This window comes from Pseudomonas fluorescens, from assembly GCF_002022275.1.
In the GTDB taxonomy this organism is placed as follows: Bacteria; Pseudomonadota; Gammaproteobacteria; order Pseudomonadales; family Pseudomonadaceae; genus Aquipseudomonas; species Aquipseudomonas fluorescens_AJ.
In genome coordinates, this window is the sequence record NZ_MSDF01000016.1 from 568,126 (window position 1) to 625,150 (window position 57,025).

A 57,025-nucleotide genomic window follows, 5' to 3' on the forward strand; every position below is an offset into this window, starting at 1 on the left:
CTCGCTGATCATCGTGCCCGGCGAACGGTGGCAAGGGTGATGACTCCGGCGATTGTTATTTTGGGTCAGGGCAGCCTGGCCACTGCGCGCACGATTCAGCAGGTGTACCCGGGCGCGCTGATTCATGGCTTGGTCGGGCGCGTTGAAGGTGCCGACATCACTTACAGCGAATTCGGTGCGACTTTGCGCCAGCTTTATGCGCAAGGCACGCCGCTGATTGCCTTGTGCGCGGCCGGTATTGTGATCCGCACGCTGGCGCCGTTGCTGCTGGAGAAGGGCGAAGAGCCTGCCGTACTGGCCGTGGCCGAAGACGGCAGCGCCGTGGTGCCGTTGCTCGGGGGGCTGGGCGGTGTGAACGTCATGGCGCGTGAGATTGCTGCTGTATTCGCGGTAGAGGCTGCGATCACCACCAGTGGCGAGCTGCGTTTTGGCACCTGCCTGCTCAACCCGCCCAAGGGCTACGAGCTGGCGGACCTGGAACTGGGCAAGCGCTTTGTCTCGGAACTGCTGGCGGGTGAAAGCGTGCGTATCGAAGGCGCCGCGCCATGGCTGGACCACGCCAATTTGCCGCAGGATCTGCAGGCGCGTCTGGCCATTCATGTCGGCAGCGCCGAGCGCGAACCGGCGGCCAATGAGTTGCTGATTTATCCGAAGACCGTGTGTGTCACCTGCAAGCCGGGTGAGCATCTGGCCGAGCGTGTGCGAACGGCACTGCATGAGGCGGGCGTTGCTGTGCAATCGCTGGCGTGCCTGTTGGCCAGTGATACGCACATGGCTGAAGCTTCGTTGCATCAAGCCGCGCTGGCGTTGGCTGTGCCGCTGCGTTTCGCTCCTGTCGTGCAAGACGCCGACATCCTGATCAGCGTCGCCGAGCAACCGCTGGACGTGTCGCACGTCGGCCGTGCCCGTGGCCGCCTCGCCGTGATCGGCCTGGGACCCGGTGCTGCCGAGCTGATGGTGCCGGCAGTGAAAGCCGAACTGGCGCGCTGCACCGACGTACTCGGCTACGAGACCTACGTGCGCATGGCCGGGCCGTTTCGTGACGATCAGGTGCAGCACTGCACCGACAACCGCGAAGAAATGCAGCGCGCACGCCATGCGTTCGAGCTGGCCGCGCAAGGCCGTTCGGTGGTGGTGGTGTCGTCTGGCGACCCCGGCGTGTTTGCCATGGCGTCGGCGGTTATCGAGGCGTTGCACGAGTCCAGCGACCCGGCCTGGCATCAGGTCGACCTGGATATCCTGCCGGGCGTTTCAGCCTCCCTGGCGACTGCCGCACAGGCGGGCGCGCCGCTGGGGCATGACTTCTGCGTGATGTCGCTGTCGGATAACCTCAAGCCTTGGTCGATCATCGAAAAGCGTCTGGACCTCGCGTCCCAGGCCGACCTGGCGCTGGCGTTCTACAACCCCATCTCACGTTCGCGGCCGTGGCAATTGGGGCGTGCGCTGGAAATCGTCGCACTGCACCGCACGCCGCAAACGCCGGTGGTGCTGGGCCGTGACATTGGTCGCCCGGGCCAGACCCTGCGCGTCACCACGCTGGGGCAACTGACGCCGGAGCAGGTGGATATGCGCACCATGGTGCTGATCGGCTCGTCCACTACCTGCGTGTTTGCGCGCGCCGGTGGTGGTGAGTGGGTGTACACACCGCGCTGGTATGGCGAAAAGCCCGTCTCCTGAAAACGGTCTGCTGCACGCGCGAAAGCTCCGAATAATGCCGGGTAAAAACCTGCCGTTGTTCGGGGCTTTTTCTTTTTTTGCGCAGGAAAACCGGAAGGCTGTTGCGCGAGTCCCGCAGGTGCTGGGCAGCGTTTTTTCGAGGGGGTGGGCAAGCGATGTTTGTCGTCTGGAAAGCGCGCCCGTGCCTGGACTAGTGTGAACACACGCCCCATGTGGGGTGCTTGTGGAGAACTGAAAATGGAGCGATATCACAGGCGGATCAACAGCGTGAAAAGGCGCAAGTTGATTGCTGCCTACAAGCTGCCGGGAGCGCCGGGTTTGCCTGGCACATTGCCGGTGGACACTGAAGATGACAGCAATGCGGCGGTGGTGAACAACGGCGTGATCTCGTTTGTGGAGGGCATGTCGGCGTTGAACCGCGAATACATCCGCAAAAGCTATCTGCTGGCCAGCAGTTATGTGAGCGACGTGTTGAAGGTGCAACGAGGCACGGAGGGGTGGTACGACGAATTTATCAAGGTGATGGTCAGCCTCGGCTGGCTGCCGGTGCGCAGCAGTTTCGAGCGGGTTTCGAGTGCCGGCAAGGGGCTGACGGTGCAGTTGGCGGCGTTGAATATGATTGCGGCGATGTTGGCGACGACCTCGCTGGCCGGGCCGCTGCTAAGTGCGCTGCCGAAACTGGCCGCTGATGCGCTGGAGGCGTTGAAGCGGCAACCGGCGTCTTTCGAGCTGTTCAAGCGCAACAGTTCGGTGCATCAGGGCGGTGATTTCGGCCTGGCGTCCTGCGCCGAAACCGACGGCGAAGTCACGATGGTGCTGGTGACTTACAGCAGTCACGGCACGAGCAAACAGGTGGGGCTGCCGTTTCTGGAGTGGGACAGTTCTTCGTTCGAGGCTTTCAGCGGCCAGACGTGCCTGGTGCTGAATACCTCGGTGGTCAACGAAAAAACCATTCGCCTGATGCGCGAAAGCGCGGGTGACAAGGTGCAGCTGGCGATTGCGAAGTACCGGATCTAGGGCACAAGGTAACCACGAACTCCGGTAAAGATAATTTGTGCGGCCAGGGCACACACGAACAACCCCATCAACCGGCTGACAATCTGCAAACCCTGGTCGCCAAGAATGCGTTCGATACGGTTGGACAAGTACAGCACCACGCCCACCGTGAGGCTGGCCAGGGCGATGCTGAGAATCGCCATGATCTTGTCGTCCCAATGCGGCTGGCTGACGCCCATCACCAGCAGGGCGCCGATGGTGCCGGGGCCGACCGTGAGGGGGATGGTCAGCGGCACGATGGTCACATCTTGCTGCACATTGTCGGTCTGCACCGCCGACTTGCCCTGGGCCATGCCCAGCGCGGAGATGAACAGCACGCTGCCGGCGCCAATGCGGAAGGCGTCCACGGTGATACCGAACACACTGAAAATCACCCGGCCGAACAGGTAGAGCAATACGCTGGATACCAAGGTCGCCAGCGCGACTTTCCAGGCCAGACGTCGACGTTCCTTGCTGGAGTAACCGCGAGTCAGGCTGATAAAGCAGGACAGCACGAAGAACGGGCTGTAGAGCACCAGCATTTTCAGGTAGACGCTGAATAACACGTGGAGCATGGGGTGGGCTCGCGGCGAGAGAAGTGGGGAGAGTCTATCAGGCGACAAAGATCAAATGTGGGAGCTGGCTTGTGTGGGAGCTGGCTTGCCTGCGATGCAGACACCTCGGTATCTCAGACGGACCCGGTTGATGCCATCGCAGGCAAGCCAGCTCCCACACAAGCCAGCTCCTCCAGGGGAGCCTGTTTCAGGTCAGGAGGGGGCGTGCTCGGGGCGCTGCTGACGCTGCGCCACCCAGAACTCCACCAGCTCACGCAACTGCGACAACTCCACCGGCTTGGCCATGTGCCCGTCCATGCCTGCCTGGCGCGCGCGCTCTTTATGTTCTGAAAGAATGTGCGCCGTGAGTGCCACCACCGGTGTACGAATGCGCTGGTGGCTGACTTCCCACGCGCGCAGTTGCTGGGTGGCGGAGAACCCGTCGAGGATCGGCATTTCGCAGTCCATCAACACCAGGTCATAACGCTGGGCTTTCATCGCCTCCAGCGCTTCTTCGCCGTTGCTGGCGGTGTCCGGGTTGAGGTTGAGCTTGCCGAGCATGCCGCGAATGACTTTGGTGGAGATGCTGTTGTCTTCGGCCACCAGGATGCGGAAGTCGCTGGGCACGGTCACCGCCGCTGGCGCGCTGATGGCCGGGCGCGGTTGCACCACGCCCTTGTTGCGTTGGGTCAGCTCGTCGGCCAGGGTGGTCTTCAGCGTATAGCCGGCCACCGGTTTGGCGAGGATGCGCTTGATCCCGCAGTTGCGCGCGATGATCTTGCTCGGCGCGTTGCTGATGCCGGTGAGCATGATCAGCAGGATGTCGTGGTTCAGGCTCGGGTCTTCCTTGATCTTCGCCGCCAGTTGCATGCCGGTCATGCCGGGCATGTTCTGGTCGAGCAGCACCACATCGAAGTAGTCACGCAAGTGCGCCTTGGTGCGCAGCAGCGCGAGCGCTTCCTTGCCCGACGGTACGGCGCTGACGTTGAGGCCCCAGGCCGTGCATTGCTGCACCAGCACTTTGCGGCAGGTGTCGTTGTCGTCCACTACCAGTACGCGGGCGCCTTTGAGCGGGCCGTCGAGGTCGGAGGTCGGATGTTCGAGGCGTTCCGGGTCCAGCGGCAGCGTCAGCCACAGGGTGCTGCCCTGATGGCTGCCGCTCTTGATGCCGAATTCGCCGTTCATCAACAGGATCAGTTGGCGTGCAATCACCAGGCCCAAGTGGCCGCTCAGGCGAGTGGCCGAGAGGAAGTTCTTGCTGTGCAATTCGCTGTGCAGCAACGCGTCGCGTTCGGCAGCTTCCATCGGCAGGCCGCTATCTTGCACGGCAATGCGCAAGCGTGGCTTGGTGCTGCGCTCGTCGAGGGCGACGACGATCAGCACTTCGCCTTCATCGGTTTTCTGCAGGGCGTTTTCCAGCAGGCTCAACATCGCCTGGCGCAGGCGCGTCGGGTCACCGCTGATAACGCGGGGCACCTGAGGCTGGATAAAGCTGATCAACTCGACGTTTTGTTGCTCGGCCTTGGCGCGGAAGATACTCAAGCAATCTTCTATCAGTGCGTTGAGGTCAAATTGCACGTCGTCCAGTTCGATCTGCCCGGACTCCAGCTTGGAGATGTCGAGGATCTCGTTGATCAGCGTCAGCAGTTCATTGCCGGCGCTGTGGATGGTCTGCACGTAGTCGCGCTGTTTCACCGACAGCGGCGTGCCCAGCAACAACTCGGTCATGCCCAGCACGCCGTTCATGGGGGTGCGGATTTCGTGGCTGATCTTCGCCAGGAACTCGGCCTTGGCGGCGATCTCGGCGTTGCTGGCGGCCAGGTCGCGGCTGAGGCTGAAGCGTGCCTCGACAATCGCGCGTTGGCGCTCGCCCAGGGCCAGGCTCATCAGCAAACCACTGAGGCAGATAAAGCTGAGCAGGGTCACGATCAAACCTTGCGGCGCCACCAGCGTCAAGCCGAGGAGGGCCGGGAGGATGATCAACGTGCCGATGTTGAACACCACCATCGCCGCCACGAACAAACGCGCCGGCCGGTAGCCTTTTTGCCAGTGATAGGCCGAGACAAACAGCATGCTCAGGCCAGCCAGAGCGACCAGCGCGTAGGTGATGATGTTCAGCGGCAACGTGTTGACGAACAACAGCAGCAGGCCGGACAGCACGATCAGCAGAATATCGGCCATCAACAGCTTGTTCAGCGGGTGCGGGCCTAACGGCATGAAGAAACGGTAGGCAAACATCAGCCCGCACGGGGCGGTCAGCAACAGGGCGAGGTAAGCGCCCGGGGTCTGAATGGCATGCCAGTCCGGCAGCCACGGGCCTACCAGGTTGAGCAGCAACGCCAGGCTCAGCATCAACAGCACTTCGCAGGCCGCCAGCCACAGGCTGCTGCGCGAGCGGTGGTAGGCGAAGCGCGTGAGGTTATGCAGGATCAGCATCAACAGGACGCCGAACAGCAACCCGTAGATCAGCGTCTGATTCTGATCGGCGGCGGCCAATACGGCCGGTTCCAGGGTGATGTAGGGGCGCAGTTCGTGTTCCGACACCAGGCGCAGGTAAACTTCCAGCGGCTTCTGGCTTTGCGGCATCGGCAGCATGAAATCGCTGCTGGGCAGTGGGCGTTCCGCCTGGGGCTGGCGGGTGCCGGTGCTTTGTTGTTCGACCAACGTGTCGCCATCGAGCACATACAGGCTCAAGTGGGACAGGTCCGGGGCGAACACCCGCAGCACTTGTTCGTGCTTGCCGGGTTGCAGTTTGAAGCGTACCCACAACGCACCGTCCGGTTCCGCGGCGGTAATGCGGTCCAGTTCGATGGGGCTGAATTGATTGGTGTAGCGGGCGGAACGGATGTCGCTCAGTTGCAGGTCGGCCTGTTCATCAAGCAATACCGCCCAACCACTGCCTTGTGCGGCGGCCTGGGCCGGGAACAAGCAGAGCAGGGTCAGCAGGCTGACTGTGAAACCTATGGCGATCCTGAGCCAGCGCACGGCGAAATCCCTTCGTAGGTTGATGCACGGGTTAACTATGCGCGGGGCGACATATATACGGCAAGGGCCAGAGGCCCTTACCTAACCGAACGGATAGCTACTCAAGTGTAGTTGTTCAGCTGTTCTCGCCGCGTTCCCGGGCAATGGCGCGATAGCCGATGTCCGTGCGGTAGAAGCAGCCTTTCCAGTCGATTTTTGCGGCCAGTTTGTACGCTTGTTGTTGCGCGGCGTCGACACTGGCACCCATTGCGGTGGCGCACAACACGCGGCCACCTGCGGTTACAACTTTGCCATCCTTGAGCGCGGTGCCCGCATGGAACACCTTGCCTTCCAGCGTAGCAGCCGCGTCCAGACCTTCAATTACATCGCCCTTGGCGTAGTCGGCAGGGTAGCCACCGGCGGCCAGTACAATGCCGACGCTTGGGCGCGGATCCCACTGTGCTTCAACCTTGTCCAGCGCCTGGGCCAGGGCGGCTTCCACCAGCAGCACCAGGCTCGATTGCAGACGCAGCATCACCGGTTGGGTTTCCGGGTCGCCGAAACGGCAGTTGAACTCGATGACTTTCGGGTTGCCGGCCTTGTCGATCATCAGGCCTGCGTACAGGAAACCTGTGTAGACATTGCCTTCGTCGGCCATGCCACGCACGGTCGGCCAAATCACCAGGTCCATGACGCGCTGGTGCACTTCGGCGGTAACCACCGGGGCAGGGGAGTAAGCACCCATGCCGCCTGTGTTCGGGCCGCTGTCGCCGTCGCCTACACGTTTGTGGTCCTGACTGGTGGCCATCGGCAGCACGTTCTTGCCGTCGACCATGACGATGAAGCTGGCTTCTTCGCCGTCGAGGAATTCCTCGATGACCACACGCGAACCGGCGTCACCAAAGGCGTTGCCGGCGAGCATGTCGCGCACGGCGTCTTCGGCTTCCTGCAGGGTCATCGCAACAATCACGCCTTTGCCGGCGGCCAGGCCATCGGCCTTGATCACGATCGGCGCGCCTTTTTCACGCAAGTAAGCCAGGGCCGGCTCGATCTCGGTGAAGTTCTGGTAATCAGCGGTCGGGATCTTGTGGCGCGCCAGGAAATCCTTGGTGAAGGCTTTGGAGCCTTCCAGCTGGGCAGCACCGGCGGTAGGGCCGAAGCAATCCAGGCCACGGCTGCGGAACAAGTCCACGACGCCAGCGACCAACGGGACTTCCGGACCGACGATGGTCAGAGAGACATTCTTCTCGGCAAAATCTGCCAGCTGCTCAAGGGCCAGCACGTCGATGGCGACGTTTTCGCACTTGGCTTCAATGGCGGTACCCGCGTTGCCAGGTGCTACGAATACTGTCTGGACGCGTGGGTCCTGGGCAACTTTCCAGGCCAGGGCGTGTTCACGGCCACCGCTGCCAATGATCAAAACATTCATTTCAAAAACCTCAAATTCTGTAGGCGCTCAGGGCGCGCTTCAATGTGGAGCCGAACTCACGTGGCGAGCGGGCTTGCCCCGCGTTGGGCTGCGAAGCGGCCCCAAAACCAGACACCGCAGATTGCCCGATCCAGAGCGTTCTGCTTGATTGGGGCTGCTGCGCAGCCCAACGCGGGGCAAGCCCGCTCGCCACAAAGGGCCCGCTCCCACATTTCAATCGGGTTGTATCAGTGGCGGAAGTGGCGCATGCCGGTGAAGACCATGGCGATGCCGGCTTCGTCAGCAGCAGCAATCACTTCAGCATCACGCATCGAGCCGCCTGGCTGGATCACGGCGGTCACACCGGCTTTCGCGGCATTATCCAGGCCATCGCGGAACGGGAAGAACGCGTCAGACGCCATCACCGAGCCTTGTACCTTCAAACCGGCGTGTTCAGCCTTGATCGCAGCAATACGCGCCGAGTTCACGCGGCTCATCTGGCCCGCGCCGACGCCGATGGTCTGGCGGTTCTTGGCGTAAACGATAGCGTTGGATTTAACGTACTTGGCCACTTTCCAGGCGAAGATCAGGTCGTTGATCTCTTGCTCGGTCGGCGCGCGCTTGGTAACGACTTTCAGGTCTTCGCTGCCGATCATGCCGATGTCGCGGCTCTGTACCAGCAAGCCGCCATTGACGCGCTTGTAGTCCCAGGCAGCGGCACGGTCAGCCGACCACTCGCCGCAGGCCAGCAGGCGCACATTGGCCTTGGCCGCCACAATGGCGCGGGCCTCTTCGCTCACGGATGGGGCGATGATCACTTCGACGAACTGACGCTCAACGATCGCTTTAGCGGTCTCGGCGTCCAGTTCACGGTTGAAGGCGATGATGCCGCCGAACGCGGATTCAGTGTCGGTGGCGTAAGCCAGCTCGTACGCCTGGCGGATGCCGCCTTCAGCGTCCGGGCTGACGGCCACGCCGCACGGGTTGGCGTGCTTGACGATGACGCAAGCCGGCTTGATGAAGCTCTTCACGCATTCCAGCGCAGCGTCGGTGTCGGCCACGTTGTTGTAGGACAGCTCTTTGCCTTGCAGTTGGGTCGCGGTGGCAATACCGACTTCAGCCGGTTTGGCCTCAACGTAGAACGCCGCGCTCTGGTGCGGGTTCTCGCCGTAGCGCATTTCCTGGGCCTTGATGAACTGGCTGTTGAAGGTGCGCGGGAACTGGCTGCGGCCTTCTGTGCTGAGGGTGTCGGCGGCTTGATTTACGCTGCCCATGTAGTTGGCGATCATGCCGTCGTAAGCGGCGGTGTGTTCGAACGCCTTGAGCATCAGATCGAAACGCTGAGCGTAGGTCAGGCCACCGGCTTTCAGGCTTTCGAGCACTTGGCTGTAGTCGCTGGCGTTGACCACGATGGCCACGTCTTTGTGGTTCTTGGCCGCGGAGCGAACCATGGTCGGGCCGCCGATATCGATGTTTTCGATGGCGGTCGGCAGGTCGCAGCCTGGCTTGTTGATGGTGGCTTCGAACGGGTAGAGGTTAACGGCCACCAGGTCGATCGGCTTGATGCCGTGCTCGCTCATGATGGCGTCGTCGATGCCACGACGGCCGAGGATGCCGCCGTGGATTTTCGGGTGCAGGGTCTTGACCCGACCGTCCATCATTTCTGCGAAACCGGTGTAGTCCGCCACTTCTACTGCGGCCACGCCGTTGTCCTGCAGCAGTTTGAAGGTCCCGCCCGTGGAGAGGATTTCCACGCCCAGAGCTTCCAGCTCCCGGGCAAAGTCGAGGATCCCGGTCTTGTCGGAGACGCTGATCAAGGCACGGCGGATCGGCAGGCGGGTAGTCTGGTCGGTCATTTCAATTTCCATCAAAAGCAAAGGAGTCAGCAAAAAAGGCGACCGTTTTTTACGCGGGCGCCTTTCTGGTTTGATTGAATGCTTACAGCAAATCGTACTGCTTGAGCTTTTTGCGCAAGGTCCCACGGTTCAGGCCCAGCAGCTCACTGGCTTTGGTCTGGTTGCCCTTGACGTAGTTCATCACGCTTTCGAGCAACGGCGCTTCGACTTCGGAGAGCACCAGGTTGTACACGTCCGTGACGGAAGCGCCCTCAAGGTGGGCGAAATAATTGTGCAGCGCCTTCTCGACACTCCCGCGAAGGGTCTGGCCTTCTTCGCTCGGCGTGTTGAGGTGCTGTTTCAAATTGACGTTGTCGCTCACGGGTGTTGTTCCACTCACTAAAGTCTCGGTCATCATCGTCATGCGGCCACCCCCTCTCCGTCCCCTGTCCCCAGGCTCTTGTAACGCTCGCTGAAAAACTCACGAACGTTGGCGCACTGTGCTTCCGTATCATCCAAACGATTGAAGTGGGCGCGAAACTCCCTGGCGCCCGGCAAGGTTGCGAGATACCAGCCCACATGCTTGCGAGCAATGCGTACTCCCATCACGTCTCCATAGAAGGCGTGCAGGGCGGCCAGATGCTCTAGCAGAATACGTTCCACCTCGATCAGCTCCGGTGCCGGCAACACTTCGCCAGTACGCAGAAAATGCTCGATCTCACGAAAAATCCACGGCCGCCCCTGGGCGGCCCGGCCAATCAACAAGCCATCGGCACCGGTTGCGTGCAAGACGCGCCGGGCTTTCTCGGCTGAGTCGATGTCGCCATTGGCAAACACCGGCATCGACACCGCCTGCTTGATTGCGGCGATGGTGTCGTACTCGGCTTCACCGGTGTAAAGGTCGGCGCGGGTGCGGCCATGCACTGCCAGCGCTGTAATGCCTGCCTGTTCGGCGATCTTCGCCACCGTCAGGCCGTTCTTGTTGTCCCGGTCCCAGCCGGTACGAATCTTCAGGGTCACCGGCACATCCACTGCGGCGACAACGGCCTGCAGGATCTCGGCGACCAACTGCTCATCTTTCAACAATGCGGAACCGGCGGCCTTGTTGCAGACCTTCTTGGCCGGGCAGCCCATGTTGATGTCGATGATTTGTGCACCCAGCTCCACGTTGGCCCGGGCCGCATCCGCCAGCATCTGTGCATCTCCACCGGCGATCTGTACCGAGCGGGGCTCGGGATCACCTTCGTGGATCATGCGCATCCGCGATTTGCGGGTGTTCCACAAGCTCATGTCGCTGGTGACCATTTCCGAGACTACTAGACCCGCGCCCAAACGCTTGCACAGCTGACGAAAGGGCTGGTCGGTGACACCCGCCATCGGGGCGAGGATCAAGCCGTTGTGCAATGTGTATGGGCCGATGCGTACCGCCGACATAGGACTTCCCTGTTGTGGGGCCGGATCATTAGAGTTCGAAAAAGGGTTGGCATGATACCCGCTCTCGATGACTGGATAAAGGCTGAATTGGATAAAATCTGAACAGTTATTTCTTTATCGCGACCGGTTTGGTTGCGAACGGTCAAGTCAAGAATCTGCCGTCAAACCTCGGTGCATGCACCTATTCACTCGGGCGAGTGGAAACTCAGGCTGTAATTCACGGCTTTATTGCCCGGATCGAGGATATCCAGGGAGATATGGATCGGCGTTTGCGATGGCATTTCGCTCACTCCGGCCAGCTCGCCGCTCAGGTATTCGGCAGGCTTGAAGCGACGACTGGCAATCAGGCCGCCATTCAAATCGGCGAAGCGCAGCTCCAGCAGCGGGAACGGCTGGGAGAACGTCGCACGGTTATAGATGATCGCGTCCACCACCAGTGCGCCGGCAAACTCCGGGTTGCTGCGTACGACCAGGTTGCTGCTCTTGATATGGGCGATGTCCACGCGCGATGGCACGGTGCAACCCAGCGTTGGGCACAACTGCTGGAACCATGGGCGGTAAGCGTCCTGGCGGGCCAGGTCGTCAAACTGGTAGGCGATGTACTGGCCTGCCAGGCCTGCGGCGGCCAGCAATACCAGGATGATCCAGATCAGGCGGCGGCCCCAGCCGGAGGGGCGTTTTTGCCCGTACAGGTGCAGCGGGTCGTCTTCCAGGTCCTGGAGCACGTCGTCGTGAACACTGGCTTCGGGGCGTGGGCGCTTGCGACGAGGCTGCACACGCTCCTCGGGTTCCGGTTCGTCCACGTCGACACGGATGGGGCTGAACGGCGGGTCGAGGTCTTCGTCGTCCGGGGTCGAACGCAGCGTCGGCTCGTCGTCGACCTCGTCGAGGTGAAAGGACATCGACGGTTCGGTGCGCTGTTTGGTGGCCAGCGGCTTGGCGGGTTCAGGTTCGTCTTCGGGCGTTGTTGCGCGCTCCTCAGGCGGTTCGCTGAACAGGCTGGCGGCCCATTTTTCTTCCTCGGCCTTGACGGTGTCGCGGCGGGCGCTGAGGGAATCTTCCTTTTGTCGGCGGTCAGTATGGGCCTGACGACGCTCCGCACCCACTGGCTGGGTGTGCTGAATCTCGCGGCGCTCCAGTTTGGCCAGCTCTTCGTCCAGGTCCAGGTTGTCCAGGTCCAGCTCTTCGGCCGTCCACTGTTTCTGGCTGATTGCGCGCGGCGCCTCGGGAGCAGGCTCGGTGGTTTTCTCAGCGACGACCGGCTGCTCAGGCTCCGCCGCAGGCGCTTTGGCGCGCTGCTCCAGCAGCTGGCGTGCGGCATTGAACACTTGCAGGCACGAGCCGCAGCGAACCGCGCCACGCGCCACGCTGAGTTGGGCGTGGCTGACGCGGAAGCGGGCTTGGCAATGCGGGCACTGGGTGACGAAACTGTCGGTCATGCGGCCATCCGATTCAGGCAGGCGCTCATTCTAGCGCCGACGACCACTGATGCGTACCCAGCCGTCACGGTTTGCGATCGGATCCAGATCGAAATCCTGCGCATAAGCGGCGGCGACGTCTTCACCCTGCTCGGCGAGGATGCCCGACAGCGCCAGACGGCCCCCCGGCTTGACCAGGCTGGACAGTTGCGGCGCCAGCGAAACCAGCGGCCCGGCGAGGATATTGGCGACCAAGACGTCAGCCTGCACCTGGGGCAATTGCTCCGGCAGGTAAAGTGGGAATTTGCCTTCAGGGATGTGGTTGCGCCCGGCGTTATCGCGCGAGGCTTCCAGGGCCTGCACGTCGATGTCGGTGCCGACGGCTTCCTTGGCGCCCAGCAGCAGGGCGGCAATCGCCAGGATCCCCGAGCCGCAACCGAAGTCCAGCACGTTGCAGTCGGTCAAGTCCTGGCCGTCCAGCCACTCCAGGCACAGCGCGGTGGTGGGGTGAGTGCCGGTGCCGAACGCCAGGCCCGGGTCGAGCAGCAGGTTGACGGCATCTGGCTCAGGCGCGGCATGCCAGCTCGGCACGATCCACAGACGCTGGCCGAAACGCATGGGCTGGAAGTTGTCCATCCAGCTGCGTTCCCAGTCCTGGTCTTCGATGATTTCGCTGTGGTGCTCCGGCAGCGGGCTGCCGGTGAGCAGTTCCATATGGGCCAGCACGGCGGCGGCGTCGGTGCCGTCTTCGAACAGGGCCAGTAAATGGGTGTGGGACCACAGCGGGGTGGTGTTGAGTTCGGGTTCGAAGATCGGTTGGTCTTCAGCGTCCATGAAGGTCACCGAAACGGCGCCGACTTCGAGGAAAGCGTCTTCGTAGGTTTCGGCTTGTTCTGGGCTGATGGCGAGACGGACTTGCAGCCAAGGCATGGCGGGCACCTTTGAAAATAATGAGTGTGCAGCGAGGTGGGCTGCGAAAGCGCGCAAGTTTACGCGAGCGGCGGGAAGAAGACGACACCACTGACGGCACTCGGTCCAAATGTGGGAGCTGGCTTGTGTGGGAGCTGGCTTGCCTGCGATTGTATCGCCCCGGTTGGGTTGACAGACCGAGTCGCCTGCATCGCGGGCAAGCCCGGCTCCCACACAAGCCAGCTCCCACAGGGTTTTGTGGTGTCTTTGGTATCCCACAAACAACAAAACCGCCCGAAGGCGGCTTTGTCAGGTAGAGCACTTACTGGTTGGCCAGCTTGTGTTCCAGGTAGTGAATGTTCACACCACCTTCGCAGAAGCCTTCATCACGAACCAGGTCCCGGTGCAGCGGGATGTTGGTCTTGATGCCGTCCACCACGATTTCGTCCAGGGCGTTGCGCATACGGGCCATGGCCTCGTCGCGGGTGGCGCCCCAGGTGATCAGCTTGCCGATCAACGAGTCATAGTTGGACGGAACCTTGTAGCCGCTGTACAGGTGCGAATCCACACGTACGCCGTTGCCGCCGGGCGCGTGGAAATGCTTGACCAGGCCAGGGCTTGGCATAAAGGTTTGCGGGTCTTCGGCGTTGATCCGGCACTCCAGGGAGTGACCGTGGATCTTCACGTCGTCCTGGGTGAAGGACAGCACGTTGCCAGCGGCGATGCTGAGCATCTCCTTGACGATGTCGATACCGGTGACCATCTCCGAAACCGGGTGCTCTACCTGCACACGAGTGTTCATCTCGATGAAGTAGAAACGGCCGTTTTCGTAGAGGAACTCGAAGGTCCCTGCGCCACGGTAGTTGATATCGATGCACGCCTTGACGCAGCGAGCGAGTACTTCTTCGCGCGCTTTTTCGTCCAGGCCTGGCGCCGGAGCTTCTTCCAGAACCTTCTGGTGACGACGTTGCAGCGAGCAATCGCGGTCGCCCAGGTGGATGGCGTGGCCCTGGCCGTCGGACAGTACCTGCACTTCCACGTGACGCGGGTTGATCAGGTACTTTTCCAGGTAGACCATCGGGTTGCCGAACCAGGCGCCCGCTTCGGAGCGAGTCTGCTTGGCGGCTTCGATCAGGTCTTCTTCCTTGTGCACAACACGCATGCCGCGACCACCACCGCCACCGGCGGCCTTGATGATCACCGGGTAACCCACTTCACGACCAATGCGCAGAGCGGTTTCCTCGTCTTCAGGCAGTGGGCCGTCGGAACCAGGAACGGTGGGCACGCCGGCAGCGATCATGGCGTCCTTGGCCGACACCTTGTCGCCCATCAGGCGAATGGTTTCGGCTTTCGGGCCGATGAAGGCAAACCCGGATTTCTCCACCTGTTCGGCGAAGTCGGCGTTTTCCGCGAGGAAGCCGTAGCCCGGGTGGATGCCATCAGCGCCGGTCACTTCAGCCGCGGCGATGATGTTCGAGACTTTCAGGTACGAGTTCGTGGCCAGTGGCGGGCCGATGCAGATGCTTTCGTCCGCCAGTTTCACGTGCATCAATTCGGTATCGGCCGTCGAGTAAACAGCGACGGTCTTGATGCCCTCTTCCTTACAGGCGCGCAGGATACGCAGCGCGATCTCGCCGCGGTTGGCGATCAGGACTTTTTGCAGTTTCTTCGCAGGTTTCAACATCGAAGGCGCTCCGCGGTTCAAACGATGGTGAACAGCGGCTGGTCGTACTCAACCGGCTGACCGTTTTCTACCAGGATGGATTCGATGACGCCGGCTTTTTCAGCGGTGATGTGGTTCATCATCTTCATCGCTTCAACGATGCAGATGGTGTCGCCCACTTTCACGGTCTTGCCGACTTCAACGAAGGCTGGCGAGGTCGGTGCCGGGGTGCGGTAGAACGTACCGACCATTGGCGACTTGACCACGAAGCCGTTCAGCGCAGGTGCGGCCGGGGCAGCAGGTGCAGCGGCAGCAGCAGGGGCGGCCGGTGCAGCAGCGGCCGGAGCCGGCGCTTGCATCTGTGGCGCGTAGAACTGTTGAGCCGGGGTCTTGCTGTGACGGCTGATCCGTACGGACTCTTCGCCTTCCTTGATTTCCAGCTCGTCGATACCGGATTCTTCCAGCAGTTCGATCAATTTCTTAACTTTACGGATATCCATGAATCATCAACTCCCAAGGGTCGGTCAGGGGCGCTTGGCCGGTTGTTCAAGTTGTTCCAGGGCGGCCTCCAGGGCCAGTCGGTACCCGCTGGCGCCAAGGCCGCAGATCACACCTACCGCTACATCGGAGAAGTAGGAGTGATGGCGGAAAGCTTCGCGTTTGTGCACGTTCGACAAATGCACTTCGATGAATGGGATGCTCACCGCCAGCAGCGCGTCACGTAATGCAACACTTGTATGCGTAAAAGCGGCGGGATTGATCAGGATAAAGTCCACGCCTTCGCCACGCGCGGCATGGATGCGATCAATCAATTCGTACTCGGCATTGCTTTGCAGGTAGAGCAGATGGTGGCCGGCTTCACGTGCCCTGCGTTCAAGATCGAGGTTGATCTGATCCAGGGTCACTGCCCCGTAGACGCCCGGTTCGCGGGTGCCGAGCAGGTTTAGGTTGGGTCCGTGAAGAACCAGTAAGGTCGCCATCGGCTGTTCCTTGTTATTGATGTGGGTACGGCAGAACCCGGCGACTATGCCGCAAAGCCTTTGTGACTGTCCAGTTCTATGCAGTAGGCGGCACGATTAGCGAGGATTGCGCAAAATTTGTGACTGGGCCCCGGATTCCGGTCATTGGCGATACGGTCTTGAGCCTGGCACAGATCCAATGTGGGAGCTGGCTTGCCTGCGATGGCGGTATGTCAGTTAACAATAAGGTGCTGACCCACCGTCATCGCAGGCAAGCCAGCTCCCACATTTTTGATCTCCATATGATTGTTGATCTTCATATGACGGGAGATTGGGTCAGACGCGGAAAGCTTTGACTGCCGTATTGAGCTGCCCACCCAGCACCAACAAATGCTCACCCTGACTACGCCCCTGCCCGATACGCAGCAAATTATCCTCACCCAGCTGGTGAATCCGCTCGCTATTGTCACGAATCTCACTCACGGCGCCACTCTGCTGCGCCGTCACATCGGCAATCCGCACGGCAGTGTCGGAAATAGTCTGGATCGCGCCGACAATCTCATCCAGCGCGCCATCCGCTGCCTGGGCTTGCTGCGCCGTGGCTTCGGCGTGTTCGACCTGCGCGCGCATGCCTTCCACCGACTGGCGGGCGGCCGTTTGCAGGCTGGCGATGAGGCCTTGAATTTCAGCGGTGGCGCCTGCTGTGCGCTGCGCCAGCGAGCGCACTTCATCGGCGACTACGGCAAACCCGCGCCCGGCTTCACCGGCCCGCGCAGCCTCGATGGCGGCGTTAAGGGCGAGTAAATTGGTCTGGTCGGCAATCGAGCGAATTACCGTCAGCACGCCGCCGATGGTGGCGGACTCTTCAGCGAGTTTCTCGATCATCTGCGCGTTTTGCTGCACTTCTCCGACCAGCGCGTGCAAGCCTGTCAGGCTCAGGCCGATCACTCGCTGACCTTGCTCCACTGCCTGGCCCGCGCTGCGGCTGGCGCCGGCAGCCTGGCTGGCGTCACCGGCCACTTGCTGGATAGTCGCTTCCAGTTCACCCAGCGAATCACGAATCTGCGCGGTATCACCCGCCTGGCGCTCGGCGCCGTCATGCAGGCCGCTGCTCAGTTCGGCAAGGGCGCGACTGCTGCCGGCAACTTCCTCGGCATTGCCGCGAATGGTGCCGACCAAGTCCACCAGGTAAGCGCGTAGGCGGTTCAACGAGGCTTCGATGTCGTGCAGCTCGCGGTTGGTCTTGCCCAAGGCTATCGGCTGGCTGAAATCACCCTCGGCCCACGTCGACAGCGCCGGTGCCAGGCCGGTCAGCACCCGTGCCAGACGGCGTTGCAGGGTATCGATCAGCAGCGCAATCAGCAGGATCAGGCCGATCATCACGCCTTGCATCAGGCGCACTTCGCCCTGGATCTTGCCGTGTTGCGCGCGCACTACCGGCTCCAGCCCGGCGATGGCGTGTTGTACGGCGGCGACTTTCAACTGGGTGGCGGTGGCGAGGTCGGCGCGTTGCTGGATTTGCTCACGGGTGCGCTTGAGTTCGGCGGGGTAACGGGTCAGCAGGCTGTTGAGTTCGCGCTTGAGGTCAACGCCGGTGTCTTGCACTTCGGCTTTTTCGCTGTTTTCCAGGCCCATCATCGCGGAAAAATCATCGGTGCTGGATTCGCTGCTGGCTTTAACGCCGAGCAATGGCAGCTGCGCCAACAGGTCGGCCTGGGCGCGGATGCTGACAATTTCGCGCTCCACGTCATCGGCCAATTCCGCGCGCCCGCTGCTCACCAGCTTGTCGCGGGCCAGCGACAGTTTGCCCAGGTGCTGGGACGCGGTCAGCAGCGGCGGCAAGTAGCGCGCCGCGTCAGGCGAGTTGACGCCCGTGGCGTACTGGCTCAATTGCTCCAGGTTCGCTCCCAGTTCACGCTCGGCTTGCAGCAGCAAGGCTTGCGGGTCGCCAGCCAGTTTTCCGGCGGCCAGCAGGTCGGTTTTGCTGAAGGCATCCAGGTCCACCAGGCTTGGGCGCAGGTTTTGCGCGAGGTCGGCGGGGAGCTCATCCAGATGCTGCAACAGGTTTTCCAGGCTTTGGCTGGCACTGCTCAAACGCAAGGCGTCGCCGCTGGCCAGGTAGTCGTCGATATTGCGCGCGGCCTGATTCTGGAAGGTCTGGGACAGGCCCAGGTAGCGCTCCATCAACAAATAGGGACGCTCCAGCGCCCGTTGCGACCACCACAGCGTCGCCCCAAGTGCCAGGCACACGGCCACCAACAGGAGGGTATTGAGATTGGTCAGCAGCTTCAGGCGCATGCGTGGTTTCAACCGACAGCAAAAGATAAGTGCCTGAAGTTATTGCGTTTCCATTACAGAGTTATGACGGAATCGGTGGATTCCGGTGAAAAGATGGCACTTTGCTTTGATGAGCGTGCGGCTTGCACGCGATTGCGCCCGGCATCCTTGGCGCGGTACAGCGCCTCGTCGGCCTGGGCCGCCATCATCAAGCTGTCGGAGCCGTCGCACAGCTCCACCAGCCCGGCGCTGAACGTGCACCACAAATCCTGCGGTTGGGCGGGGTAGTGGATTTCGGCAAAACGCCCGCGGATTTCGTCCAGCACCTTGCAGGCCGATTCCAGGTCGGTGTCGGGCATTACGATGGCGAACTCTTCGCCGCCGTAGCGCCCGATAAAGTCGGTTTTGCGCAAACGCTGCTTGAGAAACAACGCGAGGCTTTTGATCACGCGGTCGCCCATGGGGTGGCCGTGGCTGTCGTTGACCCGCTTGAAGTGGTCAATGTCGAGCATGGCAAAGCTCAACGGCTTGTTCTCACGGCGCGCGCGGAAGCTGCAGTCTTCGAGCAATTGCAGGATATGGGTGTGGTTATACAGACCGGTCAGGCTGTCGCGCACCATCCGCGCCTTCAAGTTGCGCGCACGTGCGGCGCGGTTGCGCACGGTGGTGATCAGGTGGCGCGGCTTGATCGGCTTGGTGAGGAAGTCGTCGCCGCCTTCGCTCATGGCGTCCAGTTGCTTGTCCAGGTCATCTTCGGCCGACAGGTAAATGATCGGCACGCTGACATAACGGTCGTTGTGGCGAATGACCTTGGCCAGTTCGGTGCCGGTACAGGCGGGCATATACATGTCGAGGATGATCAGGTCCGGCTGGAAGTCCGCCAGCTCGGCCATGGCCTGGATCGGCTCGATCAGAGTGCGCGTGACAATACCGGCGCTGTTGAGCAGGCGTTCGGTGTGCAGCGCCTGGGCCCGAGAGTCGTCGATGATCAGCACTTTGTACGGCTCGTACTGGGCCACGCAGGTCAGCACTTCGATCTTTTCCAGCAGGCTTGAGGCTTCCAGCGTGCCGGTGAGGAATTCCTGACCGCCCGCGCGCACGGCGGCAAGGCGGGTCGGCGTGTCGGTTTCATGCAGGCTGAAAAACAGCAGCGGCAGCTTTTGCTCCAGGCCTTCCTGGGCTTCGGCGGCCAGTTTGAGGCCCAGGCCTGCGCCGCAGAAATCCACGTCCATCACAATCGCCGAAGGCAAACGCTCGGCCATGGACGCACGAAACGCCGCCACGCTGTCGAGGGACTGCGCGCTCATGCCAAAGAACTCCAGCTGCTTGGCCAGGCGTTCGGCGCGGTCGTGATCGGCCAGCATTACGTAGATCGGCTTGCGCATCGGCGGCAGGAAGGTTTGTTCCAGCTGGTCGCCTTGGCGCAAGCCGGTACGGGACAGCCGCTGCATCAGGCGGTTGAGTTCGGTGATCAGTTGGCTGCTCAGACGGCCGCGATTGTCATCCACGGCCTTGAGGGACTCTCCGATGTGCCGCGCCAGTTGGCCGTGCTCCGGCTGCTCGAAGCGCTCGGCAAAGCGCAGCAGGCGCAGGTTCGCTTCGCTGAGTTCGGAAAAATCGGCGTTCGACCATTCGCTGCGTTGCAGGCGCTGCCAGATCTCAAGAATTTGACGTGCCTGATGAATTACCCGCTGGGCAAAATGGTGCTTGAGACGCTCACGGCTGGGGTCTTCTGGCTCGGTCATATCCTGACTACTAGTGAGGGTGCATGCTGAGGTCGACTGATGGCTCTATGCTAGCACCTCTTCTCCGTTACATGAGTGTCATACGTCAATTAAGTACACGCGGGTGTCATTCAGTTTTTGACCTGATGGTCGCGCAGCGTAAAAAGCGTGCATCCTTTATAGTCCAGGCTTTGTCGCGCGCCACTTTCGTGAAAAGCCCCGCACCGACGGGCACGATGGGGTAGGGTTGTGGTCGGAGTGTTTGAACGCACCCGGACCATTGACGTGCATGTACTCAAGTGATTGAAAGGATATCGCCATGCTGGACTGGAAAAATCGTGCAGGAGCCGCCAAAGGCCCCGCCCCTGAGCCCAAATCGGCCAACCGCGGCTATTTTCGCAACCTGCTCATGAGCAAAGCCTTGCTCAGCGTGCTGGTCTTGTACCTGTTGGTCACCGGTGGCCTGGGGTGGTACTGGAGCGAAGAGCCAGCGCTGTTCCCGGTTCAGCAAAATGCCCAACTGGCCGCTGAAAAAGACGGCAAGCAGATGGTAGTGGGCTTCACTACTGTAGAAACCCTCAAGACCGTGGCTGGCACCTTGCTGAGCAAGCCAGGCGGCTACATTTCCAACGACCGTTTCCCGCCAGGCCTGTGGATGGACAACATGCCGAGCTGGGAATACGGCGTGCTGGTGCAGGTGCGTGACCTGACTCGCGCCCTGCGTAAAGATTTCGCCCGTTCGCAGTCCCAGTCGGCTGAAGACGCGGATTTGGCCAAGGCCGAGCCGCGTTTCAACTTCGACAACAAGAGCTGGGTGCTGCCGTCCAGCGAGTCGGAATATCAGGAAGGCATCAATTCCCTGAGCCGTTACGAGGCGCGCCTCTCCGACCCGAATCAACGCGGCGCTTTGTTCTATGCGCGTGCTGACAACCTGAACAACTGGCTGGGTGACGTCGCCACTCGCTTGGGTTCGTTGTCGCAACGCCTGTCGGCCAGCGTGGGTCGGGTCAAGCTCAATACCGCACTGAAAACCGAGGCCCTCGCGCCGGGTGAAGTGCCGCAGCTGGACGAAGAAATCGTCGAAACCCCGTGGATGCAGATCGACAACGTGTTCTACGAAGCCCGTGGTCAGGCGTGGGCCTTGTCCCATTTGCTGCGCGCCATTGAGGTCGACTTTGCCGACGTGCTGGCCAAGAAAAACGCCACCGTCAGCGTGCGTCAGATCATTCGTGAGTTGGAGGCCTCGCAGGAACCGGTTTGGAGCCCTATGATCCTTAATGGCAGTGGCTTTGGCATTCTCGCCAACCACTCGCTGGTCATGGCCAATTACATTTCCCGGGCAAACGCTGCAGTTATAGATTTGCGTCAGCTCCTCAACCAGGGGTGATGATGGACGCTATTCAAAAGGAGGCTGCGCACCGCGCGGCCTCTGATGCTGAACGAATCTGCTGGGTCGACGAACAGGACAACCTGCTCGGCGCCCTGGTCAGGTCCGACCTTCGCCAGCGCGGCCTGATCGGCCGTTGCACCTTTATCTTTCTGTTCAATTCAGCCGGTGAGCTGTGTGTGCATCGACGCACCCTGAGCAAAGCCATGTACCCGGGGTTCTGGGATACGGCGGCCGGCGGGATGGTGGCGGAGGGCGAATCCTACGGATTATCGGCGGCCCGGGAGCTGGAAGAAGAGCTGGGCGTTGCCGGGGTGGAGTTGACCGAGCACGACCATTTCTACTTTGAAGACGGTGACAGCAAGCTGTGGTGCAAATCCTACTCGGCGATCTGGGACGGCCCGCTGCACCTGCAGCCCGAAGAAGTCATGGAGGCGCGCTTTTTACCCCTTGAAATTGTCCTGCAGGAGGCTGAACAAAAGCCTTACTGCCCGGACGCACAAGAGGGCTTGCGCCGCTATCTGGCCTCACGTCGCTAAAGTTGCATAAATTGGCGCCATTTGACCCTTAGCAAGCCGGCTTTTTGCCGTTACACTGCGCGACTTTTCACCCGAACCACCCTGCTATTAGGTGTAGGCAGGTTCGGTAGCGCTGCCCCTGCCTGAGTGGGGCTTCGCGGTCGGCCACCTCTTTGCAGGTACCGATCAGTCTTTGTCCTCCCAAGAGGATTGCCGGTGGCCAAAAAAGCCGCATCCTTCGCCGCCCTTGGTGGCCTGGTATTTTCCACCGACGCAGGTCGACACTGCCCGGACTGTCGTCAGCCCGTGGACGCGTGCACCTGCAAACAGACCCTGATCCCTGAAGGCGACGGTATTGCCCGCGTGCGACGCGAGAGCAAAGGCCGTGGCGGCAAGACGGTGACCACCATCACCGGCGTGCCCCTGGCCGAAGAGGCCTTGAAGGAACTGGCCACCACGCTGAAAAAGCGTTGTGGCACCGGTGGCGCCCTTAAAGAAGGTGTCATCGAAATTCAGGGCGATCACGTCGAGTTGCTGTTGGCCGAACTGATCAAGCTCGGTTACAAGGCCAAGAAGTCCGGCGGCTGAAAGCCTCTTCCAGACCTGTGTCTAAACTCTGTCCTGCAAGTGAGGTCTACCTCCCTTACAGGCAAATCGTCATTTTCATTCTTTAGACTGCGCCAGCCTCAAACGAGGGGCGGCGCCTTCGCCTTCATTTATAGGGGACTTCGATGTCCGTACGACGCACACGCAAAGACGATGGCAGCCAATGGACAGTTGCGGACAGCCGCAGTGTTTACGGGATTCGCCATTGGGGGGCCGGGTATTTCGCGATCAATGATGCCGGTCGCGTTGAAGTCCGTCCGAACGGCCCGAACAGCACGCCTGTCGATCTGTACGAGCAAGTCGACGAGCTGCGCAAAAGCGGCCTGTCCTTGCCGTTGCTGGTGCGCTTCCCTGACATCCTGCAAGACCGTGTACGTCAGCTGACCGGCGCCTTCGATTCGAACATCGAGCGCCTGGAGTACCAGAGCAAGTACACCGCGCTGTACCCGATCAAGGTGAACCAGCAGGAAGCGGTGATCGAGAACATCATCGCCACCCAGGACGTGTCCATCGGCCTGGAAGCCGGTTCCAAGCCTGAGCTGCTGGCCGTGCTGGCCCTGGCGCCAAAGGGCGGCACCATCGTGTGCAACGGTTACAAGGACCGTGAGTTCATCCGCCTCGCGCTGATGGGCCAGAAACTCGGCCACAACGTGTTCATCGTGATCGAGAAGGAATCCGAAGTCGCGCTGGTGATCGAGGAGGCCGCGAACCTCAAGGTCAAGCCTCAGGTTGGCCTGCGCGTGCGTTTGTCCTCCCTGGCGTCGAGCAAGTGGGCGGACACCGGCGGTGAGAAGTCCAAGTTCGGTCTGTCGGCGGCGCAACTGCTGTCGGTGGTTGAGCGCTTCCGCGACGCGGGCCTGGACCAGGGCATCCGCCTGCTGCACTTCCACATGGGCTCGCAGATCGCCAACCTGGCCGACTACCAGCACGGGTTCAAGGAAGCGATTCGTTACTACGGCGAACTGCGCAACCTCGGCCTGCCGGTCGATCACATCGACGTCGGCGGCGGCCTGGGCGTGGACTACGACGGTACTCACTCGCGTAACGCCAGCTCGATCAACTACGACATGGACGACTACGCCGGTGTGGTGGTGGGCATGCTCAAGGAATTCTGCGACGCGCAGAGCCTGCCGCACCCGCACATTTTCTCCGAAAGCGGCCGTTCCCTGACCGCCCACCACGCCATGCTGGTGGTGCAGGTCACCGACGTCGAGAAGCACAACGACGAAATCCCGCTGATCGAAAACAAGGAAAGCCTGCCGGAAACCGTGCAATGGCTGGTGGACCTGCTGGGCCCGACCGACATTGAAATGGTCACCGAAACCTACTGGCGTGCCACGCACTACATGAGCGACGTGGCCACCCAGTACGCCGACGGCAAGATCACCCTGGCCGAAAAAGCCCTGGCCGAGCAGTGCTACTTCGCCGTGTGCCGTCGCCTGCACGACTCGCTCAAAGCCCGTCAGCGTTCTCACCGCCAGGTGCTGGACGAGCTCAACGACAAGCTGGCCGACAAGTACATCTGCAACTTCTCGGTGTTCCAGAGCCTGCCGGACACCTGGGCCATCGGCCAGGTCCTGCCGATTCTGCCGCTGCACCGTCTCGACGAAGAGCCGCTGCGCCGCGCAGTGTTGCAGGATTTGACCTGCGACTCCGATGGCAAGATCAAGCAATACGTCGACGAGCAGAGCATCGAGACCAGCCTGCCGGTGCACGCCCTGAATGAAGGCGAAGACTACTTGCTGGGCATCTTCCTGGTGGGCGCTTACCAGGAAATCCTCGGTGACATGCACAACCTGTTCGGCGACACCGACTCGGTGAACATCTACCAGCGTGAAGACGGTTCGGTGTACAGCGCCGGCATCGAGACCCACGACACCATCGAAGACATGCTGCGCTACGTGCACTTGTCGCCGGAAGAGTTGATGACGCACTACCGTGACAAGTGTGCGAGCGCGAAGATCACTGCGGCTGAGCGTACTCAGTTTCTGGATGCGTTGCGGTTGGGTCTGACGCGGTCGTCTTACCTGTCCTCGTAAGCTGAATTGACACAAATCCCCTGTGGGAGCGGGCTTGCCCGCGATGGCGATGTATCAGTGCAGATTTTTTTGCCTGACACACCGCTATCGCAGGCAAGCCAGCTCCCACATGTGGACCTTCGTTTGGTAGTACCTTCCGTGTGAGGTCTGAACGATGTCGAGCAAACTCCTGCAAGCATTCACCCTCGCATTCGCCGCATGCCTCGCGGCCTGCTCCCCGATCAAAGTGCTCAACGCACTCACCCCCTCCAGCACCTTCAGCAAAACCTCGGCCATCGCTTACGGCGATGACCCACGGCAAAAGCTCGACATCTACCGCCCGGCCCCGGCCGTGACCAATGCCCCCGTCGTCGTGTTTTTCTACGGCGGCAGCTGGAACAGCGGCTCCAAAGATGACTACAGTTTCGTCGGCGAAGCCCTGGCCTCGCGCGGTATCGTGGTGGTCATCGCCGATTACCGGCTCTACCCCCAGGTGCGTTACCCCGCGTTTCTTCAGGACAACGCCAAAGCGGTGGCCTGGACGCACCAGCACATCGCCGACTACGGCGCCGACCCCACGCAGATGTATGTAATGGGCCACAGCTCCGGCGCTTATAACGCGTCGATGCTGGCGCTGGATCCGCGTTGGCTGAACGCCGTAGGCTTGTCGCCTTCAATCTTCAAAGGCTGGATCGGTCTTGCCGGGCCGTATGATTTCCTGCCGATTGAAAACCGCGACGTGCGGCCGGTGTTTTTCTTTCCGGACTCGCCGCCGGATTCCCAGCCGATCAACCACGTCAGCGCCGCTGCACCGCCAAGTCTGTTGATCGCCTCGAGGGACGACGACCTGGTCAACCCCACGCGCAATACCGGTGGGCTAGCCAATAAACTGCGGGCAGCGGGTGTGTCGGTTGAGGAGTTCTACTTCACCAGGACCAGCCACGCGACGCTGGTGGCGTCTATCGCCAAGCCGCTGCGCTGGCTCGCACCCGTGCTGGACCGCGTAACAGCGTTTATCCAAGCCACTGATTCTGCCGGTTCAAGCGCCAGGCAATCGCCCACAAAGTGAGGCTGCGCAAGGCCATGAACAGCAGGAACGTCAGCCACAGGCCGTGGTTGCCCAGGCCCTGCAAGGCCCAGGCGACTGGCAGCGTCAGTAGTACGGTGAGCAACATGCCGTTGCGCATTTCGCGGGCGCGGGTGGCGCCGATGAACAGGCCGTCGAGCAGGTAACTCCACACGGCAATCAATGGCAGTACTGCCAGATACGGCAGGTAGAGATCGGCGGTTTCGCGCACGCTGGGGATATCGGTCTGCATGGCGATAAACACATGCCCCGCGACCGTAAACAGCAGCGCGAAGCCAACACTGGCGATCAGTGACCAGCCGCCTGCCACCACCAGGGAACGACGCAGCGACTGGCGGTCGTGCGCGCCGATGGCATGGCCGCACAGCGCTTCGACCGCGTGGGCCAGGCCGTCCAGCGCGTGGGCGGTCAGCAGCAGGCCGTTGAGCAGCAAGGCGTTGGCGGCCACGGTGGCATCGCCCAGCCGCGCGCCTTGCACCGTGATCATGAAAAATACCGATTGCAGCGCGAGGCTGCGGATAAAAATGTCACGGTTGACCGCCAGCAGCGGACGCCAGCTCTCCCACACCTTCAAGGCCGCCCAGGCGATATGCCCGGGGTAGGCGCGCAGGGCTTTTTGCGTCAGGGCCAGGCCGAGCAGGGCGCCGGTCCATTCCGCCACGACGGAGGCGCGGGCCGAACCGACCACGCCCCAGTCCAGCCCGAGGACGAACCACAGGTTCAGGGCGATATTCACCAGGTTTGTCGTCAGCAAAATCGCCAGCGGCGCACGCGCGTTTTGTGTGCCGAGGAACCAGCCGACCAAGGCATAGCTGGCGAGTGCGGCGGGCAAGCCAAATAGCCGGGTGTGGAAAAAGTCCTGAGTCAGTTGATTGAGCTCGGGGGATGGCTGCATCCATTCCAGCGCCAGATGGCTCAGGGGAATGCCCACCGTGCCCAGCAGCATCGCCAGCCCCAGCGCGAGCAACAAACCCTGCAACAGGATCTGCCGCAATGCCGCGCCATCGTTACGCCCGGCAGCCTGGGCGGCGAAACCGGTGGAGCCCATGCGCAGAAAACCCATGGCCCAGGCGAGGAAGGTATACAGGCTGGCGCCGACGGCCACGGCGCCGAGCTGGTGAGCGTGGGGCAGGTGGCCGATGACCATGCTGTCGACCAGCGCCACCAGCGGCACCGAGATATTCGACAGGATCATCGGCGCGGCCAGGGCCCAGACGCGGCGATGGGTGGGGCGGTGGCGCCAGTCGGTGAGCAGGGTGGTCATGGAGGCTCCTTCGGGGGAGCCGCATTGTAACCATCCCTCATCCACAGAGGAGATCCAATGTGGGAGCTGGCTTGCCTGCGATAGCGGTAGGTCAGCGACTGGATGTTTGGCTGACCCACCGCCATCGCGGGCAAGCCCGGCTCCCACAGGAGATGGGGGAGGTTTGGCGATTAGTGGACGACCCAGCTCAGCAGCCACAGCCCCAGCATCAACCAGATGATGCCCATGATGATCGACGCCCGCATGAAGGCGCGTACGGCTGAGTACAACAGCATCAGGCCGATGATCAGGATGACGATGCTGATGATCGAAGTGTCCATGCCCAGGGCGCGGGACATGCCTGCGAGGAAGTCGCCGCCGGCATTGGAGAGCATATTGAACAGCCCGCTGAAGAACTCAACGACGTTGTGGATGATGAAGCCGAGTGCGTGACCCAGCCATCCGAAAAAGTCTGTCTGCATAGGTGTGTCTCGATGAATGGGTGGACGAAATTACCAGGACTGAACCTTTGGTCGCGACTGGGCGTGGCTAGTTCCGTCAAGCATAGAGGTTTAGCCGGGGGAATTTGCGATTAATCATGCTGCTCCTGTTTACCCGGTGTGCTCGTTCCAGTGTGGGAGCAGGCTTGCCCGCGATGGCACCCCAAAGGTTAACTTGCCTTCACGGCTGAACCCTCGGAAGCTATACACCTTCAGGAGCCCCCGCATGAACCTCGAACACCTCACCGAACGCCTGCATCGCATCCGCGATACCAACGACTGGAAGCAGTTCCACAGCCCGAAAAACCTGGCCATGGCCGCCAGCGTGGAAATGGCCGAGTTGGTGGAAATCTTCCAGTGGTTGACCGAAGACCAGTCGCGCCAGTTGCTCGCCGAGAAGCTCGCCCACGCCGGGCAGGAAGTCGGCGATATCGTGTTGTACCTGCTGTTGCTGTGCAGCGAGCTGGGCCTGGACATGAATGAGGTGGTGCGCGCCAAGCTGGCCGACAGCGAACGGCGGTTCGCCCATGAGTGACCGTCATTTCGACCAGTTGGCCACGCGCTTCGCCGAGAAGATCTACGGCGGCGCCAAGGGCGCGATTCGTTTGGCGGTGCTGCAAGCCGACCTGACCGAAGCCCTGCCAAAACGCCCATTACGTGTGCTGGATATTGGCGCGGGCCTGGGCCACATGTCGTTGTGGCTCGCCGAACAAGGCCATCAAGTGACCCTGGCCGAGCCCGCCGAGCCGATGCTCGAAGGCGCGCGTCAGCGCTTTGCCGACGCGGGCCAGAGCGCCACGTTTATCCATGCGCCCTGGCAAGAACTGCTTGGTCAACTCACCGAACCTTACGACCTGGTGCTGTGCCACGCCGTGCTTGAATGGCTGGCCGAACCCCACGCGATCCTGCCGGTGCTGCACCAGCTCACGGCGCCTGGCGGCCTGTTGTCGCTGGCGTTCTACAACCGCGATGCGCTGATTTACCGCAACCTGCTCAAAGGCCACTTCCGCAAAATGCGCAAGAACGACATGGCCGGCGAAAAGCAAAGCCTCACCCCGCAACAGCCGCTCGACCCGCGTGAGCTGGCGGCGCAACTCGAGGGGCTTTGGCAGGTCGAAAGCCAAAGTGGCGTGCGGGTATTCCACGACTATATGCCCGTGGAATTCCAGGCCCGCGCCGATTTACAGGACTTGTTGGAGATGGAACTCGCTCACCGTCGTCACCCAAGCTTTGCCGGACTTGGGCGTTATTTGCACTGGATTTGCCGTCCGGTTTAAGCGGCCCAGTCTGCGGAGGTCGAAATGCGTCGTCTCTGTTTAATCCTGTTGTCCCTCGGCTTGGGCGCCTGCTCCACGCCCAACCCTTACGTGGCCGCTTCGGCCCCGATGCCGCCGGCCCCGGCCCAGGCGGCGAATACCTTTGATGCCAGCGCCTACCCGGCGCCCGTGCGTGATTACGGTGCTTACCGCAGTTGGGGCTGGCTTAACGGCCAACTTCCAGCGGGCTCGGCCTGGGCGGACTCGGCGCAGATTGCCGAGGCGGTCAGTGGCGCGCTGGACCAGCGCGGTTTGCGCCCTTTGCATGACAACCGTGCGCCCGACCTGCTGGTCAGCGCCGACGTGCGTCTGGAGAAACGCCTCAAGCAAGTCCAGGACGACTATGGCTACGGTTATGGCGGCTACAACCGGTATGGCAACGGTTACGGCATGTACAACACGGTGCCGGTGGTACGCACCTATGAAGTGACGGTCGCGGTGGCGCGGATCAGCCTGTTCGACGGCCGTACCCGCCAGCCGGTCTGGAGCACCAGTGCCGAAACCGCCAGCCAGGGCAGCCTCAGCGAACGTGCTGATGCAATGCGCGAGGCGATGCAGAAGGCAATGACGGCCTATCCTCCCAGTTAACAGCTATTCTCATTTCAAGAACGGTTCGTCCTTTTTGGAGAAACACCATGCTTCGTCGCATTGCTGCACTTGCTGTTGTTGTATTGCTGGGCGGCTGCCAGACCAACCAGGTCAACCACGACTTTGATGCCAGTCGCGACTTCGGCGCCTACCGCAACTGGGCCTGGAAAGACCCGGCGCTGCAATATCGGCCGGATGACCCGCGCATCAAGAGTGACCTCACCGAGCAGCGCATCCGCCAGGCTGTGGGTGAACAACTCGACCAGCGTGGCCTGCGCCCTGCAGCGGCGGGCACCAAGGCTGACCTGAATGTGCAGACCTACCTGATCGTTGAAGACCGCCAGCAACAAGTCACCACCAACTACGGCGGCGCCTGGGGCGGCCCGTGGAATGGCTACTGGGGCGCGCCGATGTACAACGAAACGCGCAACATCACCTACAAAGTGGCGACCATCCAGATCGACCTGCTCGACGGCAAGGACGGCAAACTGGTGTGGCGCGGCAGTGACGAGCAGATGATGGCCAGCTCGCCCAATCCTCAGGACCGCGACACTGCGATTCGCACCACCGTCACCAAAATCCTTTCCAACTACCCGCCGCGCTAAACACTCACACGCTCAGGCGGGAGGCCTCCCGCCTGAGGCACTGAACTGGCAAGTTGCCAGCAGCCTTGCCATCCCTTGTCTACACTCCACACATCACCGGAGGGTAGGCGAAGGAGTGCGCGATGTCGTCCCGACTCGGTTCCAGGCAGCGTGGTGCGATAGGTCTGATGGCGGCGGCTACCCTGTCCCTTGCCCTGATATTCCTGTTGCTCGCGGTTGACAGTGGCCGCCTGTACCTGGAAAAACGCAAATTGCAGTCCATTGCCGACACGTCCGCACTTGAAGCGGCGGGCCTGGGGGGCCAATGCGGCAATGCCACCACGGCCAACACCTATGCCACGCAAAATGCCACACGTAATGGGTTCGTCGCGGGCGGCGCCCGGGCGTTGGTGGTGACCTGCGGCACGGTGTCCACCAATGCCGGCAAAACCCGCGTATTTACTCCCGATGCTGCCAAGAGCGAAGCGATCCGCGTGGTCGCCTCGCACACGGTGATGAGCAGCATCGCCAATGGCATCTGGAACCTGTTCAGTGGCGTGCCGATTGCCGCGCAAACCGTGTTGAGCGCGACGGCGGTGGCGGCGGTGGCGCCGCCTGTGGCGCAACTGACGATCCGCAGCAGCCTGGCAACGGTCGACTCGACCAAATCCCCGCTCTTGAACCTGGCCATCGGCAACTTGCTGGGTGGCAGCCTCACACTCACGGCGGCGGGCTGGAATGGCCTGTTGCAGACCAACGTCAACCTGCTCAGCTACCTGGACCAACTGGCGATCAACCTGAATGTGACGGCCGGCGACTACGATGCGTTGCTGAACACTGCCGTTTCCGCCACCCAATTGATCGACGCGGCGGTCAAAGTCCTGCAAAGAAACGGCGCGGCGGTGACTGCGGTGGTCAATGACGTGTTGTCGATTGAAGCGATCGCGCCCAATACCAAGCTGTTGACCGTGGGCGATCTGATCGACATCGCCAGCGGAACGCCAACGGCGGCGCTCAATACCAATGTGCAACTGTTCCAGCTGCTGGAGGCGGTCGCGCAGTTGTCCAGCAGCAAGAGCGCTGTGAGTGCCGGCGTTCAGGTCAGTATTCCACTGGTCGGCAACGTCACTATCCAAACCAAAGTCATTGAGGCGCCGCAACTTTCAGCCATCGGCAACCCCCTGCTGGCGAAGCGGGGGTTGCAGAATACTCCGCCCACGGATCAGATTTTTGTGCGCACCGCGCAAGTCAGGACGCTGGTGACGGTACAGGCACCGATCATCAAGGCGGTGTCCGGCGTTGCGTCGATATTGACCGGGCTTGGGACGCCCGTGTCTCAGGTCGTCAAAGGCCTGTTGAACCTGAATATTCCGGCTGTGGTCGGCGGGGTGTTATGCCTGGTGGCCTGTAATGTCACCGACGTTGATATCACCACGAGTTTGTCGATTTATATCGAAGCGGCCAGTGGCGAAAGCCATGTCACGGATTTCAACTGTGATGCGCCGGTCGCCAAGTCCCTGACCGTGCGGACCACCACGTCACTGGCAACGCTGGCAGTGGGGACGGTCGATCCGGTTGCCGCGTTTTCGTCAGCCGCACCGGTCGACGTGCAGCCGGTCAGGCTGGTCGATTTTGGCCAGCGGTTCTGCATTGTCGCGACCTTGCTGTGCAGCCCCACCCGGACGCCCGGTGTAGGCGGTGGCCTGACGCTTAAAGCGCTGTCCACCGTGGGCGCACAAACCACGCCGATGGTATTTTCGCCCGTGGCTGAGATGAACGCGCCGCCGACGTACCTCAGTGCGCCGGGTACCGCCAATATCGTCAACAGCCTGGGGGCGACGTTGAGCGGTTTGCAGGTGACGTACGTGCCTCCCAGCGGCACCGTGTCCAATGGCGCCCTGGCCGGGGTCGCGGGTCTGCTGACGACCATCACCAACGCACTGGTCGGGCTGATCCAGAATGTGCTCTCGCCCATCCTGGACCCCATTGTGAATACCTTGCTGAGCGCGCTGGGCATCAAACTGGGCAACGCTGAAGTGGGCGCCAACCTCACCTGTCACATGGGCCGCGCGTACCTGGTGATTTAAGCCTGGGCGATCGGCAGTTCGACGCAAAACCTTGCGCCTGCCTCGCCGTTGGTCACGCTGAGGCGCCCGCCCATGTTTTCCACGATTCCGTAACTGACCGACAGCCCCAGCCCGGTGCCCACGCCAATCGGTTTGGTGGTGAAAAACGGCTCGAAAATGCGCTCCAGCAACCGTGGGTCGATACCTCCGCCGTTGTCTTCGACCCAGATGCGTACGTGGCGGCTGTCGTGTTCGCTGTGCACGGCAATCCACGGACGCAGGTCCGCGCGTTGTTCACGCTGGCTCAGCAGCGCATCGCGGGCGTTGACCAACAGGTTGATCAGCACCTGCTCCAGTTGGTCCACGTAGCCTTTGACCTGCACCTGGAAGTCCACCGGGGTCACCCGCACCTCCACGCCTTTGCCGCGCAGGCCTTCGCTGAGCAGTGCCAGCGTGCCCTCCATGGCCTGTGTCGGGTCGAAAGGTTGCTGCTCGATTTCCGAGCGCCGGCCGAACACCCGCATGTGGTCGACTACCCGTGCAGCCCGTTGGACCTGGGTGTCGATCCGCCGGAGTTTTTCGACGAGGTAGTCCAGTTGCACATCGCCGCTTTCCAGGCGCTTGAGTACGTTGGCGATGGCCATGCGCATCACGTTCAGCGGCTGGTTGATCTCGTGGGCAAGGCCGGTGGCCATTTCGCCCAGGGTGGCCATTTTTGCGCTTTGGGTCAGTTGCTGCTGGGAACGGCGTACTTCGGTGTTGTCGCGGCCCACCGCCTGGACCTCGATCAACTCACCGTTCTCATCAAAAACACCCCGGTCGGACCACACCCACCAGGCATGCTCGCGGCCTGGCAGTTGCAGGCTGATTTCGGCGGTACTCACAGGAAACTCCGGGGTCAACTGGCGGATGCGCTGCACAAAGGCTTCGCGTTGTTGCGGCGAGAGCCATTGGCCCAGATCCATGCCCGGCAGTTGTGCCGGTGCGCATTCCAGGTAGTTGGCCAGCGGTGTATTACCGAAGGTCAACTGCAGATCGGGGCGATAGCGGCAGATCATCGCCGGTGAGTCCTCCACCAAAATGCGATAGCGCTCTTCACTCTGGCGCATCTGTTCGCTTGCCTGGGTTGCCTCGGTGACGTCCAGCCACAGGCCGACGGCTTCCACCGGCAGGCCGAGGTCGTCGCGCAGCAACTTGGCCTCGTCCAGCAGCCAGTGGTAGTCGCCCTGTTTGTCGCGTACCCGGTAGCGGCTGCGCACCGTGCCTTCGCGCAGCAGCTGGCGGGTGCGTTCGAAGTAGAGGTCGCGGTCTGCCGGGTGAATCAGGGAGGCCAGCGTGTCCTCGCTGAAATCGGCCAGGGTCCAGCCCAGCAGCGGCATCAGGCTGTCGCTGAAGAAGGCCGGGTGCAGCGCACCGTTGGCGTAGCGTTGCACGTAGATCACGGCCGGTGAGCTGGCGATCAGGTTGTCCAGGCGGGCATGGGCGGCAGCGGCCTGCAATTGCTGGTTCTTGATGTCGCTGATGTCGAGCATGAAACCGACCCAGCGTCGATGGTCGCCCGTCCCCAGCACTTGGCCTTGTACGCGGTACCAGATCGGGTTCTGCTCGGCATCCGTGCGTTGCAGGCGTACGCCTGTGAGCAAGGTTTTGCCCAGCGCCTGCAAGTCCTGCAGTCGGCTGTTGAGCTCCTGGCGGTCGGCGGGGTGGATCAGCTCCAGCCAGGTGCCAAGGGCCTGGCGTGCCGGGCCATCCTCCTGGCTCAGGCTGCGCAGCAGTTGGGGCGCGAGCTGGATCTCATCGGTGGCGGGCAACAACTCCCACCAGCCGGTGCCGAGCAAGCCTTGCAGGGCTTCCACGCGCTCAAGTTGCTGGTGGTGACGTTGTTCGCGCAGGCGGCTCAACAGCGGGGCGGCGAGGGCAGCGCACAGGTTGAGCCAGTCGCGTTCGCCGGTCTGTGGCTCACCGCTGTAAAAACCGCAGAGCAACCAGGCCGCTACGCCCCGGCTATCCCGATAGGGCACCAGCAAGCCTTCGGCGTTGCCAAACACGCTGTGCAGACGCGGGTTATCGCTGCGCCCCTGGGCGGCGTCCAGGCTCAGCGGGGTGTTGCCATTGGCGCTGTCCAGGCAGGTGCCCAGGCCTTGGCCGGTGTGCCACAAGGCCGGTGCATCGTGGGCCGCATACTGGCTGTGGATTCGCCAACCCTGGTCTTCCTCATCCAGCAGCGCCATGGCCACACAGGGGATGTGCCAGCGCTGTGCCAGGCTGCGCAGGTGCTCGGTGAAGACCTCCTGCAACCGGTTCAGGCTGCACACGCGCAGCTGTTCGCTCATCAGGCAGGCGAGTTGATGATTCTGCTCGCGCTGCTGCGCGCGTTGTCGGCCCGCCAGCAAGTCGCCGACGTCGATCAGGTGCAAGGTCCAGCCGTCGCCGTCGGGCTCAAGCGCGCCTCGTGTGTGCAGGGTCTGGCCGCCGGCGCCCTGGAAATCCAGGTCCAGGGCGTGCCGTTGCCAGTCGCCCGGGTTGCCTTCGAGGCTCACCGCGCGCGCGTCGCACAGCAGGGTCTGCAACCGCGGGCCGGGTTCGTTGAGCAGGTGCTGGGCGAGTTGTGCGCGCAGCGTGCCCGCGATGCTGAGCACGCGGCCGTGCGGGTCCAGATGCAGTTGCAGGCCCACGTCGGGCGCCGCCGGCGCCCCGAGCGCCAGGGCCTCGTTGCGGCCCAGCAGGCGAGCGAACAGTTTATCCCCCGGCGTCAAAACTGCAGGCTCGAAGTGGCGACGAGGTTGGTCGGCAAGTTAGGCACCGTGCCGATGACGGGCAGTACCAGCGCCGGTAGCACGGCCTTGAGACTGGAAGAGGGGTACGTGACGGTGACCGTCAGCAACTTGTTGGTGTAGGTCACATTGATGTACTGGGGCAGGAACTTCAACGACCCGGGGATCCAGTTCAACTGGGCTTGTGCAGCCTCTTTTGCACGCTGGATGACCACGGCATCGTAGTTGCTGGCAGCCGGGTCGACAGACACGCTGCGCCTCACGCCCTCTGCCGCGGCGTGATGAAACGACTGCATCAGCAGCAGTGGCAGGCTATAGCTGAGCAACCCGTAAAACACGCCAAAAAAAATCACGAAGACCAAGGCAAACTCGATCGCCGCTGCACCTTTTTGCTTCCCGGGGAGGCCTGTTTTCATGACTGCGTCTACCCTGACGGCTAGTACTTGATATCAGCATAGAATCATTCAGCGAAAAGGGACGTTTTTCCGTGATGCAAGGCGTAGTGATGATGCTCTGGCTGGGGCTCTGTGCGGTGCAGGACTGTCGGCAGCGGCAGATTTCCAACGGGCTGACGATCGGCGTGGCGCTGGGGGCGTTGATTTACCTGCTGTGGACCGGCGTCACCTGGCTCGGCTCGCCGGCCAGATATGGCGGTCTGGCCTTTGCGTTGGCGCTGTTGCTGACACTGCCGGGTTACGCGCTAGGCCGCTTTGGCGCTGGCGATGTGAAATTGCTGGCCGCGTTGGGTCTGGCCTCCAATACCGACTATTTACTGGGCTCTTTGGTGGGCGCTGGACTGGGGTTTGCGGTGTGGGGCCTTGTGCGTCAAAGGCTTAGCGCGCGTGTGGAGAACCTGTCTGGCGAGGCGTCAACGAAACTGCCTTTTGCACCGTTCGTATTGACAGGTTTTGTCGCCAGCTGGTTTTGGATCCATTAGTCGAACGTTCCACCTACTGCTATGTACATAGTCGGAAAGTAGAGCTACGTTTATTGAGTGGATATGTAGGAATCTTCGTCAAAAAGGATAGGTCGTTATCTGGCTGCCATGCATGGAGTAGCGCGTGAACAAGCTTACGTCAGCAGTAAAAGTGCTCGTAGTCGATGATCAACCATTGATCGTGGAAGAGCTCTGCGAATTTCTCGAAAGCAGCGGGTACCGTTGTGTCCCGTGTCAGTCCAGCCAGGAGGCAGTACAGCGTTTCAGCGATGACGCGCAGATCGGTCTGGTACTGTGCGACCTGCACATGCCGGACATGGACGGTATCGAACTGGTTCAGGCGTTGCAGCGCATCGCCGGCAAGCGTCGGGCGTTCGAGGCGATCATGCTCACCGGTCGCGCCGATAAACAGGATGTGATCAAGGCCCTGCGTGCCGGAATTTCGGATTACTACCAGAAGCCGATCAACCTTGCGGAGCTGCTCGAAGGCCTGCAACGCCAGGAGACGGCGCTGGAGGAACGGCAGAAAGAGTTGCAGCTGGGCACGCTGAACCAGAAGCTGCAGTACCTCTCCGAATCCATCAATGACTTGTATCAGGACCTCGACAAGGCGCGCCGCAGCCCTGGCTCCGGGATGGTCGAGGCCGACGGTGAACTGTCTGCCGAAGACGTCGCGCCCGTGGAAATTCCGACAATCTTTCACCAGCTGTCTCCGCGCCAATTGGACGTGGCGCGGCTGGTGGGCAAAGGCCAGACCAATTACCAGATTGCCTGTGAGTTGGGGATTACCGAAAACACCGTCAAGTTGTATGTCTCTCAGGTGTTGCGTCTGACCCACATGCATAACCGCACTCAGCTTGCACTGGCATTGTCGCCGAGCAATTCGGCCATGCGCCAGCGTGTGACGGCACACTGACAGCATCAAAAAGAGGAGGGCGCTTGCGCGTTTCCTCCTCTTTTATGCGGCGCTCGCTTACTTGCTCCCACTCTGCGCACTGCCCCCCACTTTCTGGTCGAAAAACTCCGGAATCGGGTGTTTGTTGCTGTCCAGCCAGCGCTTCAATGCCTGCTCGCGTTCTGCCGGGGTGGTTGCCTGGGGGTTGGCGGACGCCACGCTCCCGCTGAGTTGCAGCGCCATCCAGTGTTCGGTCTCGGCCTGCTGCGGGGACGATGGCCCGGGCTCGATTGCCTGCGCCGCGAAAGGCAGTGCCAGCACCATCAGGCCAGCGAGGAAGTGCAGTTTCATCATCAACTCCTTATTTCGCCGTGGCCGGCAGCACGTCGCCGACGGTCGCCACTTGATCTTTGGATGGGCGCGCGGTTGCAGGGCGTGAGGCCTTGAGTTTTCCTGCCCGCGACTGGGCTTCGTTGACTTGTGCCGGGCTCAGGCCGAGCTGACTGACCAGTTGCGCCGCCTGCCCCCAGTTGCCCTGGTAGATCAGCAGAGTGACCAGATTGACGGCGGCCAGTGGGTCACTCTGCTTCAGCTCAATGGCCGTCAAAAACTCAAAGCGCGCGTCTTCAAGGCGCAACTGGTCGAGGTAAACCACGCCCAAATCATTGCGGATTTTTTCGTCGGTGGGCGCCAGCCGCGCAGCGCGTTGCAAGTGCTCCATGGCCTGGCCGTTGTCGCCCTTGGCCGAGGCCAGTTGCCCCAGGCCATGTTCACCGTCGGCGGCCAGGCACGTGCCGAGCAGGCTGCGATACAGCGGCTCTGCCTCGTTGCGGCCCAGCAAACGGTAGGCGCGGGCTTTGCGCTGGCGCACTTGGGGCAGTGCGTCGGGCAGGCTTTGCAAGTTGGCGAGGCTGGCGTGCAGCTTGCCTTCATTGGCCATGTCATCCGCCAGGTTCAATGCCAGTTCCTGGTCCGAGCCCGGTTTGGGGCAACTGCCGGGAGACATCAGCCCCGCCCAAGGCGACTGGCCGTTGGCGGCACAACCGCCGAGTATCAGCAGGCTGACTGCGACAATCAGTATTTTCATCAAGCGCTCCTCAAAAGGTATTCAGGGCTCGGGAAATGGCGATAAAGGCCGGGCCCCCGAGAACAATCAACAGGGCAGGAAACAGGAACACCATCATCACCACGGACATCTTTGCCGACATTTTCGAAATGTATTCCTGCAAGCGCGTGAGGCGCCGGTCGTCGAGCAATTGCTTGAGCGCCAGCAGCGATTTCATCGCACCACCGCCTTGTTGGATCAATTGCTGAAGGATGATGCAGGTGTCGGTGAATTCATCCACGGCCAGCAACCGTGAGGTCTTGCCCAGCTCCTCCGACAGCTCAAGGCCGGAGTCAACGCGCGTCAGAATGATGCGCAGCTCGTGGGTCAGGTCGGGGAGCAGGCGCTGTGCTTCGATGCTCAACACGCGCAGCGATTGTTCAACCGCCATGCCCGATTCAAACAGAATGCGCAGCAACGGGATGAACGTTGAAATCTCTTGCGAGATGCGTTTTTGCCGATGTTGTGCGGCGGCGGCCAGGATGCGTTTGGGTAACAGGTAGCCGATGCCCACGGCAATCAATGGCGCGATCCACGGTGACCCGACTTTGGGGAACAGCAGTTGCTGGCCGAGCAGGGTCAAGCCCAGCAGCACGATGGGCACGCCGATCTGGCAGGCGGCAAACATCGAACGCTGGCTCGCCTTGCGCCAGCCGACGCGGTTGAGCAGGGTTTGGGTTTCGTTGTCGAGGCTGACCGAACGCTGTGCCAAGGGGCTCGCGCCCAGTTGGCGCATCAGGCTGCCGAGTTTGTCTTCGCGGGTCAGTTGGCCTTGCAGGCGTTGGGTAACCATGCGCCGGCGGCGGCGTTGCTCCAGCGAGTGGCCCGCGATGACGGCGACGGCGGCGAGCAACAGCAGGACGCTGATCAGGAAGGCCATCTCAAATACTCCGCAACATGCGCCACATGATGAAGGTGCCCGTCATGTCGATCGCCAGAGCGCCGAGCAGCATGTAGCGGCCTGAGTCGTCGTTCCACATGGTCATCAGGTAGCCCGGGTTGACCGTCAGAAAGTACGCGACCATGGCGATTGGCAAACCGGCCAGCACGTAAGCAGTCATGCGCGTTTCACCGGTCATGGCCTTGAGCTGACGGGCGCCTTGTTCGCGCTCGCGAATCATCTTCATCAGGTTTTCCAGCAGCTCGCTGGCATTGCCGCCATAGCGGTGGTTGACCTTCAAACCAAGGGCGAACAGGCGGAATTCATCGCGCTCGTAAAATTCGGCAAAATCATTGGCCGAGTCCGGCAGGCTCACGCCCATCTGGACGTTGCGCTGGATACGGCCCATTGCCTCTTTGAGCGGGTCTTCAATATTCTCGATGCCGCCCAGTACTGCGTCTGCCAAGGTGCGCCCCGACTTCAAGCTGCGTACGCTGTGGTCGAGCATTTGCGGCAGCTGCTCAATCATGCGCTGGACGCGCCGTTGGTAACGCCACGCGATATACAGGCGCAACACCAGTGGCGGCAGCACGAGCATCGCCAGCAAGCCCAGCCACTGCGCCAGCACATATCCCAGCATGACGCCCAACACCCAGCCGGCCAGCCATAGGCCGAGGCGGTCGGTGGGTTTGCCCAGGCCTGCGCGCTGGAACATGCGCTCAATGGCTGTCCAGCTGCTGTTGGGTTCTTGCGGCACCGGTTGGCCGTCGGCGAGGCGTTCCAGCACGCGGTCGGTGCCGGCCTGGCGCAAGCCGTTTTGAAACAGCCGAAGCGACAAGCCGATCAGGATGATGCAGATGAGCAGCAGGATCATTCCGGTCATCAGGCGTGTCTCCTTTCTACAGCGACAGTTTCTACAGCGGCAGCGCCGACTCGCGTCGCAGCTTGTCGCCAGCCGGGTTGATCGCCTCGCGCAGGAAACCGAAGCCGGTACGTCGGTCAAAACGAAACAGGGTGTTGATCACGTAGACGTCGTCGCGCACGCCCACGACTTCCACCACCTCACTCACGCAGCGGCGACCGTCAGGCAAGCGCGTCAGTTGCACCACTACATCCAGGGCGGCGCAGATCATCTGTCGCAGGGTCTTTTCCGCCACCACACGGCCTGTCAGGCCCACCAGGGTTTCCAGGCGCAGCAGCGCATCCTGGGCGTTGTTGGCGTGCACGGTGCTCATGGAGCCGTCGTGGCCGGTGTTCATCGCCGTCATCACGTCGAGCACTTCCACACCACGGATTTCGCCAAGGATGATGCGGTCGGGGCGCATCCGCAGCGCGTTGCGAATCAGGTCACTGGCCTTGACCTCGCCATGGCCTTCGGCGTTGGGCGGGCGTGTTTCCAGGCGGACCACGTGCGGGTGGCCCAGCTGCAGTTCGGCCACATCTTCGATGGTCACCAGGCGTTCGTGGGGGTTGATCAGTTGGCTGAGAATATTCAGCAACGTGGTCTTGCCGGTGCCGGTACCGCCACTGATCAGGATATTGCAGCGTTTACCCACCGCCTCCTGGAAGAACTCGAAAATGCTTTGGTCGATGGTCTGCATGGCCACCAGATCGGTGCTTTTGAGCATGTCTTTGCGGAACTTTCGAATCGACAGGCAGGGCCCATCCAGGGCGATTGGCGGAATGATCGCATTGACCCGGCTGCCGTCGGGCAAGCGCGCATCCACCATGGGCGACGATTCATCCAGGCGTCGGCCCAGCGGCGCCAGGATGCGCTGCATCACGCGTTCCACATGGTGTGCATCGATAAAACGCAGGTCGCTCTGGTGCAGCAGGCCATCGCGCTCGATAAACACCCGGTGCGGCCCGTTGACCAGAATTTCGGTCACCGACGGGTCGCGCAGCAGCACCTCCAGCGGGCCGAAGCCGGTCAGTTCATCGACGATTTCCTCCGCGAGGCGCTCCATCTCGTAGCGCGAAATCGCCAGGTGCATGCGGGTGATGTATTCGGAGACTTTGTCGATGACAAATTGCGCCAGGGACTGGCGCGAGCCCTCCAGCAGGTTTTGCCCGGACTCTTCAATGGCATCGATGATGTAGCGATGCAGCACCAGCTTCAGGCCGTCGTGATCGCTATGCCCGACAGCGCCGCGCGCGGGTGCACCGAAGAGTTTTTCGCCGTTCATTTACCCGTCCCCAGCAAGCGCTCGAACCAACTCCCCGACGGTTTGGACATGCCCTCCGAGCGTTTGGCCAGGCGCTCGCCGAGGGTACGCAAGGCCTGGGTCAAGGGCTCGCGCGGGGCCAGGGTAAAGAGTGTCTGGCCCTGGTTTTTTGCGTTCAGGCGCACATCGGCGCTTAACGGCAGTACCGCGATGCATTCCAGGCCGTAACTTTTTTCAAGGGTCTCGGTGTCGGGCGCACAGCCTTTGAGGTAGCGGTCTACCAGCAGTTTGGCGTGGTCCAGTTTCATGCCTTTTTCGCGCCACAGGTTCAACACCGCCAGGTTGCGGCGGCAGTCCAGCACACTCTGGTCGGTGCACCACAGCAACTTGTCGCAGTGGCTCACAAACGTGCGCAAGGCCTCGCTGTCGGACTGCCCGGTGAGGTTGACGACGATGTGCTGGAAGTGTTGGCGCAAGGCACTGAGCAGCATGTACAGCTCGGCCGCGCTGGTTTGCTCCAGCGGCTCATCGCTGGAGGCATAGGCCAGGATGCGCAAGCCGTCCTCTGCGCTGGCAAATGCACTGTTGATCAAGGTGGTGTCGAGGCGTCGCAGATGCCGCAGCGCATCGCCGAAATTGAACGCGCTTTCCAGCCCCAGCAACGCCAGGCTGTCACCCCGGGGCAGGCCCAGGTCCAGCAGCAAGGTCTGCTGCCCGCTCTTTTGCACCACCATGGCCAGGTGGCTGGCGACCAACGCACCGTCGGCGTTGCCTTGGGTGCCATAGAGCACCGTCAGGCCGCCGAGGTGGGCATTGGGTGTCGAAGGCGGCAAGCGTTTGCTGAGGCGCCGCACCAGGCCGGCCACTTCGCTGGAACGCGAGCCATAGGCGACAAAATCCCGTGCGCCTGCGCGCATCGCGTTCAGCACCAATTGGTTGTCCATGCCATCACCCAGCGCCACGACGGCCAGCATCGGCTTGGCTTCCAGCGCACCCTCGATCAGTGCGCTTTGGGCCACCACGTGTTCACGGTCGAGGCCGACAAACACCAGGTTGGCGAAGGTCACGTCCACCAGCGCGAGCAGCTCGTCCAGGCTGCCTGCGCCGGCGCTCACCACTTGGCCGAGCGGCGCCAATGCGCCCTGCAGCCATTCCAGGTCGGTGTTGTTACGGGTAATTGCCAGAAACGTCTGGCTCAGGCTATCGCTCATTGGGAAAGCCCGCTGCGACGGTCGAAATTACCGTTTTCGAGGAAGAACAGGCGGAACCAGTTCGGGTCATAGGTGCGCAAACTCTCGCCGGGCAAGGAAGGTAATTGGGCGTTGGCGGCAAGCGGGCGCACCAGGTGCGGAGTGACGATCATCAACAGCTCTTTTTCTTCACTGTTGATATTGGAGTCGCGGAAGAAAGCACCAATGATCGGGATGTCCCCCAGGCCTGGCAATTTGCTGATAGTGGAGCGGTTGGTGCTGCTGATCAGGCCGCTGATCACAAAGCTTTCGCCATCGGCCAGCGACACACTGGTGTCGGTGCGACGCACGGTCAGCGCCGGTACCTGGATGCCCTGGATCTGTATCGCGTTGACGTAATCCAGCTCGCTGACTTCCGGCGCGACCTTCAGGGAAATGCGGTTGTGATCAATCACCGTTGGCGTCAGTGTCAGGCGAATGCCGAACTCCTTGTACTCAATGGTGATGGTGTCGCTGCCGGAGCTGGGCACCGGGATCGGCACTTCACCGCCGGCGAGAAAGGTTGCGCTCTGGCCGCTCATGGCCACCAGGCTCGGGCGTGCCAGGGTGTAGGCAAAGCCGCTGCTTTCCATGGCGTTGATCAGCGCCGTGACCCGCCCACCGCCGAACCCGATGTTGTAGAAGTCGGAGCTGATGGGGAGTTTGAACACGCCTTCAGAGGGGGAGAGAAGGTTGGGGCTGCCGACGAAAAAGTTTTTGCCCATGCCCAGCAGTTTGGTGCTGGCTTCCTTGAGCTTGGTGCGGCTGACTTCGACAAAACGGATATCGGTCTGCACCTGGCTGGGCAGCGACGGGTCTTCGGACGGTGACAGTGATTGGCTGGTGAGTGCAGAGGTTGCTTTGCCTTTGACGAACACCATGCTCTGGCGCGGCGTGGTCGAGCAGCCCGTCCACACCATCAGGCTGGTGGCGCCGCTGCTCACGCCCGTGAGCAGGAAGTTACGGTCGCCATTGACGCGAACATCGGCAATTTTCGGGTCGCCAATGGCCAGGCGGGTAATCGCGACGGGCGATTGCAGTTCCTGTTGCAGCCCCTCACCCACTTCGACCACGGCGGGCAATTGGCCCAAGGCGCTGCAGTTGCCCGCCGCTGCCTGAGCTGCGCCCAGAGGCAGGCTTGACAGTATCAGGGCCCAGGCTAGTTGAGCGTAGCGCTGACTCATTCAAGGCATCCTTGTTCTTGTTCAATCAGGGAGTTTGTTGGGTCGCTGCCGCGCCGCGAATCACTTCGACGCCTCTGCGCTGGCCGCTGTCAGCAACCCTGGGGACGACTTTTTTCGGCGGGCCGGTGAGGGCCAGTTGGTTGAATTGATAGAGGTCACGGTTGGCGCTTTGCAACTTGTCCGGCGCGTCGCTTTCACCGGCCCAGTAACGGCTGAGCAGTTGCTCGTCAGCGCTGCGCACCGCCAGCCTGAGGGTGCCGGCTTGAGAGGCGAGCATCAGGCGGCTCAGCAGCGGCTCCGGCACGGCCAGCACCACGCTGCGGGCTGCAGTGCGACGTTGGGCGGCTTGAGCACGTTCTTCGGGCGTGGCGGGCGGCGGCACGGCGGGGTTGCCGTCGTTGGCCAGGCCGAGCTGATCGCCGACGCTGAGCAGGCGAATGGCCGGGATGACCACCTGCGCCGATTGCTCGGTGTTGATCGTGTCCTGGCGCAGAAACAACAGCACGTCGACATAATCACCGGGGCTCAGTTGACCGCCTGCGCCGATCACCTCATCCACGGCAACCGCCAGTGCCCGTTCACTCGGACGAATCATCCGCGCCAACGGGCCGCCGGCCGTGAAGCTTGCGTCATTGAGCCAAGTGCCTGCACCGAGGCTGCGCAAGGGCATACGGCCGATCGCCTGATCCAGTTGGGTCAGGCTGCCGGCCGGTACCGTACGCAGTTTTTCGAGCGCCAGGTCGGCGGCGGTGAGTGCAACGAAGGGCGGCACGTCGTGCACCAGAACCACAACGGGTTGGCGTGTCTGGTCTTCAACGACGGCGACGGTTTTTTCAACGGAAACGACAGGTGCGGGGGCGGGAGTTTCGTCAGGCACCGGCGGACGGCTCAACACCAGGCCCCAGTAACCGACGATCAGTGCTCCAACAAGCAGCACGCCCGCCAGGGCCATGCTGATGCGACTGTTCATAACGGCTCTCCCTTTCCCGTCGCAGCGTATCTGTCCGTTAATCCAAACGAGCTAATTCGCAACTTGGCTGTAATGAACATCTAACGATTTGGCTATTTGAAGGTAGCTCAGCTAGGACAAAATGCCATTACCGCGCAGAAAATTTATCTGAACACTGGAAAGTTCCTTCCAGATTGCGGGTTTGGAGGAGTAACGATGTGATTAATACTTTAGGGTTAATGCGTTCTTACAGTTGTGAGGGCGAGGTTTGTTGACAATGCTCTAATGGCACACGGCAATCATCGTGCAAGCCAGTTGTACCGGCGCTCTCAGGCGCATTAAGGAGAAATGTTATGGTCCTTGAACTGATTTTGAAGTTCTACATTCAAACCCAACTGTTTCTCCGTCGCAGAGACGGTGCATCGGCCATTGAATACGCGATTATTGTCGCTATGGTTGCGTTGGTGATCATTGGATTCAGTACCGATATCGGCGTGAAAATCAAATCCATCTTCCAGCAAATTAAAGATGGTCTGCCGGCCGCTGTGTAAGTGCGAACGAAACCCTTTATAGTCTGGGATCACCCATTATCAGGTATTGCCCATGAGCCACCCTTTGTCACCCCGCCAACAAATCTTATTGGTGGACGACGAGGAGGATGCGCTGGTTGAATTGGCTGAATCCCTCGAAAACGAGGGATTCACTTGTTTTACCGCCACGTCGGTGACCTATGCACTGCAAGAATTGACACTTCACCCCGACATTGCGCTGATCATCACCGACCTGCGCATGCCGGAGGAGAGTGGCATCTCCCTGATCAAACGCCTGCGCGAACACACCTCCCGCCAGCACCTGCCTGTGATCGTCATGTCGGGTCACGCCGAGATGGATGACGTCAGCGATATGTTGCGCCTTCAGGTGCTGGATCTGTTTCGCAAGCCCATCTACCTGGTGCGGTTGATCGATACGCTCAACAGCCTGTTTCCCCTGCGTAAAACCCCTTTGTAACCTGAGAGCTGGCTTACTGTGACGAGCGAGCTTGCTGTGGCGAGCGGGCTTGCCCCGCGTTGGGTTGCGCAGCAGCCCCAAAAAAAGCGGGAGCGCTGCGCACTCCAACGCGGGGCAAGCCCGCTCGCCACAACAGCTTTATCTCCTGCAGTTTAAGCGCCCGCTCCCACATTCGGTCACAGTTGATAGCTGAAACTCAGCGTATAACGCGGCCGCCGGTTGAAGCTGTCCAGGGCGATGTCCGACATCGGCTTGGCCGCTTCCAGCGCAATGTTGTAGTACTTGTTGTCGCCAAAACGCAGGCCCACGGCGGCGGATGACATGTCGTTGCCTTTGACCGGCAGTTCGTTGAACCAGGTCTTGGCGCGGTCAAGCACCACGTAGGGTTGCAGGACCTTCACCCAGTCACCGGCGCGGTTGAAGCTGTAGTTGACCTCATACGCCAACCCCCAGCCCTTGTCGCCCGAGCCTTGGTCATCCGGGTAGCCACGGCCGAAGTTCTGCCCGCCGAAGGTGGCGCGCTCGCTGTCGGGCAGGGTGTTGTCGCTCCAGTAGAACGCACCCGACAGCACGCCTTGCCAGTTATCGAAAAACTTGTCGCTCTGCACGCCGGAGAGGCGCAGGCGGAAGAAATCCAGATCAGGTTCTGCGGTGCCGAGGTCGCTGTGGGTGCTGGCCCCCAGGCCATTGATGCCTTGGTACAGACCGGCGCTGAGGATGCGCAATTGTCGGGTGTCGGACTTGCGCCAGTCGCCCTCAAACGCCAACGCGCGCAAGTTGGTTTCGATGTCGAATCGTGGCTGGAAGCCGACCAGTTGATAGCGCGTGGTCTGGTCCACCGCGTACAAGCGTGTGCCCAGGGTCAAGGATTCGTTTGGCGAAGCAATCACCGGATGGCTCAGGCCAATGGTGTAGCGGTCAATCGACTGGTGCGGCTTGAGTTCAAAACCTCCGTCGAGCTGGATGTTGCTTCTGGGATCGGCCCGATAGCGCTCCGCCCCCAGCGCAAGCTGAGTGCCTTCAGCATTGATGAACTGGCTGTAGCCCACGCGGTAGTAGTGCTCTTTGTCGTCGCCGGGCGGGAACAGGCCGCTGATGTTGAGCTGCTCGCCCACGGAGGTCTGGGAGTTGCTCGTGGCCGTCAGCAACGCTTGGGTGCCGCCACGGTTTTGATCGACCAGGCTCATGCTGGTGGTGAACGGTTTGCGGCTGGCCTGGATGATCATGTGCGTGGCGCCATCGGTGGTGCCTGGCGGCGGCACTTGCGCTTGCAGGGTTACGCCCGGAATGCGGCCCATCAGGGTGGTATAGCGTTCGAACGTCTTGCGCGTGAGTGGGCGTTCGCCCACGAGTTTGCTCGCCAGTTTGTCGACGTAGGCCGAGACCGAGCCGATGTCGCCGGTTTGTTGATAATCCTTGATGTAACCCTCCACCAGGACCACGCGCACCAGGCCGTTTTCGAAGGTCTGTTGCGGCAGGAACGCGTAGGACAACAGGTAGCCGTCGTCCTGGTAGCGGCGGGTGATGCCGCGTGTGGCTTCGATCAGTTGCGCGAGGTTGGTCTCGTGGCCAATCAGCGGCGCAAAGGCCTTGGCTGTCTCGTCCAGCGGGTAAATCGTGCCACCGTCGATCTGCAGCTTGCGGATGGTGACCTTGGTGTCCATCAACAAGGGTTGGCCTTGAGTGGGCGAGGCTTCCGGAACCTGGGTCCGGGGTGTGACAGGGCGGTAGGCGTCGGCCGGCAAGTTGGGCACCGGCAGGGTGCGGATGGTGTCGTTGCTGTTAAGGAAGCTGGGAAGGGTCTCGGCCTGTGCATAAGCGCTGAGGGTGAGCAATAACAACGGCGTCAACACGCGCATAGGACACTCCATGGTCAAATTGCAGCAGCGTTTTGGGCCCGCCGGGTTCTGGGACGCGGTTCGGGAGGGCCAAGCCTTTGTGATAAACGCCAGCCCATAAAAAAGACGAGAGACTTATAAGGGTCTCTCGTCTCAACCAAGCGTAGGCGCTGTAGGGGAGGCCGTCTAATCGGCCAGGTGCAATTCTATTTTTTGCCGGTCAGGCCATTCAACAAACCTCCCAGACCGCCGCTTGTGCCAGTGGTTGCGGTACCGCCTGCCGAGGCACCGGCACCTACAGTCAGACCACCCAGCAAGCCGCCGCCGCTGCTGCTGGTGCCGCCGGTGACCAGGCCACCCACCGACGCCACGGTGCCGCCAACGGCTGTCACGGTGGTGCCCAGGGCGTTAGTGATCGGGTTGGCGTTTGCTGCAGTCAGGTTGGTACCCAGGCTGCCTACTGCACCGCCGACTTGAGCCACCAGGCCGTTGACCGGAGCGCCAAGCCCCGTGGTAGTACCGATGTTTTGGGTCAGGCTGGCGACACCGGATGTCACAGGGTTGAGGGCTGCGCCGACGTTGGTTGCCAGGCCGGCTACCGGAGCAGTGGCGGCCGTGTTGGCCACGCCAGTGCCGCCGATGATGGTGCCGAGGGAGGCGACGGTATTGCCCAGCGTGCCACCGGTTACACCCGCTGCACTGATGGTGCCGTTGGTGTTGCCGACATTCAGGCCGTTACCCACGTTGGCGACCAGGCCTCCGACCAGTTCAGGCAGGCCAGGAGCCGAAGCGCCACCGGCGGGTGCTACATAACCGCCAGACTTGTCGAGTGTGCCACCCACACCGGCCAATGCGCCGCCGACGATAGTCGTCACAGGGTTGCCGGTGCCGCCGGCACTGGCGACTTGACCACCCAGGCCTTTGACGGTGGAGCCCACTTGACTCAGCAGGCCGTTGACCGGGTTACCCAGGCCGGTTGCCTTGCCGAGGTTGCCGGTGGTGTTCTCTACGAGGGAGACAACCGGCACCAGCACTTTGCCGCCGACAGTGTTGGTCAGCGAACCCAGCGGGCCGGTGGTGCTGGCCGTGCTGAGGGTATCGCCGAGCATGGTCACGGCTTGGCCGACGTTATCCACCAGGCCACCGGCTGCACCGCCGACGCCGCCGGTCAAGCCGCCTACCACCGGAATGCCGCCCAATGTAGTGCCCAGGGACTTGCCGGTGTTCGACAGGCCGGTGCCCAGGTCGGCCACGCCATCGCCCACACCGGCGACAGTGATGCCCAGGGAGTTGCTGTTGGTGCCCAGCGAGCCAAGGCCGTTGGTAACGCCGCTGCCGATGCTGGTGACCGCGTTGCCGGTCGCCGTGACGAGGCCGCCAGCGGTGACACCGACAATGGGCACGTCATTCAGGGTCGAGCCCAGATCACCCACGGCAGCGCCCACGTTGCCAACCGTGGTGCCCAGTGTCCCGGCAATCTGACCGGTGACCAGAGGCGTGGTTGTCGAGCCGGTGCCACCGCCAGTGCCGCCACCTGTACCACCGCCGGTTCCGCCTCCTGTACCGCCACCGGTTCCGCCGCCAGTTCCACCACCAGTTCCACCACCAGTGCCACCGCCAGTTCCACCACCGGTTCCACCGCCAGTGCCGCCACCGGTTCCACCACCAGTGCCACCGCCAGTACCGCCATCGGTACCGCCGCCGGTGCCACCGCCAGTACCGCCATCGGTACCGCCGCCAGTACCGCCACCAGTCCCACCGTCTGTGCCGCCACCCGTTCCACCACCTGCGCCCGCGTCAGGAGAAGAAGCAGCCACGCTGCTGTGATGTCCGCCACCGCCGCTGCTGCAGCCACCGAGGCTCATCGCCATGATCAGGGCCAGCGCGGTACTTGCCTTCCAAAGCACTACTTGAGTTTGAGTTTTCATGATTGAGTTCCCTTGCACCTGTACAACCTTGGTTGTTTCAAACGCTCGTTATTTCTGGGGATAGCGATACGTTTGTCCGTATGTCCATAACAGACCCGGGTTCGCGTTCTCACAATGCTCAACTTTGTATTAACGATTTATATACAGGCGGGCCGTTAGCACTTAGGGACTAATACCAACGCACGGGAGGGAGGATGTATCAAGAGATGTATTCGAATAAAATCAATTGGTTGAACAAGATAGCGGGCTAACTAAAGCCCGCTATAACTTAGGGTGTATATATACAATTAATCAGTGTTTTTCAGGCGATCGGCTGCCACTTGCCTACCATGTGTTCAATGTTTCCCGAGCCCATTAACAACAACTCGCCGCTGGAGCCGGGCGCGCTGGTCATTAACGTAACTTCACTGGGCAGGCGGACCGGCTTTTTGAACTCAACGACAATCTCAATGTTCGCGGCAGGCAAATGCTCGCCGAGCGCCGCAAGGGTATGCGCTTTGTTCCACAACCCGTGGGCGATGGCCTGTGGAAAGCCGAATAACTTGGCGGTGAGTGCGCTCAAGTGGATCGGGTTGTAATCCCCTGACACCCGGGCATAACGGCGGCCGATATCAGCCGGGGCTTTCCAGCGCGTGAGCTCATTGACCTGAGTGGGAGTGGGCAGTGCCTCCTCGGTGGACTCGCCTTCGAGCTTCACGCCCCGGCAGAGCATTTGGCTCTCGGCTTCCCACAGCAGACCGAGGGAATCCTCGACGGTGGTGACCACCTCAAACGTTGCGCCCTTGGCGTGAGGCTTGAGGTTTCGCGCGTGCACCGCCAGGGTCACGTCACTGACGGCGCCCATGGGCCGGTGAATGCGGATCTGGTTACTCAGGTGAATCAAACCCAGCAGCGGGAAGGGGAAGTTTTTCGCCGTCAGCAGCTGCATCTGCAGGCCGAACGCCAGGATGTGCGGATACGTCGCCGGCAGAATGGGGCTGTCGGCAAACCCGCAGACCTTGCGATACGCCGCAACCTCTTTGGGGTTCACGCTCACCCGGCAGCGCAAGCCCTGTTCGGGCAAGGTCTTGCCGGTAATCTTGCGCTTGAGCGCCGCACGCCAGTACAGCGGCGGCAGGAACGGAGTACCTCCCAACGTTTGCCAATCCATGCTTACGCTCCCAATAGACTTTGCCCACACACCCGCAACGCCTGGCCGCTGACCGCCCCGCTACCGGGTTGCCCGAGCCACGCCACCGCTTCGGCGACGTCTTGCGGCAAACCGCCCTGGCCCAATGAGCTCATGCGCCGCCCGGCTTCACGCAAGGCAAAGGGGATATGCGCAGTCATCTGGGTTTCGATAAAACCCGGTGCCACCGCATTGATGCTGATGCCACGCGCCTTCAACAGCGGCGCCCATGCCTGCGCGAGCCCGATCAAACCGGCTTTGCTCGCGGCATAGTTGGTTTGCCCACGGTTGCCGGCGATGCCGCTGATGGAGGCCAACAACACCACGCGGGCGTTGTCGTGCAGGGTGCCGCTGTCGAGCAGCGCTTTGGTCAACACCTGCGGTGCATTGAGGTTGACCGCCAGCACCGCGTCCCAGTATTCCGGGGTCATGTTGGCCAGGGTTTTGTCGCGGGTGATGCCGGCGTTGTGCACCAGAATGTCGAGGCCATCCGGCAGCTGTTCGACCAACTGCGTGGCGGCGTCTTCGGCGCAGATATCCAGCACCACGGTGCGCGCACCGAGGCGCGCGGCAAGGGCTTCAAGGTCGGCCTTGGCTTGCGGCACGTCGAGCAGGATCACTTCGGCGCCGTCGCGGGCGAGGGTTTCGGCGATGGACGCACCGATGCCACGGGCGGCGCCGGTGACCAGCGCCTTGCGCCCGGCCAGCGGGCGAGTCCAATCCTCGACCGGCGTGTCGCAGGCTGCAAGGCGAATGACCTGGCCTGAGATATAGGCGCTTTTGGGCGACAGGAAAAACCGCAGCGCGCCTTCCAGTTGGTCCTCGGCGCCGTCGCCGACGTAGAGCAACTGCAACACGCCGCCATTGCGCAGTTCTTTGGCCAGCGAGCGGCTGAAACCTTCCAATGCCCGCTGGGCGCTGGCGGCAAACGGATCGCTGAGGGTTTCCGGCGCGCGGCCGAGGATGACCAGGTGCGCGCTGTTATCCAGATTTTTCAGCAACGGCTGAAAGAACTCGCGCAGTTGCTTGAGCTGGTCAGTGTGCTGCAAGTCACTGGCATCGAACACCACCGCCTTGAGCTTGGGGCCGTGACCAGGAATCCATGTCGACGATTCACTGCCGTAGGTATAAATCGCATCGGTCAGTTTGGGCGCAAACGCCTGCACCTTGGCGGCCAGCGCACCGCCACCCAGCAGCAATGCACCCTCGACCGGGCGCAGACGCCCGGCTTGCCAGCGTTCCAGGCGTACCGGTGACGGCAGGCCAATGGCGGCGACCAGGCGATGGCCGAGGCTTGAGTTGGCGAAGTCGATATAACGGTCAGACATGGAACGCTCTCCGAAGGCTGGGGTTCAAAGGGTTGACCACCCCGGGGCGGTAGTCGTTCGATCAGCCTAGGCTAGTCTGAGAGACTCACCCCACAACCGACAGGGAGCTTTCCATGACTCAATTGCGCCGTGTAGCGATCATTGGCGGTAACCGCATTCCTTTCGCCCGTTCCAATGGCCCGTACGCCACGGCGAGCAACCAGGACATGCTGACCGCTGCCCTGGAGGGCTTGATCGAACGCTACAACCTGCACGGCCTGCGCCTGGGTGAAGTGGCCGCCGGCGCGGTGCTCAAGCATTCCCGCGACTTCAACCTCACCCGCGAATGCGTGCTGGGCTCGCGCCTGTCGCCGCAAACCCCGGCCTACGACATCCAGCAGGCTTGCGGCACCGGGCTTGAGGCGGCGTTGCTGGTGGCCAACAAGATCGCCCTGGGCCAGATCGAATGCGGCATCGCCGGTGGGGTCGACACCACCTCCGACGCGCCCATCGGTGTGAATGAGGGGCTGCGCAAGATCCTGCTGCAAGCCAACCGCAGCAAATCCATGGCGGATAAATTAAAACTCCTGTTACAACTTCGCCCCCATCACCTCAAGCCGCAGCTGCCACGCAACGGCGAACCGCGCACCGGTTTGTCGATGGGGCAGCACTGCGAGTTGATGGCGCAAACCTGGCAGATTCCTCGTGCCGAACAAGATCAACTCGCCCTGGAAAGCCATCAGAAAATGGCCGCATCCTACGCCGAAGGCTGGCACAACGATTTGCTCACGCCGTTTTTGGGGCTGACCCGCGACAACAACCTGCGCCCCGACTTGACCCTGGAGAAACTCGCCAGCCTCAAGCCAGCGTTCGAACGCAGCGAAAAGGGCACGCTGACCGCCGGCAACTCTACGCCGCTCACCGACGGTGCATCGTTGGTGCTGTTGGGCAGTGAAGCATGGGCGAAAGAACGCGGCCTGCCGATCCTTGCGTATTTGCGCGACGGCGAGGCGGCGGCTGTAGATTTCGTCAACGGTGCCGAAGGCCTGTTAATGGCGCCGGTGTATGCCGTGCCGCGTTTGCTGGCCAGGAATGGCCTGACGCTGCAGGATTTTGATTACTACGAGATTCACGAAGCCTTCGCTGCTCAGGTGTTGTGCACGCTCAAGGCCTGGGAAGACGCCGACTACTGCAAGACCCGCCTGGGACTTGACGCGCCACTGGGCTCGATTGACCGCAGCCGGCTCAACGTCAAAGGCAGCTCGCTGGCGGCCGGGCACCCGTTTGCGGCGACCGGCGGGCGTATCGTCGCCAACCTTGCAAAATTGCTGGATGCGGCGGGCAAGGGCCGAGGGCTGATTTCGATCTGTGCGGCGGGCGGGCAGGGCGTAACCGCGATCATCGAGCGCTGATCAGGCATCAAATTGGCATATCTGATGCATTCTTCAGTGGTCAGAGGTCGGTAGCCTCTCCCACCGGCGAGCCGATTGCCGTATAACGAGTGCCACACGCGTGTTTGGTAATACAGGACCCACAATAAAAGCTGATGAAGACTCCTAAACGCATTGAACCCCTGATCGAAGACGGTCTGGTCGACGAAGTGCTGCGCCCACTCATGAGTGGTAAAGAAGCAGCTGTTTATGTGGTGCGCTGCGGCAATGAATTGCGTTGCGCCAAGGTTTACAAGGAGGCAAATAAACGAAGTTTTCGTCAGGCGTCCGAATACCAGGAAGGCCGTAAGGTTCGTAACAGCCGCCAGGCCCGGGCCATGGCCAAGGGCTCCAAGTTCGGCAAGAAAGAAACCGAAGACGCCTGGCAGAACGCTGAAGTGGCGGCGTTGTTCCGCCTGGCCGGTGCCGGCGTTCGTGTGCCGCAGCCGTTCGACTTCCTTGAAGGCGTGCTGTTGATGGAACTGGTAGCCGACGAATATGGTGATGCGGCGCCGCGTCTGAACGACGTGACGCTGGAGCCGGACCAGGCGCGCGAATACCACGCCTTCCTGATTTCCCAGATCGTGCTGATGCTGTGTACCGGCCTGGTGCACGGTGACTTGTCTGAGTTCAACGTGCTGTTGACCCCGACTGGCCCAGTGATCATCGACCTGCCTCAAGCAGTGGATGCCGCGGGCAACAACCACGCGTTCAGCATGCTGGAGCGGGATGTGGGTAACATGGCTTCCTACTTCGGGCGCTTTGCCCCGGAATTGAAGAAGACCAAGTACGCCAAGGAAATGTGGGCGCTGTACGAAGCGGGCACCTTGCACCCGGCCAGCGTATTGACCGGCGAGTTTGATGAGCCGGAAGAGCTGGCCGACGTGGGCGGTGTGATCCGCGAAATCGAAGCGGCGCGGCTGGATGAAGAGCGCAAGCAGGCGATTCGTGCGGCGGATGATGCGCCACCGACCAAGACGGCGGAAGAACCACCGCCGCCCTGGATGCAGTAACCCTGTGGGAACTGGCTTGTGTGGGAGCTGGCTTGCCTGCGATAGCATCACCTCGGTGTAACTGATTTACCGAGGTGTCTGCATCGCAGGCAAGCCAGCTCCCACAATCAGGCGCAGCAACTGCCTGATGCCAACTCCTTGAGAATCGGGCAATCCGGCCGATGATCGCCCTGGCAGTGTTCCACCAGGTCCTGCAACGTATCGCGCAGTTGCCCCAGCTCACGAATTTTCTGGTTCAGCTCCTCGATGTGCTGGCGCGCCAAGGCCTTCACGTCGGCACTGGCCCGTTGCCGGTCTTGCCACAACGTCAGCAACTTGCCGACTTCCTCCAATGAAAACCCCAAATCCCGCGAGCGCTTGATAAACGCCAGCGTGTGCAAATCGTCCGGGCCGTACACGCGGTAACCACTGTCGGTACGGTGCGCGGCTTTCAGCAGGCCGATGGATTCGTAATAGCGAATCATCTTTGCGCTCAGCCCGCTTTCGCGAGCCGCTTGGCCGATGTTCATGGGCGTTGATCCTCCAGGTTCTCGGGTTTCCAGGTTTTCAACAGTAACGCATTGCTCACCACACTGACGCTCGACAGCGCCATCGCCGCGCCGGCCAGCACCGGGTTGAGCAGGCCAAAGGCGGCCAGGGGAATGCCGATCAGGTTATACACAAAGGCCCAAAACAGGTTCTGGCGGATTTTTGCGTAAGTCTTGCGGCTGATCTCCAGCGCCGCCGGCACCAGACGCGGATCGCCGCGCATCAAAGTGATACCGGCCGCGTGCATCGCCACGTCAGTGCCACCGCCCATGGCGATGCCGATATCGGCTGCGGCCAGGGCCGGGGCGTCGTTGATGCCGTCGCCGACCATGGCCACCACGCCGGTTTTTTTAAGCTCGGCGACGGTGGCGGCTTTGTCGGCGGGCAGCACTTCTGCGTGCACGTCCTCGATGCCCAGCGCTTCGGCGACCACACGGGCGCTGCCGCGATTGTCGCCGGTCAGCAAGTGGCTGCTGATGTGCTGCGCCTTGAGTTGTTCCACCGCGTGTAATGCGCCGGGCTTGAGGGTGTCGCCAAAGGCGAACAACCCCAGCACGCGCGGTTGCGCGCCTGTTTCGATCAGCCACGATAGCGTGCGGCCTTCGGCCTCCCACGTTTTGGCGGAGTCTGTCAGGGCGCCTGCGTTCAAGCCGTTTTCTTCCAGCATGCGCCGGTTGCCCAGGGCCAGTTGCCGGCCGTCGAGTGTGCCCGCAATGCCACGCCCGGTCAGGGATTGGCTGGCGCTCACGTCGGCCACGGTCAAACCCCGGTCGCTGCACGCATCCAGCACGGCCTTTGCCAGCGGATGTTCGCTGCCGCGTTGCAGTGCGCCAGCCTGTTGCAGGAGTAGAGCTTCATTGCCGTCCACTGCCGCCAAGTGCGCAATTTTTGGCGCGCCGGAGGTGAGGGTGCCGGTTTTGTCGAAGACCACGGCACTCACTTCATGGGCGCGCTCCAGGGCTTCGGCGTCTTTGATCAAAATGCCGTAGCGCGCAGCGACGCCAGTGCCGGCCATGATCGCGGTCGGCGTTGCCAGGCCCAGGGCGCAGGGGCAGGCGATCACCAAAACGGCGACGGCGTTGATAATCGCAGTCTCCAGCGGTGCGCCGTATAACCACCAGCCCACCAGCGTGATCAACGCCACAACCAGTACAGCCGGGACGAACACCTGGCTGACTTTATCCACCAGTTTCTGAATGGGCGCCTTGGCGGCCTGGGCGTCTTCCACCAGGCGGATGATGCGTGCCAATACGCTTTCGGCGCCAAGGGCCCGGGTGCTCACCAGCAAACGGCCTTCACCATTGATGGCACCACCGGTCACGCTGTCGCCGGGCTGTTTCGGCACCGGCAGGCTTTCACCGCTGATCAAGGCTTCGTCCGCGTGGCTCTGGCCGTCCACCACTTCGCCGTCCACCGGGAAACGCTCGCCAGGCTTGACCAGCACCAAGTCACCGAGCTTCAAGGCGTTGATGGCGACCTCTTCTTCGCGACCGTCAATCACCCGAATCGCGCGCTCTGGGCGCAGCGCTTCAAGGGCGCGAATGGCGCTGGCGGTCTGGCGTTTGGCGCGGCTTTCCAGGTATTTGCCCAGCAACACCAGCGCGATCACCACCGCCGACGCTTCAAAGTACAAATGGGGCAGGGTGCCCGCTGGTGCGGTCAGCCATTCATAAATGCTCAAGCCGTAACCGGCACTGGTGCCGATCGCCACCAGCAAATCCATATTGCCCGCGCCGGCACGTACGGCTTTCCACGCGGCTATATAAAAGCGCGCACCGAAGATGAACTGCACCGGCGTGGCCAGGGCGAACTGCACCCAGGCGGGGAGCATCCAGTGCAGGCCAAAGGGCTCCACCAGCATCGGCAGCACCAGCGGCAACGCCAGAGCAATCGCCAGCAGCAACGACCAGCGCTCGCGGTGCAGGCGCTGCGCTTGATTGGCCTCGGTGGTGGTTTCGCTTTGCGGCAGGCTCGCGCTGTAGCCGGCCTTATCGACGGCGGCGATCAGCACGCCAGGGTCCATCTGGCCCAGCACTTCGACATGGGCGCGCTCATTTGCCAGGTTGACGCTGACGCTTTGCACCCCCGGCACCTTGCCCAGCGCGCGCTCGACGCGGCCGGCACAGCTGGCGCAGGTCATGCCGCTGATGGGCAGGTCAAAGGTGGTGGATCCGTTCATGGGGCAGTCCTCCAGGAGAAGTTGCCCCCAGCATCAACCTTGACCTGTGGGGAAGGTCAAGCGCTTTATGGGTACCCCAATGCGGCCGGCTTCAGGTAGATACCGTCCTGCCCGAGGGCGATTCGAAATTTGTTCACACTGCTTGCCCTCAACTTGATGTCCTGGGCCGGCGGCGCGAGCATTCCCGGCTGGCAACCAGGGGATTGCCCCGGCAGAAGCTTGAGGCGCACCGACACCTTACCCGGTGGCAGGTTGAAAGAGACGGACTGCTCCTGGAAAACCCGGTCTGCCAACTGGTCATTCAGGTACACGCCAATCTCGCAGTTGGTTGGCACTTCCAGGCGCTCACGGGAGATGATCAGCACCGCATAGTCTTCAGCGGCGTTGGCCAGGGGCGCAACGGCAGACAAGCTCATCAGGCCGACAAGGCCAAAAAACGACCAGCGCATGGAGAATGCTCCGTGGTTCAAATACAAGAGGAATGAAGCTTGGCCGAGGTGGCCGCCGAATACCAGCCCGGCTGATGTTTTCAGAACTTGACCTTGCCACGATGGCAAGGTCGACACTCGCCTTGACCCACTATCGGACCTGTAGTGAGCGGGCTTGCCCCGCGCTGGGGGGCGAAGCCGCCCCAATAAGTCCGCCGCGGTGTTCCAGATAATCCGAGGTGCCTGGGTTTAGGGCGGCTTCGCCCCCAACGCGGGGCAAGCCCGCTCACTACACAACTTTTATTGAAGG

At 61.7% G+C, this 57,025-nt stretch carries 51 protein-coding genes (1 of these 51 cut by a window edge); 19 read left to right on the plus strand and 32 right to left on the minus strand.

The window, feature by feature from the left end:
• The 3 genes from BFW87_RS14580 to BFW87_RS14590 all read left to right on the plus strand — a co-directional run.
• Window positions 1-40, plus strand: partial view of a precorrin-2 C(20)-methyltransferase gene (locus tag BFW87_RS14580; protein ID WP_078740481.1) — the end only. Its footprint begins 692 nt before the window's first position; the window shows 40 of its 732 coding nt (coding positions 693-732); the start codon falls outside the window, past its left edge; its stop codon occupies window positions 38-40.
• Window positions 40-1,677, plus strand: a complete 1,638-nt coding sequence (gene cobJ / locus BFW87_RS14585; RefSeq protein ID WP_078740482.1) for a precorrin-3B C(17)-methyltransferase — start codon at window positions 40-42, stop codon at window positions 1,675-1,677. Before BFW87_RS14580 ends, cobJ begins: the two co-directional genes overlap by 1 nt.
• Before the next feature lie 237 nt (window positions 1,678-1,914).
• The gene (locus BFW87_RS14590; RefSeq protein WP_078740483.1) at window positions 1,915-2,694 is read left to right on the plus strand and encodes a hypothetical protein; all 780 of its coding nucleotides are present in this window, start codon (window positions 1,915-1,917) and stop codon (window positions 2,692-2,694) included.
• Here BFW87_RS14590 and BFW87_RS14595 read toward each other — a convergent pair.
• The 13 genes from BFW87_RS14595 to BFW87_RS14660 all read right to left on the minus strand — a co-directional run bounded on the left by BFW87_RS14595 (window position 2,691) and on the right by BFW87_RS14660 (window position 19,878).
• Window positions 2,691-3,287, minus strand: a complete 597-nt coding sequence (locus tag BFW87_RS14595) for a MarC family protein (protein ID WP_017253590.1) — start codon at window positions 3,285-3,287, stop codon at window positions 2,691-2,693. The genes BFW87_RS14590 and BFW87_RS14595 overlap by 4 nt on opposite strands.
• 192 nt (window positions 3,288-3,479) lie before the next feature.
• On the minus strand, window positions 3,480-6,251 hold the full coding sequence (locus BFW87_RS14605) for a hybrid sensor histidine kinase/response regulator (protein ID WP_078740485.1): 2,772 nt from the start codon (window positions 6,249-6,251) through the stop codon (window positions 3,480-3,482).
• 115 nt (window positions 6,252-6,366) lie between these two features.
• The gene (purD, locus tag BFW87_RS14610) at window positions 6,367-7,659 is read right to left on the minus strand and encodes a phosphoribosylamine--glycine ligase (RefSeq protein WP_078740486.1); all 1,293 of its coding nucleotides are present in this window, start codon (window positions 7,657-7,659) and stop codon (window positions 6,367-6,369) included.
• 227 nt (window positions 7,660-7,886) lie between these two features.
• On the minus strand, window positions 7,887-9,494 hold the full coding sequence (gene purH, locus BFW87_RS14615) for a bifunctional phosphoribosylaminoimidazolecarboxamide formyltransferase/IMP cyclohydrolase (protein WP_078740487.1): 1,608 nt from the start codon (window positions 9,492-9,494) through the stop codon (window positions 7,887-7,889).
• Window positions 9,495-9,576: 82 nt separating this feature from the next.
• On the minus strand, window positions 9,577-9,897 hold the full coding sequence (gene fis, locus BFW87_RS14620) for a DNA-binding transcriptional regulator Fis (protein WP_002555375.1): 321 nt from the start codon (window positions 9,895-9,897) through the stop codon (window positions 9,577-9,579).
• Window positions 9,894-10,907, minus strand: a complete 1,014-nt coding sequence (gene dusB / locus BFW87_RS14625; RefSeq protein ID WP_017738533.1) for a tRNA dihydrouridine synthase DusB — start codon at window positions 10,905-10,907, stop codon at window positions 9,894-9,896. Before dusB ends, fis begins: the two co-directional genes overlap by 4 nt.
• A gap of 185 nt (window positions 10,908-11,092) precedes the next feature.
• A complete protein-coding gene (locus tag BFW87_RS14630) occupies window positions 11,093-12,346 on the minus strand; it encodes a DUF3426 domain-containing protein (RefSeq protein WP_078740488.1) in 1,254 nt (417 codons plus the stop codon).
• A 30-nt stretch (window positions 12,347-12,376) separates the two neighbouring features.
• On the minus strand, window positions 12,377-13,255 hold the full coding sequence (gene prmA, locus BFW87_RS14635) for a 50S ribosomal protein L11 methyltransferase (protein ID WP_078740489.1): 879 nt from the start codon (window positions 13,253-13,255) through the stop codon (window positions 12,377-12,379).
• A 301-nt stretch (window positions 13,256-13,556) separates the two neighbouring features.
• Window positions 13,557-14,918, minus strand: coding sequence for an acetyl-CoA carboxylase biotin carboxylase subunit (gene accC, locus BFW87_RS14640; protein ID WP_078740490.1), 1,362 nt, complete (start codon window positions 14,916-14,918; stop codon window positions 13,557-13,559).
• A 17-nt stretch (window positions 14,919-14,935) separates the two neighbouring features.
• Complete coding sequence (gene accB / locus BFW87_RS14645) at window positions 14,936-15,397, minus strand: acetyl-CoA carboxylase biotin carboxyl carrier protein (protein ID WP_078740491.1); 462 nt, start codon at window positions 15,395-15,397, stop codon at window positions 14,936-14,938.
• Between the two features lie 24 nt (window positions 15,398-15,421).
• Entirely contained in the window at window positions 15,422-15,877 is a 456-nt protein-coding gene (gene aroQ, locus BFW87_RS14650) for a type II 3-dehydroquinate dehydratase (RefSeq protein ID WP_010213488.1), read from the minus strand.
• Between the two features lie 315 nt (window positions 15,878-16,192).
• Window positions 16,193-16,741 carry a methyl-accepting chemotaxis protein gene (locus BFW87_RS32605; protein ID WP_439848383.1) on the minus strand — a complete coding sequence of 183 codons (549 nt, stop codon included), beginning with the start codon at window positions 16,739-16,741 and terminating at the stop codon, window positions 16,193-16,195.
• A 1,466-nt stretch (window positions 16,742-18,207) separates the two neighbouring features.
• On the minus strand, window positions 18,208-19,878 hold the full coding sequence (locus BFW87_RS14660; protein WP_078740493.1) for a response regulator: 1,671 nt from the start codon (window positions 19,876-19,878) through the stop codon (window positions 18,208-18,210).
• Between the two features lie 388 nt (window positions 19,879-20,266).
• On the opposite strand from BFW87_RS14660, the gene BFW87_RS14665 reads away from it, so the two are divergent.
• The 5 genes from BFW87_RS14665 (at window position 20,267) to BFW87_RS14685 (ending at window position 25,455) form a co-directional block, all read left to right on the plus strand.
• Window positions 20,267-21,244 carry a DUF2333 family protein gene (locus tag BFW87_RS14665; RefSeq protein ID WP_439848384.1) on the plus strand — a complete coding sequence of 326 codons (978 nt, stop codon included), beginning with the start codon at window positions 20,267-20,269 and terminating at the stop codon, window positions 21,242-21,244.
• A gap of 2 nt (window positions 21,245-21,246) precedes the next feature.
• Window positions 21,247-21,783, plus strand: a complete 537-nt coding sequence (locus BFW87_RS14670; protein ID WP_078740495.1) for an NUDIX hydrolase — start codon at window positions 21,247-21,249, stop codon at window positions 21,781-21,783.
• 195 nt (window positions 21,784-21,978) lie between these two features.
• Window positions 21,979-22,350 (plus strand): translation initiation factor Sui1, encoded by a 372-nt coding sequence (locus BFW87_RS14675; protein ID WP_078740496.1) that lies wholly within the window; start codon window positions 21,979-21,981, stop codon window positions 22,348-22,350.
• A gap of 143 nt (window positions 22,351-22,493) precedes the next feature.
• Window positions 22,494-24,407: an arginine decarboxylase gene (gene speA, locus BFW87_RS14680; protein WP_078740497.1), complete on the plus strand. Its 1,914-nt coding sequence runs from the start codon at window positions 22,494-22,496 to the stop codon at window positions 24,405-24,407.
• 154 nt (window positions 24,408-24,561) lie between these two features.
• Entirely contained in the window at window positions 24,562-25,455 is an 894-nt protein-coding gene (locus BFW87_RS14685) for an alpha/beta hydrolase (RefSeq protein ID WP_078740498.1), read from the plus strand.
• Here BFW87_RS14685 and BFW87_RS14690 read toward each other — a convergent pair.
• A complete protein-coding gene (locus BFW87_RS14690) occupies window positions 25,400-26,737 on the minus strand; it encodes an MATE family efflux transporter (protein WP_078740499.1) in 1,338 nt (445 codons plus the stop codon). The two genes, BFW87_RS14685 and BFW87_RS14690, sit on opposite strands and share 56 nt — an antisense overlap.
• Window positions 26,738-26,907: 170 nt before the next feature.
• Window positions 26,908-27,198, minus strand: a complete 291-nt coding sequence (locus tag BFW87_RS14695; RefSeq protein WP_078740500.1) for a hypothetical protein — start codon at window positions 27,196-27,198, stop codon at window positions 26,908-26,910.
• 244 nt (window positions 27,199-27,442) lie between these two features.
• On the opposite strand from BFW87_RS14695, the gene BFW87_RS14700 reads away from it, so the two are divergent.
• From BFW87_RS14700 to BFW87_RS14720, 5 genes are all read left to right on the plus strand, one after another.
• Window positions 27,443-27,751 carry a MazG-like family protein gene (locus BFW87_RS14700; RefSeq protein WP_078740501.1) on the plus strand — a complete coding sequence of 103 codons (309 nt, stop codon included), beginning with the start codon at window positions 27,443-27,445 and terminating at the stop codon, window positions 27,749-27,751.
• Window positions 27,744-28,493 carry a methyltransferase gene (locus BFW87_RS14705; protein WP_078740502.1) on the plus strand — a complete coding sequence of 250 codons (750 nt, stop codon included), beginning with the start codon at window positions 27,744-27,746 and terminating at the stop codon, window positions 28,491-28,493. Before BFW87_RS14700 ends, BFW87_RS14705 begins: the two co-directional genes overlap by 8 nt.
• A 24-nt stretch (window positions 28,494-28,517) precedes the next feature.
• The gene (locus BFW87_RS14710; protein WP_078740503.1) at window positions 28,518-29,120 is read left to right on the plus strand and encodes a DUF4136 domain-containing protein; all 603 of its coding nucleotides are present in this window, start codon (window positions 28,518-28,520) and stop codon (window positions 29,118-29,120) included.
• A gap of 47 nt (window positions 29,121-29,167) precedes the next feature.
• Complete coding sequence (locus BFW87_RS14715; protein ID WP_078740504.1) at window positions 29,168-29,725, plus strand: DUF4136 domain-containing protein; 558 nt, start codon at window positions 29,168-29,170, stop codon at window positions 29,723-29,725.
• 122 nt (window positions 29,726-29,847) lie between these two features.
• Window positions 29,848-31,791: a pilus assembly protein TadG-related protein gene (locus tag BFW87_RS14720; RefSeq protein WP_078740505.1), complete on the plus strand. Its 1,944-nt coding sequence runs from the start codon at window positions 29,848-29,850 to the stop codon at window positions 31,789-31,791.
• On the opposite strand, the gene BFW87_RS14725 is transcribed toward BFW87_RS14720, so the two are convergent.
• Entirely contained in the window at window positions 31,788-34,526 is a 2,739-nt protein-coding gene (locus tag BFW87_RS14725; protein ID WP_078740506.1) for a PAS domain-containing sensor histidine kinase, read from the minus strand. The two genes, BFW87_RS14720 and BFW87_RS14725, sit on opposite strands and share 4 nt — an antisense overlap.
• Window positions 34,523-34,960 (minus strand): TadE/TadG family type IV pilus assembly protein, encoded by a 438-nt coding sequence (locus BFW87_RS14730; protein WP_078740507.1) that lies wholly within the window; start codon window positions 34,958-34,960, stop codon window positions 34,523-34,525. Before BFW87_RS14730 ends, BFW87_RS14725 begins: the two co-directional genes overlap by 4 nt.
• 89 nt (window positions 34,961-35,049) lie before the next feature.
• Here BFW87_RS14730 and BFW87_RS14735 point away from each other — a divergent pair, with 89 nt between their 5' ends.
• Both BFW87_RS14735 and BFW87_RS14740 read left to right on the plus strand, forming a co-directional pair.
• On the plus strand, window positions 35,050-35,481 hold the full coding sequence (locus tag BFW87_RS14735) for a prepilin peptidase (protein WP_439848379.1): 432 nt from the start codon (window positions 35,050-35,052) through the stop codon (window positions 35,479-35,481).
• A gap of 124 nt (window positions 35,482-35,605) precedes the next feature.
• Entirely contained in the window at window positions 35,606-36,397 is a 792-nt protein-coding gene (locus BFW87_RS14740; protein ID WP_078740509.1) for a response regulator transcription factor, read from the plus strand.
• Window positions 36,398-36,454: 57 nt separating this feature from the next.
• Here BFW87_RS14740 and BFW87_RS14745 read toward each other — a convergent pair whose 3' ends face one another.
• From BFW87_RS14745 to cpaB, 8 genes are read right to left on the minus strand one after another with little or no spacing between them, the layout of a single operon-like run.
• Entirely contained in the window at window positions 36,455-36,727 is a 273-nt protein-coding gene (locus tag BFW87_RS14745; protein WP_078740510.1) for a DUF3613 domain-containing protein, read from the minus strand.
• 10 nt (window positions 36,728-36,737) lie between these two features.
• Window positions 36,738-37,463, minus strand: a complete 726-nt coding sequence (locus BFW87_RS14750; RefSeq protein ID WP_078740511.1) for a tetratricopeptide repeat protein — start codon at window positions 37,461-37,463, stop codon at window positions 36,738-36,740.
• Window positions 37,464-37,473: 10 nt separating this feature from the next.
• On the minus strand, window positions 37,474-38,361 hold the full coding sequence (locus tag BFW87_RS14755; RefSeq protein WP_078740512.1) for a type II secretion system F family protein: 888 nt from the start codon (window positions 38,359-38,361) through the stop codon (window positions 37,474-37,476).
• Window position 38,362: 1 nt separating this feature from the next.
• Window positions 38,363-39,244: a type II secretion system F family protein gene (locus BFW87_RS14760; protein ID WP_078740513.1), complete on the minus strand. Its 882-nt coding sequence runs from the start codon at window positions 39,242-39,244 to the stop codon at window positions 38,363-38,365.
• Between the two features lie 31 nt (window positions 39,245-39,275).
• On the minus strand, window positions 39,276-40,547 hold the full coding sequence (locus BFW87_RS14765; RefSeq protein WP_078740514.1) for a CpaF family protein: 1,272 nt from the start codon (window positions 40,545-40,547) through the stop codon (window positions 39,276-39,278).
• Window positions 40,544-41,737 (minus strand): AAA family ATPase, encoded by a 1,194-nt coding sequence (locus BFW87_RS14770; RefSeq protein WP_078740515.1) that lies wholly within the window; start codon window positions 41,735-41,737, stop codon window positions 40,544-40,546. The genes BFW87_RS14765 and BFW87_RS14770 overlap by 4 nt, the downstream gene beginning before the upstream one ends.
• Window positions 41,734-42,939: a type II and III secretion system protein family protein gene (locus BFW87_RS14775; protein ID WP_078740516.1), complete on the minus strand. Its 1,206-nt coding sequence runs from the start codon at window positions 42,937-42,939 to the stop codon at window positions 41,734-41,736. The genes BFW87_RS14770 and BFW87_RS14775 overlap by 4 nt, the downstream gene beginning before the upstream one ends.
• 25 nt (window positions 42,940-42,964) lie before the next feature.
• Window positions 42,965-43,909 (minus strand): Flp pilus assembly protein CpaB, encoded by a 945-nt coding sequence (gene cpaB, locus BFW87_RS14780; RefSeq protein WP_078740517.1) that lies wholly within the window; start codon window positions 43,907-43,909, stop codon window positions 42,965-42,967.
• 332 nt (window positions 43,910-44,241) lie between these two features.
• On the opposite strand from cpaB, the gene BFW87_RS14785 reads away from it, so the two are divergent.
• Complete coding sequence (locus BFW87_RS14785; protein ID WP_078740518.1) at window positions 44,242-44,439, plus strand: Flp family type IVb pilin; 198 nt, start codon at window positions 44,242-44,244, stop codon at window positions 44,437-44,439.
• 52 nt (window positions 44,440-44,491) lie between these two features.
• Complete coding sequence (locus tag BFW87_RS14790) at window positions 44,492-44,896, plus strand: response regulator (RefSeq protein ID WP_078740519.1); 405 nt, start codon at window positions 44,492-44,494, stop codon at window positions 44,894-44,896.
• Window positions 44,897-45,072: 176 nt separating this feature from the next.
• On the opposite strand, the gene BFW87_RS14795 is transcribed toward BFW87_RS14790, so the two are convergent.
• The 4 genes from BFW87_RS14795 to BFW87_RS14815 all read right to left on the minus strand — a co-directional run bounded on the left by BFW87_RS14795 (window position 45,073) and on the right by BFW87_RS14815 (window position 51,158).
• Complete coding sequence (locus BFW87_RS14795; protein ID WP_078740520.1) at window positions 45,073-46,755, minus strand: ShlB/FhaC/HecB family hemolysin secretion/activation protein; 1,683 nt, start codon at window positions 46,753-46,755, stop codon at window positions 45,073-45,075.
• A 185-nt stretch (window positions 46,756-46,940) separates the two neighbouring features.
• Window positions 46,941-48,662: a collagen-like triple helix repeat-containing protein gene (locus tag BFW87_RS14800; RefSeq protein WP_254865888.1), complete on the minus strand. Its 1,722-nt coding sequence runs from the start codon at window positions 48,660-48,662 to the stop codon at window positions 46,941-46,943.
• Window positions 48,663-48,963: 301 nt separating this feature from the next.
• Window positions 48,964-49,812 (minus strand): MaoC family dehydratase, encoded by an 849-nt coding sequence (locus tag BFW87_RS14810; RefSeq protein ID WP_078740521.1) that lies wholly within the window; start codon window positions 49,810-49,812, stop codon window positions 48,964-48,966.
• A 2-nt stretch (window positions 49,813-49,814) separates the two neighbouring features.
• A complete protein-coding gene (locus tag BFW87_RS14815) occupies window positions 49,815-51,158 on the minus strand; it encodes a 3-oxoacyl-ACP reductase (protein ID WP_078740522.1) in 1,344 nt (447 codons plus the stop codon).
• Between the two features lie 113 nt (window positions 51,159-51,271).
• Between BFW87_RS14815 and BFW87_RS14820 the strand changes: the two genes are divergently transcribed.
• Both BFW87_RS14820 and BFW87_RS14825 read left to right on the plus strand, forming a co-directional pair.
• Complete coding sequence (locus BFW87_RS14820; RefSeq protein WP_078740523.1) at window positions 51,272-52,549, plus strand: acetyl-CoA C-acetyltransferase; 1,278 nt, start codon at window positions 51,272-51,274, stop codon at window positions 52,547-52,549.
• 134 nt (window positions 52,550-52,683) lie between these two features.
• Window positions 52,684-53,580: a PA4780 family RIO1-like protein kinase gene (locus tag BFW87_RS14825; RefSeq protein ID WP_078740524.1), complete on the plus strand. Its 897-nt coding sequence runs from the start codon at window positions 52,684-52,686 to the stop codon at window positions 53,578-53,580.
• Window positions 53,581-53,687: 107 nt separating this feature from the next.
• On the opposite strand, the gene cueR is transcribed toward BFW87_RS14825, so the two are convergent.
• The 3 genes from cueR to BFW87_RS14840 all read right to left on the minus strand — a co-directional run bounded on the left by cueR (window position 53,688) and on the right by BFW87_RS14840 (window position 56,736).
• Entirely contained in the window at window positions 53,688-54,089 is a 402-nt protein-coding gene (gene cueR, locus BFW87_RS14830) for a Cu(I)-responsive transcriptional regulator (protein ID WP_078740525.1), read from the minus strand.
• Window positions 54,086-56,287 carry a heavy metal translocating P-type ATPase gene (locus BFW87_RS14835; RefSeq protein WP_078740526.1) on the minus strand — a complete coding sequence of 734 codons (2,202 nt, stop codon included), beginning with the start codon at window positions 56,285-56,287 and terminating at the stop codon, window positions 54,086-54,088. Before BFW87_RS14835 ends, cueR begins: the two co-directional genes overlap by 4 nt.
• A 65-nt stretch (window positions 56,288-56,352) precedes the next feature.
• Window positions 56,353-56,736 (minus strand): hypothetical protein, encoded by a 384-nt coding sequence (locus BFW87_RS14840; RefSeq protein WP_078740527.1) that lies wholly within the window; start codon window positions 56,734-56,736, stop codon window positions 56,353-56,355.
• Window positions 56,737-57,025 lie beyond the last annotated feature (289 nt).

Coding starts and splice junctions, on each gene's coding strand:
- BFW87_RS14685 (WP_078740498.1), top strand. CDS start 24,562: ATGTCGAGCAAACTCCTGCAAGCATTCACCCTCGCATTCGCCGCATGC.
- BFW87_RS14630 (WP_078740488.1), bottom strand. CDS start 12,346: ATGACCGACAGTTTCGTCACCCAGTGCCCGCATTGCCAAGCCCGCTTC.
- BFW87_RS14730 (WP_078740507.1), bottom strand. CDS start 34,960: ATGAAAACAGGCCTCCCCGGGAAGCAAAAAGGTGCAGCGGCGATCGAG.
- BFW87_RS14720 (WP_078740505.1), top strand. CDS start 29,848: ATGTCGTCCCGACTCGGTTCCAGGCAGCGTGGTGCGATAGGTCTGATG.
- BFW87_RS14700 (WP_078740501.1), top strand. CDS start 27,443: ATGAACCTCGAACACCTCACCGAACGCCTGCATCGCATCCGCGATACC.
- BFW87_RS14775 (WP_078740516.1), bottom strand. CDS start 42,939: ATGAGTCAGCGCTACGCTCAACTAGCCTGGGCCCTGATACTGTCAAGC.
- dusB (WP_017738533.1), bottom strand. CDS start 10,907: ATGTCGGCGGTACGCATCGGCCCATACACATTGCACAACGGCTTGATC.
- BFW87_RS14590 (WP_078740483.1), top strand. CDS start 1,915: ATGGAGCGATATCACAGGCGGATCAACAGCGTGAAAAGGCGCAAGTTG.
- BFW87_RS14755 (WP_078740512.1), bottom strand. CDS start 38,361: ATGGCCTTCCTGATCAGCGTCCTGCTGTTGCTCGCCGCCGTCGCCGTC.
- BFW87_RS14705 (WP_078740502.1), top strand. CDS start 27,744: ATGAGTGACCGTCATTTCGACCAGTTGGCCACGCGCTTCGCCGAGAAG.
- prmA (WP_078740489.1), bottom strand. CDS start 13,255: ATGCCTTGGCTGCAAGTCCGTCTCGCCATCAGCCCAGAACAAGCCGAA.
- fis (WP_002555375.1), bottom strand. CDS start 9,897: ATGACGATGATGACCGAGACTTTAGTGAGTGGAACAACACCCGTGAGC.
- BFW87_RS14715 (WP_078740504.1), top strand. CDS start 29,168: ATGCTTCGTCGCATTGCTGCACTTGCTGTTGTTGTATTGCTGGGCGGC.
- BFW87_RS14690 (WP_078740499.1), bottom strand. CDS start 26,737: ATGACCACCCTGCTCACCGACTGGCGCCACCGCCCCACCCATCGCCGC.
- BFW87_RS14760 (WP_078740513.1), bottom strand. CDS start 39,244: ATGACCGGAATGATCCTGCTGCTCATCTGCATCATCCTGATCGGCTTG.
- cueR (WP_078740525.1), bottom strand. CDS start 54,089: ATGAACATCGGCCAAGCGGCTCGCGAAAGCGGGCTGAGCGCAAAGATG.
- accC (WP_078740490.1), bottom strand. CDS start 14,918: ATGTTGAAACCTGCGAAGAAACTGCAAAAAGTCCTGATCGCCAACCGC.
- BFW87_RS14765 (WP_078740514.1), bottom strand. CDS start 40,547: ATGAACGGCGAAAAACTCTTCGGTGCACCCGCGCGCGGCGCTGTCGGG.
- accB (WP_078740491.1), bottom strand. CDS start 15,397: ATGGATATCCGTAAAGTTAAGAAATTGATCGAACTGCTGGAAGAATCC.
- BFW87_RS14750 (WP_078740511.1), bottom strand. CDS start 37,463: ATGAAAATACTGATTGTCGCAGTCAGCCTGCTGATACTCGGCGGTTGT.
- cobJ (WP_078740482.1), top strand. CDS start 40: ATGACTCCGGCGATTGTTATTTTGGGTCAGGGCAGCCTGGCCACTGCG.
- speA (WP_078740497.1), top strand. CDS start 22,494: ATGTCCGTACGACGCACACGCAAAGACGATGGCAGCCAATGGACAGTT.
- purH (WP_078740487.1), bottom strand. CDS start 9,494: ATGACCGACCAGACTACCCGCCTGCCGATCCGCCGTGCCTTGATCAGC.
- BFW87_RS14660 (WP_078740493.1), bottom strand. CDS start 19,878: ATGACCGAGCCAGAAGACCCCAGCCGTGAGCGTCTCAAGCACCATTTT.
- BFW87_RS14785 (WP_078740518.1), top strand. CDS start 44,242: ATGGTCCTTGAACTGATTTTGAAGTTCTACATTCAAACCCAACTGTTT.
- BFW87_RS14745 (WP_078740510.1), bottom strand. CDS start 36,727: ATGAAACTGCACTTCCTCGCTGGCCTGATGGTGCTGGCACTGCCTTTC.
- BFW87_RS14665 (WP_439848384.1), top strand. CDS start 20,267: ATGAGCAAAGCCTTGCTCAGCGTGCTGGTCTTGTACCTGTTGGTCACC.
- cpaB (WP_078740517.1), bottom strand. CDS start 43,909: ATGAACAGTCGCATCAGCATGGCCCTGGCGGGCGTGCTGCTTGTTGGA.
- BFW87_RS14815 (WP_078740522.1), bottom strand. CDS start 51,158: ATGTCTGACCGTTATATCGACTTCGCCAACTCAAGCCTCGGCCATCGC.
- BFW87_RS14595 (WP_017253590.1), bottom strand. CDS start 3,287: ATGCTCCACGTGTTATTCAGCGTCTACCTGAAAATGCTGGTGCTCTAC.
- BFW87_RS14840 (WP_078740527.1), bottom strand. CDS start 56,736: ATGCGCTGGTCGTTTTTTGGCCTTGTCGGCCTGATGAGCTTGTCTGCC.
- BFW87_RS14735 (WP_439848379.1), top strand. CDS start 35,050: ATGATGCTCTGGCTGGGGCTCTGTGCGGTGCAGGACTGTCGGCAGCGG.
- BFW87_RS14825 (WP_078740524.1), top strand. CDS start 52,684: ATGAAGACTCCTAAACGCATTGAACCCCTGATCGAAGACGGTCTGGTC.
- BFW87_RS14710 (WP_078740503.1), top strand. CDS start 28,518: ATGCGTCGTCTCTGTTTAATCCTGTTGTCCCTCGGCTTGGGCGCCTGC.
- BFW87_RS14695 (WP_078740500.1), bottom strand. CDS start 27,198: ATGCAGACAGACTTTTTCGGATGGCTGGGTCACGCACTCGGCTTCATC.
- BFW87_RS14790 (WP_078740519.1), top strand. CDS start 44,492: ATGAGCCACCCTTTGTCACCCCGCCAACAAATCTTATTGGTGGACGAC.
- BFW87_RS14795 (WP_078740520.1), bottom strand. CDS start 46,755: ATGCGCGTGTTGACGCCGTTGTTATTGCTCACCCTCAGCGCTTATGCA.
- BFW87_RS14670 (WP_078740495.1), top strand. CDS start 21,247: ATGGACGCTATTCAAAAGGAGGCTGCGCACCGCGCGGCCTCTGATGCT.
- BFW87_RS14770 (WP_078740515.1), bottom strand. CDS start 41,737: ATGAGCGATAGCCTGAGCCAGACGTTTCTGGCAATTACCCGTAACAAC.
- BFW87_RS14835 (WP_078740526.1), bottom strand. CDS start 56,287: ATGAACGGATCCACCACCTTTGACCTGCCCATCAGCGGCATGACCTGC.
- BFW87_RS14800 (WP_254865888.1), bottom strand. CDS start 48,662: ATGAAAACTCAAACTCAAGTAGTGCTTTGGAAGGCAAGTACCGCGCTG.
- aroQ (WP_010213488.1), bottom strand. CDS start 15,877: ATGGCGACCTTACTGGTTCTTCACGGACCCAACCTAAACCTGCTCGGC.
- BFW87_RS32605 (WP_439848383.1), bottom strand. CDS start 16,741: ATGATCGAGAAACTCGCTGAAGAGTCCGCCACCATCGGCGGCGTGCTG.
- BFW87_RS14810 (WP_078740521.1), bottom strand. CDS start 49,812: ATGGATTGGCAAACGTTGGGAGGTACTCCGTTCCTGCCGCCGCTGTAC.
- purD (WP_078740486.1), bottom strand. CDS start 7,659: ATGAATGTTTTGATCATTGGCAGCGGTGGCCGTGAACACGCCCTGGCC.
- BFW87_RS14820 (WP_078740523.1), top strand. CDS start 51,272: ATGACTCAATTGCGCCGTGTAGCGATCATTGGCGGTAACCGCATTCCT.